Source organism: Pseudomonas pergaminensis, assembly GCF_024112395.2.
GTDB classification, from domain to species: domain Bacteria; phylum Pseudomonadota; class Gammaproteobacteria; order Pseudomonadales; family Pseudomonadaceae; genus Aquipseudomonas; species Aquipseudomonas pergaminensis.
Genome location: NZ_CP078013.2, coordinates 1,891,199 through 1,948,869, shown reverse-complemented (window position 1 = coordinate 1,948,869; position 57,671 = coordinate 1,891,199). Strand labels below are relative to the sequence as shown.

Here is a 57,671-nt window from a genome sequence, read left to right as displayed (position 1 = left end):
CTTGGCCAGCACACCATAGACTTCGGCAAATGCAGTGGTGTATCGCGGGCCATAATTGGGTGGCAACTGCATCCCCAACAACAACACCTTGGCCCCGCCGGCCTTGGACTGGTCAATCATCGACGCAAGATTTTGTTGCAATTGCGCAGGCGGCTGCCCGCGCAGGCCATCGTTACCGCCCAGCTCGATCACCACCACGTCCGGCTTATGCTCTGCAAGCGCCGCCGGCAGCCGCGCCAAGCCTCCGGCACTGGTGTCGCCACTGATGGAGGCATTGACCACTTTATCGTCGAAACCTTCCTGCTTGAGCCGTTGCTGCAGCAGGGCAACCCACCCTTTGCTGGTATCCAGGCCGAAACCGGCACTGATACTATCGCCAACGATCAGGACTGTACCCGCCGCTGCGTTCTGGGCCATGCACATCAAGGCCAGGCCAGCACTCAAAAACCACATTCGCATCGGATTCTCCATGGGCGCAAGCATTCTCACCGCGCGGAACCTTAGCAAAGTGGTTCCCAGCGCGGAAGGTGAACTGACTATCCTGCACGAACTGAGCCTGGAACTGAACAAGGGCGATAGCCTGGCTATCGTCGGCAGCTCCGGTTCCGGCAAATCCACCCTCCTGGGCCTGCTGGCCGGCCTCGATCTGCCCAGCAGCGGCGAAGTCACCCTCGCCGGGCAAGCCCTCAGCACCCTTGACGAAGACCAGCGCGCGCGCATTCGTGCCGAGCATGTGGGCTTCGTGTTCCAGTCGTTCCAACTGCTCGACAGCCTCAACGCGCTGGAAAACGTCATGCTGCCGCTGGAACTGGACGGCCGCAAAGACGCCCGTGAGCGCGCCCGGCACCTGCTGGAACGCGTAGGCCTGGGCCAACGCCTCACCCACTCGCCACGCCAACTCTCTGGTGGCGAGCAGCAACGGGTGGCGATTGCCCGCGCCTTTGCCGCAGAACCGGACGTGCTGTTTGCCGATGAACCCACCGGCAACCTCGACAGCCACACCGGCGAGCGCATCAGCGACCTGCTGTTCGGACTCAACAAAGAAAGCGGCACGACCCTGGTGCTGGTCACCCACGACGAGCGCCTGGCCCACCGTTGCCGACGCCTGATCCGCCTTGAAGCCGGCCTGATGGTCGCGCCCCTGGAGCCTTGATGGCACGTTTGCCGCTGTTGCGCCTGTTCAGTCTTGCCATGCGCCAATTGCTGCGCGATGCCCGCGCCGGCGAATTGCGCGTACTGTTCTTTGCCCTGTTGGTGGCTGTGGCCGCCAGTACTGCCATCGGCTACTTCGGTGCGCGCCTCAACGGCGCGATGCTGTTGCGCGCGACCGAGTTCCTCGGCGCCGACCTGGTACTCGAGGGCAGCTCGCCCGCTCGCCCCGAACAAATCCAGTCGGGCACCGAGCTGGGCCTGGATCACGCCCGGGTGGTGGAATTTTCCAGCGTCATTGCCACCGATAACGGCATCCAGCTGTCCAGCATCAAGGCCGTCAACGAGCAGTACCCCCTGCGCGGTGAACTGAAAAGCGCTGCCGCGCCTTTTGGCGATGAAACCGCCGGTGGCGGCCCGAAACCCGGTGAAGCCTGGGTGGAAGCCCGACTGCTGACCGCGCTGGACCTGAAAGTCGGCGACAGCATCGACGTAGGCATGAAGACGCTGCGCCTGGCCCGCGTGCTGACCTACGAGCCGGATCGCGCGGGTAATTTCTACAGCCTCACGCCCAGGGTGATGATCAACCTGGCAGACCTGGACGCCACCGGTGTGGTGCAGCCCGGCAGCCGCGTCAGTTACCGCGAGTTGTGGCGCGGGCCGCAGGGCAGCACCGTGTTGCAGACCTATCGCGACTTGGTCAAACCGGGGCTCGCCGCCAACCAGCGGTTGCAGGATTCACGGGACGGCAACCAGCAGATCGGCGGCGCCCTGGGTAAGGCCGAGCGCTACCTGAACATGGCCAGCCTGGTCGCGGTACTGCTGGCCGGTGTGGCGGTGGCGCTGTCGGCCAACCGCTTCGCCACCCGACGTTTCGATGCCAGCGCATTGCTGCGTTGCCTGGGCTTGTCACGGCGTGAAGCCATGTTGTTGTTCAGCCTGCAACTGAGCGTCCTGGGGCTGCTGGCGAGCCTGACCGGCGCCGTGCTTGGCTGGCTGGCGCAGTTTGGCCTGTTCTATTTCCTCCACGACCTGCTGCCGGCGGATGTTCCACCCGGCGGGCTGCTACCGGCAATTGCCGGGATCGGCACCGGGCTGGTCGCCCTCGCCGGTTTCGCCCTGCCGCCGCTGGCGGCACTGGGGCGCGTGCCACCGCTGCGGGTGCTGCGCCGCGACCTGCTGCCGATCCCTTCCAGCACCTGGATGGTCTATGGCGCAGCATTGTTCGCACTGGGCCTGATCATGTGGCGCCTGAGCCTCGACCTGGTGCTGACCTTCGCCCTGCTCGGCGGCGGCGTGGTCGCTGCGCTGGTACTCGGCGGCTTGCTCCTGCTGTTGTTGCAAAGCCTGCGTCGCTTGCTGGCTCGCGCGTCCCTGCCCTGGCGTCTGGGCCTGGGGCAACTGTTGCGTCACCCGCTGGCAGCGGCCGGCCAATCCCTGGCATTTGGCTTGATCCTGCTGTCCATGGGCTTGATCGCCCTGCTGCGGGGTGAGTTGCTCGACACCTGGCAAAACCAGTTGCCCAAGGATGCGCCCAACTATTTTGCCTTGAATATCCTGCCAGCCGACAAGGATGCCTTTGGCGCCCGCCTGCTGGAACTGCAAGCGCAATCCGCACCGCTGTATCCGGTAGTGCCGGGGCGTTTGATCAGTATCAACGGTGAACCCGTACAGGAAATTGTCAGCAAGGATTCCAGCGGTGATCGCGCAGTGCAACGCGACCTGAGCCTGACCTGGGCCGCCGACCTGCCGCCGGGCAACGCCCTGACCGCGGGCTCGTGGTGGTCACAACAACCCACCGATGAAATCCCTGGCGTCTCTGTCGAAGCCAAGGTGGCGCAAAGCCTCAAGCTCAAGCTCAACGACCACCTGGTGTTCACGGTGGGCGGTGAAAACCGTGAAGCGCGGGTGACAAGCCTGCGGACCATCAACTGGGATAACTTCCAGCCCAACTTCTTCATGATTTTCCAGCCAGGCACCTTGAAGGACCTACCGGCCACCTACCTGACCAGCTTCTACCTGGCACCTGGGCATGACCAGCAGATCGTCGACCTGTCCCGGGCGTTCCCGGCGGTGACCATCCTGCAGGTCGAGGCGCTGTTGGAGCAGTTGCGCAGCATCCTCGCCCAGGTGACCCTGGCGGTGGAATATGTGCTGCTGTTTGTGCTGGCGGCAGGGATGGCGGTGCTGTTCTCCGGCCTGCAAGCCACCCTGGATGAACGCATTCGCCAAGGGGCACTGCTGCGTGCACTGGGCGCCGAACGCAAGTTGCTGGTCAAGGCCAGGCGTATCGAGTTCGGCTTGCTGGGTGCGGTCAGTGGCCTGCTCGCGGCGTTGGGCACGGAGCTTGTGACCTTCGTGCTGTACCGTTACGCGTTCGACCTGGCCTGGCACCCTCACCCATGGCTGTTGCTGCTGCCGGTGATCGGCGCCGTGCTGATCGGCGGTGCCGGTGTGTTCGGCACCCGCCGCGCACTGAATGCCAGCCCCCTGACGGTATTGCGCGAAGGGTAAAACGCGATGGGCCCGCATTCCTCACAGAATGCGGGCCCATTTTGCTCACTTCACATATTCGATCCCGGTGATCCACCAGCACACTTCACCACTCGGGGTCTGCACCATGGCTTCGTCGTCCACTTCCTTGCGCAACAATGCACGGGCCATGGGGGAATCGATGGAGATGTAGTCCATCCGGTCATAAATCTCGTCATAACCGACAATACGAAAACGCTTGGTTTCGCCCTGCTCGTTCTCGATATCCACCCAGGCGCCGAAAAACACCTTGCCCTCCTGCTCGGGCATGTACTCCACCACACGCATATCCTCCAGGCGCTTGCGCAGGTAACGCACGCGACGGTCGATCTCACGCAGCAGTTTCTTGTTGTACTGGTAATCGGCGTTTTCGCTGCGATCCCCCAGCGAGGCAGCCCAGGTCACTTTGCGCGTGGTGTCCGGACGCTTTTCACGCCACAGGTAATCCAGCTCCTTCTTTAGCGCTTCATGGCCTTCTTTGGTAATCAGCTTGGTACTCAAACGCTCGCATCCCCAGGCAATATCCATAATTGCCGATACGCCCGGGTTTAACACCCGAGCCTCGACTGGCTGGCGTTGATCATAAATGAACCCGTGAAAGTAGCCAGGCCAGTCTAGCTGTCCAGTGATTGATCCAACTCAATCAGCATGCCTCGCAGGTTCTGCCGTAAGCCCGACATCTTCGACATCATCGCCTTGAGGGCTTCGCTTCTCTGGCTGACCGCAAGCGACTGATCATGCAATTGAGCGGTGCGTTGCTCCAGCGCTCGAGCTTTTTCATCCAGCTGGCTTTGTTCCTGTTGCAGTCGCGCCTGCCACTGCTCAAGCGCTGTCTCCCGCTCGGTTGCAGCGAGTTTCTGCTGGGTCAGCTCCTGTGCGACGCGGGCAAGGTTGGTCAACGTGCTGTCGACTTCGAACAATGTACTGCGGTCAGTAGATGCCGGGGGGTTCAACTGCGCCGGCGTACTCGGCTCAGCCGAGACAGTGGGCATGGCCTGAACCGCGATGACCGGCGGTGCGACGGGTGCCTGTCGGGGCTCTTCAACGGGATCTTCCTGTACAGGCAACCGAGGCAGCTCGGCTGGGCCTGGCTCTTTCGGTGGGGCGACCATTTGCGACGAAAAACGAATGGACGGCACGATCACTGAGGCGCTTTCGATCGCCGGCAGCGTCGGCGCGGACATGCCCAGCGTGATCACTTTCATGACCAGCGCTTTCTTGATAATTACCGAATGATGTTCCTCAGGCCGCGCAGGCGGCAACTTGCAGCCCTTTAAATCGATAAAATGATAGGCCACTTGGGTTTCGGTAACGCCTCCCGCTTTAACGCCCGAAGCAGCCACTGTCAGTATTTGTTTGAAAACATGTAAGGCCGTCTGCAGATCGTCCCTGGACTCAACCCCTCCAAGAAAGTAGCGGTCGGCTTTCTTACGCAGGGTAGCGATATAGACCCTGGAACTTCCCGGCTCTACTTCTTCATCCAGGCTGTAGACAAGAAAGTTTGAGGCAGCCTGACCTACAGCAAAACCACAGAGCAATGCGCCGTTAACCGGAGCATCCTGACCGTCGCGTTCAAGAACAAGAGTACGTAGCAACATCATGGCAATCAGGCCTCATCGTGCAGGACAGAAAGTTTATATAAACAGCCCAATAAACATTCAGGAATTTGACATTCAAAAACACAACACATTGTTTCAGTGCCCCACGTGCCGCACACGTAGGACTTCTCTTATAAATGATGATCGACGTTCCCAAAAACGACCATTACCCGTACCCTTTTTTAAATTCCCTTACGTCATGCCAAACTTATTCGGTAAAAAAATGATCGAAATAAGCAATCTGACAAAACACGCGGGCAACTCGGTCATCCTCAGCGACTTTTCTTTCAGCGCCAACCAACAAGAATGCCTGGGACTGTTTGGGCAAGACGCTACTGTCAAAACAACACTACTCGATGTCATAGCGGGTTCGACACCGCCCTCCAGCGGCGTAATAAGCATCCAGGGTTTCAACATGCAAACCCACCCATTGAAAGCAAAGCAACTTATCGGCTATCAACTTGCCAACGATCCCGGTCACCCAACTATGTCCGTCAAGACATTCCTCGGGTTCATCGCTGCCCTACGCGGCTTCCACGGCGCCGATAAACGCACGCGGTTGGAGCATGCTGTAGCACGACTGGAGTTGTTTGCGGTGCTCGATGCCCCCCTCGACACCCTCTCCATCGACTGGAAACGTAAAGTCGCAATTGCCCAGGCCATTCTGCATGGGCCCGCACTATTACTGCTGGATGAACCCACGGACGGACTCTCGCCTGAGCAAAAACCTGCGTTCAAGGCACTTATCCAAGCATTGACGCAGGAAATGACGGTGATCGTCGCCTCTCGTCATTGCGATGAGTTATCCGATTTGTGCACGCGTGCACTGGTCATTGCAGGCGGTCGCCTGGTGGCCGATACCGCCCTGCCCGACCTGCAGCGCGACTCACGACACTTCCAGGCAGTCACCCTCACCGCAGAGAGCCCGCTGGATTTGCTGGCTCTGGCCGTGCTGCCAGGAGTGGCAGGCATTGAAGAGCATCGGCATGCGCCCGGTACGGTGACTGTCCTCGCCATGCCCGGGCACACCATTTATCCCCATATCAACACGCTGATTGCCAGTCGCCGCTGGAAAATCAACTCCCTGAACCTGGAACCGGGTCGCCTGAATGATGTGGTCCACCATCTTAGCCAGGAGGCGTCCGCTTGAAACTGTTGCCGATCGTTCTGATACGCCAGCTCGCCAGTTACGCCCGCACACCCAGTACCTACTTGAACATTGCAATTTTCTTGATGCTGTCAGTGGCCTTGGGGCTGTACACAAGCCCCTGGCTGGAAAAAAACAACAGTGACCTGCACGTATTTTTCCAGTTCCACCCCTGGCTATACTTGCTACTGATCCCCGCCCTGGCGACGCAATTATGGTCCGATGAAGCCAATAAAGGGTTTCTGGGTCTGATGAAAACCCTGCCCGTTACAGCATTTGATTGGGTTGTCGGAAAATTCCTCGCTGCCTGGTTCGTTGCAAGCACTGCCTTGCTGATGACATTGCCGCTCGTGGTCATTGCGAACTATCTGGGTGAAGCAGACAACACTGTCATCGCCTCGCAATTTCTAGCGAGCTGGTTGTTGGCGGGCAGTTACTTGTCGGTCGGCTGCTTTATTTGCGTAATCGCTCATCAACGCACCGTCATTTTCCTACTGACGCTGGGGTTATTGCTGATTGCCAGTGGACTTTCTTCTTTATTGGATGCCCTTGAACACCAAGCCCCTATAGGGCTGCTAGACACGCTGGCCTCACTTAGTCCTGCGTTGCGATTCAACAGTATCGACGATGGAAAGCTCACCCTTCGCGACACGCTTTACTTTATTAGCATGATCTTCGCCTTTCTCTCTGCGACGACAGTCACGCTCAACTACAAACACAGCTGAGAAGGGAGTTCTTAATGCGGCCCACTCTGCGCACCGGCATGACACTCATCGTAATACTGTTGACGTTCCTGGCTTTCAATTTGGTGTGGACCGCTAAACTTCCTAATGTACGGTGGGATGTTTCCGAGCAAGAAATTCATACTTTATCGCCAGCCGCTCAACAACTGCTCTCATCCCTGGAAAGCCCGGTGGACTTGTACTACTTCAATTCAAATAACCACCCGAAAAGAAGCTATGCCGAAAAGCGCTATGGCAAACGCATCGAGGACCTGCTCAGAGAGTGCGAAGACGCGGCCGCAGGCATGATCAACCTGCACCTTATCGAGCCAACCCCTTTCTCGGAAGACGCGTACAAAGCCAAGCTATCGGGCCTAGATGACAGCACAGGGTTCATCGGGCTCATCGGCACTCGTGCTGGTCACGGGGTACGCCGTATCGGGTCCTTCAGGCTCGAACAAGCGCCCCTGCTCGAGTACGAAATCGGCCATCTGCTCCATAAGTTGCAGTCCCCAGCGAAGCCGACTGTCGCGCTGCTGTCAGGGTTGGCGATAAACGAATCCGCGGGGCGACTGATGCAGGAACTGCAGCGAGAGTTCGATCTGGTCACTCTCGAATCGACTGCCACGCAGGTCCCCGAACACGTAAAAGCGTTGATGGTTGTGCACCCACGCCTGTTATCGGAACGAACGCTATATGGGATTGAACAATTTGTACTGAAGGGGGGTAAGTTGATGATGTTTCTCGATCCCTTGAGCGAGCAACGCGCAAACGCCCCCCCTGCCAATACGCGACTGGACGAGTTGCTGGCAGCCTGGGGTATTCAGATGCCGGCGGACAAGCTGCTGGTCGATTACCTCTACACGCCTTGGGATACAGCGAGCGCCCCCAATCGAGCCAGGTTGAACCTGCCCCGACAAGCGATGACCACGAACGACATCAGCACCTGGAACCTCAACACGGTGACGGTATCGAGCAGTGGTGCCCTCCTGCAGCTTAATAAAAGTCGCACAGCCTTCACCCCTTTGCTGCAAAGTTCTGAGCAATCCTTGCTGCTGGATGCCAACCACCTGCCACCCACCACCACGCTGGACACCTTGATAGATGCAGCTTCGAAACAGGAGCACCGTCATGTCATCGCCGCGCGCATCGAAGGACCGAGCCATTCGGTGTTTCCCGACGGCATCAAGGGACAGCCGCCCGGTTTGCAGGACGCAGCGCACATTCACTTGGTGGTCATTGCAGACACGGACATGCTCACGGACAAGATCAGTACCTCTGCGCCTGACGGCAACGCGCTGTTCGTCCTGAACACATTGGACAACCTCTCCGCGCCAGACACACTCGCCGCTGTTCGCCCTCGCGTCCCCCCGCAAAAGTCTCCGACACTTCTGGAGGGTATGCGCGAAGCCGCGAAAAAGGCCTATCGCCTGAACGCCAGCGAACTGGAGCGACGCCTGCATCGGACGGAGCAGGAATGGCTACGGTTGAGTCCATGGGAAACAACCCTCGGCACCCAGTCCGTGGACACCACCACGCAACTACAGGCACTCAACAAGGAACGCCTGCGCCTGCCCATGGAGCTGCATGCTTTGCAGCGCGAAGCTTATGGCCAAGTGCGAGGCCTGGAATGGGCCATCAAGCTGACCATGATCTTTGCGATACCGCTGACGTTATGCCTGATCGCCTTGATGGTCTTTCTGGGCCATCGTCGACGTCAGCTGCGCGCGGCCAGCGCAGCTCACTGACTGCTCAACGACGGGCGATGAGCCCTTGGCGGGCAATGCGGGTCAGATGGCGGATGACCTCATCCGCATCGCTGGCGCTGGGGGCCTGGATCACCGCGAGGTCAAAACTGTTGCTGGCAAACCGCGCGAGGGAATCGCCATCTTCCACAAATTGGATCAGGAATGCCGAGGGTCGGCCCGTACGACGCGGCCAGCCATCCAGGTAACGCAACAGCGTCGGCTGGTGCTTGCCGCCAAGAAGGATTTTCGGATTGCGTTGCGTGAGGTCCGCGGTGATCGGGGCCAGGCGTATCAGGGGGCGTAGTGCATTCATCGTGTCGTGTCTCTGCCTCAAAAGTCTGCGGGCAGGTGAGAGGCAACACCGAACCAGCGCTTTAGCGGAATTTCGAAGCATGGAGCATGCTTCTGTCGGGACCGATAACGATCACCCATGGCGCCCCGCAATTAGCTGTTTAAATCGGCGCATGAGCGGCATCCTAGAGAAGCCGGTGGGGCGGTGTCAAGAATCCCGAGCAACGAAAAGGCCCGCGCATGGCGGGCCTGTTCAGGGTGTGGCAGAAGGATCAGTGGGCGATGGCGCGGTCAGCGGAGAGTTTGCCAGCACCTTCGAACAATACCGCGAGGGAGCCGCCGAGCAAGGCCAGGGCAAACTCATAACCGTTGTTGGCCATGAACAAACCGTTATGGATGTGCACCGAGAATATCGCCACCAGCGACAGAATGGTCAGGCCCAATGCCGCAGGGCGAGCCAGCAAGCCAATGATCAGCGCCAGGCCGGCGAAGAACTCGGTACCGCCCGACAGCAGCGCCATCAGGGTACCCGGCGCCAGGCCGATGCTTTCCATCCACTGGGCAGTACCCGTCAAGCCGTAGCCGCCAAACCAGCCGAAGAGCTTTTGCGAACCGTGGGCGGCAAAGATGATGCCGACAACGATGCGCAGAATGGTCAGGCCGTAGCCGGCGCGGGTGGACAGGATGCTTTTGATCAGTGGGCTCATGGTGATAATCCTTTTCAAAGTAGGGGTTGGTTGGCCGCTATATTAATCAGTTTAAGCAATGATAAAAGCCGAAAAAATGCCTGATTAATATCGATATAATCGATTACTTCCGTGAGGCGACTTTCGGCGCTGGCGGCTCCAGGGACTCGCGTTCCCGGTCGAACGCCAAGTAGTACTTATTGACGCTATTAACATAGCTGACGCCGCCCATCCCTACTTGCTCCATGGCAATGCGTTCAACCTGGAAGAACCACTGATTGGGGTTGAGCCCCCGGCGCTTGGCTTCGGTGCGCATACCCTGCACCCGTTCCGGACCCATGTTGTAAGCCGCCAGCACAAAGGCCATGCGCTCGCGTTCGTTAAGCTTGGGGCTGGCGAAAAACTTGCGGCGGATCATCGCCAGGTAACGCGCACCGGCCTGCACATTACTGTCGAGATTCTCGATATTGTTGACCCCTACTCGTTGCGCCGCCGAGGGCGTGATCTGCATCAGGCCGGTCGGCCCACCGCTGTTGCGTGCGCCGGGGTCCAGCGCCGATTCCTTGAAGGCCAGGGCGGCCAGGTTGAGCCAATCCATGCCCTGTTCGCGGGCATGCTTTTGCAAGACCGGACGCAGTTTCTCCAGGCGCTGGCGATCGACGCGGGCCAGTGGATTGCGCACTTGATAGAGGCGACGGTAGATGCGCTGGAACGCCACATCCTGGTCGGAAGGCGTTCGATAGGTCTTGAGGAATCGGTCAATGCTCGCCCGCAGCATCGACGCGTCCTGGCGCACAAACCAGTACTCGTCGCCCGGTTCGCTGATCGCCACTTGCTTGTCGAAGCGCAACTTGGGCAGGATTTTCGACCAGCGTTCGGCAATCGGTTTCTCGACAATAGTCAGGTGGAAAATACCCGCCTGGACCATCTCCAGCACGTCTTCCACGGCCAGGGTCGGGTCCACCCACTCCACTTTGATGGGGGGCTGTTTGTGCAGGGCCAGCTTCTGGTTGACCTGGCTGATGGCATCCGCCGCCGCACTCCCGGTGGTCAGCGCCAGGGTACGGCCCGACAGCTGCTCCAACTTGGTAAAACGTCGTTCGCCCTTCACCCCCACCAACCACAACGGTACATCGCTGGCAATCGGGTCGCTGGTGCTGATCTTGTGCACGGCCTTCACATCGAGCAGTTCACCCGGCGCCACCAGGTCGCCTTCGCCACGGGCCAACGCGCCGAGCAACTGGTCCTTGGCTTTGGGAATGATCTTGAGGTTGATTTCCTGGCCATCACGGGCATGACCATTAAGGTACTGCTCGAAGGCGCGCAGGCGATGGTATTCGACACCGATGGCCTGGCCTTGCACCTCACCGGAGCTGTTACGGCTCTGGTTGACCAGTACGCGCAGGGTACGGCTGGAGCGAATTTCTGCCAGATCGCGGACCTTGCCAGGCTTGGTCACTTCCAGCGGCCCGTCCAGACGCGCAACCGCCGCCATGGGCAGCAGCAACGTCAGGCACAACATAAGCAACGCCGAGGGTCGGATCATCCGCTCTCCGGAAAAGAATACTGGCCAACGCGCTCGCGAAAAACGAGGCGGTGGGTGTCAGAAACAGAGCGCTTTATGCGCTGGCAAGGCGCGCAACGGTGGCAGGGTGGAGGTCGTCTGGCCGACCACAATGTCACTTGCGACGTTCAAAGACAGCTATAACTCGTTGTAGTTCTTAGTTTTTCTTATAAATCTACAGCTCTGATATGCTTTCCGGCCGCAGGCGGAGATAGCACCATGCAACTCATTGATATCGGCGTCAACCTGACCAACCCCAGTTTCGACGAGAAGCACCAGGCCGTACTCGAGCGCGCCTACGCCGCCGGCGTGCAGCAATTGGTGCTCACCGGCACCAGTGTCGAGGGCAGCGAACAGGCCCTGGAGTTGTGCGCAAAACTGGATGAAAGCGGCCAGCGCCTGTTCAGCACCGCCGGCATCCACCCCCATTCCGCCAGCGACTGGAATAGCGACAGCACCCAGCGTTTGCGCGCTTTATTCAATGAAAGCCGCGTACGCGCAGTGGGTGAATGCGGGCTGGATTTCAACCGGGACTTTTCACCGCGCCCACAGCAGGAAAAAGTCCTGGAACAGCACCTGGCCCTGGCCGTCGAGCTGAAATTGCCGGTGTTTCTCCACGAACGCGACGCCAACCAGCGCCTGCTGGACATCCTCAAGGACTACCGCGACCACCTCACGGCCGCTGTGGTGCATTGCTTCACCGGCGAACAAGCGGCGCTGTTCAGCTACCTCGACCTCGACTTGCACATCGGCATTACCGGCTGGATCTGCGACGAACGCCGGGGGACTCACCTACATCCGCTCGTCAGGGAAATTCCCCGTGGTCGCCTGATGTTGGAAAGCGATGCGCCCTACCTGCTGCCGCGGACCCTGCGTCCCAAGCCAAAAAATGGCCGCAACGAGCCTGCGTATCTGCCGGAAGTGCTGCGCGAAGTCGCCCTGCATCGCAACGAGAGCCTGGAAGACCTGGCCCATCACAGCACCGCCTGCGCCCGTCGCTTTTTTGGCTTGCCCGACGTGGAGTGATGCGGTGCATTGACCCATGTCAAAACCGTTTTCCGGGATAGCGGCACAATAATGGCACCTTGCCAATGCTGTTTCCGCTATCAGAGAAAACCTTCCATGGGTGCCTGGCTTAGCAATATCTCGCTGAAGTACAAATTCTGGGCCGTCAACGCGGTCGCCTTCATTACCACCCTGCTGCTGGTGCTCTACGCCGTGCAGCTCGAACAACAGGCCCGCAGCGATGCCTCCCGGGCCTCGGCGCAGGCCCAGGCGCACCTGCTCGGCGCCTGGCCAGCCGGCGAAGCACTGCCCAAGGGCGAACACTGGCTGACATTCAAGCGCGGGCAAGTCCCACAACTGGCGGGTCAGGATCTGTCAGCCCTGGGCAGCACACTCGGCTGGGTCGAAATCGATCACATGCCATTGTTCGGCGAGAACCCGTTGATGGGGGCCGAAGTCAACGCGCGTCCAGACGGCCAATATGTCGCCGTGCTCGCCTATGCGCCCAGCCTGACCCAGGTATTCGGCGAGCGCTTCGCCAACTACGCGGTGGCGGTATTGATCCTGATGCTGGCGATGCTCGGCGCCTCGCAATTGCTGATTCGCTTCCTGCTCAGCCAACTCAATACCCTCAAGGACGTCATGCTGCACGTGGAAAAAACCGGCGACCTGTCAGCCCGCGTCCCCTTGGCGTGCAAGGATGAAGTCGGCCAGATGGCCAGCGCCTTCAACGCGATGCAAGCGGGCTACCAGCGCGTGGTCAACACCGTGGCACGCACCGCCAGGCAACTCGATGAAGGCGCGGCGCGGCTGGCCAGCAGCATGAACGAGGTGCAGCACGGCATGCTCGGCCAGCAGAGCGAAACCGACCAGGCGGCCACCGCCATCAACGAGATGACCGCCACCGTCTACCACATCGCCCAACACGCCGGCGCCACTCGGGATCTGTCCCAGACCGCCGACACCCTCGCCGGCAGCGGTCGGGAAGTGGTCAGCCGCGTCCAGCGCTCCATTGCCGGCCTGTCCACCGGTGTGCAACAAACGGCCGAGATGATCCAGAAACTCGCCGAGGACAGCCAGAAAATCAACGGCGTGGTCAGCGTGATCCACAGCATCGCCGAGCAGACCAACCTGCTTGCCCTCAACGCCGCCATCGAAGCCGCCCGCGCCGGAGAAATGGGCCGGGGGTTCGCCGTCGTCGCCGACGAAGTGCGCAACCTGGCCAAGCGCGTGCAAAGCTCCACTGACGAAATCACCCGCATGGTCTCGGCGCTGCAAGCCGGTACCCGCGACGCGGTGGACTTCATGCAGGAAAGCTCATTCAAGGCTGACGACTGCGTGCAGCAAGCCCAGGAAGCCGGCGCCGCACTTGCCGAAATCACTGGCGCCGTGGCGCAGATGCGCGAGAGCAACACCCAGATCGCCGTCGCCGCCGAACAGCAAAGCCACGTCGCCGAAGAAATGAACCGCGCGGTCGTGAGCATTCGCGATGTCACCGAGAACACCGTGCAACAGACCGTGGACTCCGCGACGACCAGCAATGAACTGGCAACGCTGGCCGGGGAACTGAGCAAGGCGATTGGGCAGTTGAAGCTGTAGGACTGTTCAACCTGTAATCCACCTCCTACAACAAAGCCTCGGTAAACCCGAGGTTTTGGCGAAGCTTCCTACCCATCCCAACGAATAAAGCCGACTTCTTTCCCCTACCAACCTCTCCAAAGTCTCTCGCCTGATCAATCAGCGCGAGGGACCGCCGATGCACCTCTCACTCAGTGCCCCACTCAAGGGGCCCGCCTCATGATGCCGGCTATCGCCAAGTTCGTCCTGTCGCCCATGAATGGCAACAAGCCGGACGTCGACAGCGTGTTTCACGACTTCCGACATTGCCTGAATACTTTTGACGAGTGGGCCGAGCACTTCTGGAGTGGTTCGGCACTGGAAGTGGAGCAGGTGTTCAAGGTCGGGGAAGAGGTTTCCCTCGTCGCTGCCGCATCGTCCAAAAAACCCAGTCGCGCGGTTGTCACCTGCAAGGCCCAGGGCTCGTTAACCCTGGTGCACATGTTCGAGAGCACGCGGTTTGTGCCCATTGGCAATACACCGGTGATGCTGCAGGCCATTGCTGTGGACGGCAGCCACATGGGCCCGCCCATCCATCGAACGATTGGCCCCAGCGGCATTCTTGAAATCAAAGACTGCCCCCGCGATCAACGTTATCAAATCACCTTCTACCCCAATGTCTCCAAGGATCATGTCAAGGCGCTATATGCGTCTTATCAGTCGGTCATCGTGGGGCTGGAAGTCGGCCTACGTGATGAGTGGAAGAAGACTTTCAAGCCGCAATGGAGCGACTTCGCCAACGCTACGCCGTTCGAGCGCAGCGCGATGCAAGGCCTGGCGCTTTCAAACGGGATTGCCAAGGCGCTCTACAACCTTTGGGACAACTTCACCCAACTGTACGAGCTGTTGGCGGATATCAACGCTAATAGCCAGAAGTTGTTGCATTACCTCTCGCAGGCCGAGCTCAACGAACTGCTGAAACTGGGCAAAGACACCATCGCCCAGGGTCTGCTTGTGCTCAGCGATGAGCCGCTGCTGTTTATCTATCTGTCGGCCATGGTCGCCTGGATACGCATGCTGCCGCCGCCGCAGATGTATGAATTGCTGGGCGAGCTTACCGGCGAGGTGCTGATCAACCTATTCCTAGTCTGGGCGACGCGGGGCATGGGGGTTCAGGTTCGCCTGGGTATGCAGGTGTTGGGGACCATCAAGTCTGGCCAGGCACGCAAATGGCTGGAGAGGCTGGCCGATCAACTGGTAGGGCCTCGGTTGGACGTGCATGTCGAAGCGGCCAAACCATTGTTGCTGGGGAGCGCGGGGACACCGATCAAAGTGATTCCGGATGCGCCGTTGAAGGCTGGGGATCAGTTGGTTTCCAACCCGGTGTCGGTGGTCCGGGACAAGGCCACGCAACGGACGGTGTTGGTGCGGCAAGAGTCTGTGGATGACGTGCCCGCTGTTGCGAAGAACCCGGCTGGGGATGCGGCCGCGCCTTCGAACAAGACCGCCACCAACGGCTGCCCGGTGTCGATGGTCACGGGCGAAGAACTGCTGACCCTCACCGATGGTGCGCTGGACGGCATTTTGCCGTTTGAGTGGACCCGGTTGTACCGCACCAGTGCGGTGGAAATGGATTGCGGATTGGGGTTTGGCTGGAGCCACTCGCTGGCCCATCGGCTGAGTGTTTCCGGTGATTCGGTGGTGTGGACCGATCATGAAAATCGCTCGACCACCCTGCCCTTGCCCACGGTTTCACGCCCTGCAATCACCAATAGCCTGGCTGAAGCGGCGATCTATCTCGGGTCGTTGCCCGATGAACTGGTGCTGGCTCAGGCGTCACGTTTCTACCACTTCCGCGACGGTGTGCTGACAGCGATCAGCGACGCGTATGACAACCGGCTGCGTATTGCCCGGGATTTTCTGGGGCGTATTGAGCGGCTGGATAACGGTGTGGGGCGCTCGCTGTTGTTGCGCTACGCGTCGGGCCGGATTGTGGCGGTGGACTACCAAATTCAACGCATCGTGGACGAGGGTCCGTATGTTTGGGTGACGGAACAGACGGTTGTTTCCTACGCCTATGACGACCTTGGGCGACTGATTTCAGCGACTAACGCTGTCGGTGAAAGCGAGGTTTATCGGTACGACGATCAGCACGTCATTCTTGAACGCGGCTTGGCCGGTGGGGCGAGTTTCTACTGGGAGTGGGAACGGGCTGGCAAGGCGGCCCGATGTGTCCGGCATTGGGCGAGCTTTTCGCAGATGGACACGCGGTATGCCTGGGACGACAACGGGCAGGTCACGGTGTTTAACGCCGATGGTAGCCAGGAAGTCTACGTGCATGACCAGCGCGCACGACTGGTGCAGCGGGTGGATCCGGACGGGGCCGAGCACTTCAAGTCCTACGATGCCAACGGGCGGCTGACGGTTGAGCAGGATCCACTGGGCGCGATCACGGCGTATCAGTACGACGAAGCCGGACGTTTGGTGGCGTTGTTTCCGGGGGACGATGAGCCGACGACCTACGAGCATGACAACGGGTTCGTACGGGTTGTAAGGCGGGGTCAGGCGGTTTGGAAGTATGAACGCAATGATCAAGGCGATGTAACGCGCAAGACCGATCCTGACGGTCATGTGACTGACTACAGCTACAACAAATACGGGCAGCTGGTTGGGGTTTGGTACCCGGATCATAGCTGTCAGCGACTGGTGTGGAATGAGCGTGGGCAGTTGCTTGAGGAGCAGTTGCCGGATGGTGGGATCAAGCGTTATCGCTATGACGATCTTGGGCGAAAAATCTCCCAAGAAGATGAGCACGGGGCGCTCACACAATTTGAGTGGAACGACGTTGGGCGATTAGTCCAAATCGTCTTGCCGAGCGGTGATACGCGTAAATATACCTACAACGCGTACGGAAAAATCACCTCCGAGCGCGATGAACTGGGGCACGTTACTCGTTACGAATATGCGGACGGCCTGCACCTGATCAGCCGACGTATCAATGCTGATGGCAGCCAGGTCAAATACCGTTACGACAATGTGCGGTTATTGCTGACCGAGATCGAAAATGAGGTGGGCGAAACCTACCGACTCCAGTACCACAGCAACGGCCTGATCCAGCAGGAAATCGGGTTTGATGGTCAGCGCACCACTTACGTTTACGACCTCAAGGGCAGCCTGCAAGAAAAGACCGAACACGGCGATGACGGCAGTCAGATCGTTACCCGCTACGAGCGCGACCATGCCGGTCGGCTCGTAAGAAAAACCCTGCCTGATGGCAATACCGTCGATTACACCTACGACCGCCAGGGCAATCTCCTAAGCGTCGAAGATGGCCACTGGGCCCTGGCCTACGAATACGACGCTCAAAACCGCCTCACCGCCGAACACCAAGGCTGGGGCACCCTGCGCTACGGCTACGACGCCTGCGGCCAACTGCAAAACCTACGCCTGCCGGACAATAACCGCCTCACGTTCAACCACACCAAAGGTGGCCATCTCGCCACCGTCGAACTGAACGGTGAAGTCCTTACTTCTCATCTATTCAAAGCCGGCCAGGAACACCAACGCCAACAAGGCCAACTGATCAGCCATTACCACTACGACGACCAGCAGCGCCTACACGCTCACGCCGTCACCCAGCAGGCTTACACCCTCTACCAACGCCACTACGACTACGACAAATCCAGCAACCTCACTCGCCTGCTCGACACCCGCAAGGGCGACCACCGCTACCACTACGACCCCCTAAGCCGCCTCACCCGCGCCGACCACACCCAAGACGAGCAAGAACGCTTCGGCCACGACCCCGCCGGCAACCTGCTCATGCAAAACCGCCCCGGCCCCGACATCGTCGCCGGCAACCGCCTGATGATCCAGGGCGACCACCACTACGACTACGACGCCTTCGGCAACCTCATCCGCGAACGACGCGGCAAAAGCCATCAACTCGTCACCGAATACCGTTACGACTGCCAGCATCGGCTGATCGGCGTTAAGACGCCCAACGGCCAAACCGCCAGCTACCGCTACGACCCATTTGGCCGCCGCATCAGCAAAACCGTTGATGACATAACGACCGAGTTCTTCTGGCAGGGCGACAAACTCATCGCCGAGCACCACGCGAACCGCCACCGCAGCTACCTCTACGAACCGGACAGCTTCCGCCCGCTGGCCTTATTGGAAGGCTTCGGCCCAAAGGAAACCAAGCCCTACCACTACCAACTCGACCACCTCGGCACCCCACAGGAACTCACCGCCCCGGATGGCGAAATCGTCTGGTCCGCGCATTACCGTGCCTACGGCGAAATCAGCCGTCTCGACATAGGAAAAATCGACAACCCGCTGCGCTTCCAGGGCCAGTATTTCGATCAAGAGAGCGGGCTGCATTACAACCGCCATCGCTACTACAATCCGGATGTTGGTCGCTACCTCACGCCAGACCCGGTGAAATTAGCGGGTGGGATCAACGCGTATCAGTACGTGCCCAACCCTACGGGGTGGATAGATCCTTTGGGGCTCAGCGCAAACTGCCCTGGATCGATAAAGAAAAATCCCTCTTGCTCTACTCCTAGTGAACCGGACATCCCGGAAGTTTCTCGTAAGGGGGCGTTCAGGCAAGCTAAAAGGGATGCCCACATACCGATGAATCAAGGTCCGGATGTGTCTATCCACCCGAAAACAGGACGAGTACAACAGTACAAGACAGAACTAATGACCGATAAAAGCAATAAGAAAATACTCAATGCCGCCGGCCAACCAATAGAGACTAGGGTATATCAGTTTACAAGAGAGGATGGCTCACAAGTACTTATTCAGGATCACTCGGCGGGGCACAAATTCGGCAGAGCAGATGGCGTTGGAGATCAAACAGCACACTTCAACTTACGACCAATTGAACAACCCCGAAACGGCAAACTAATCGATGCTGAATCACATTATTTCTTCAGGAGAAAAAAATGAAATACTGGAACGAACTCGATAAGAATATATTTTTTGAGATGATTTTCAGCCAGCCTGTTGAAATAGGCGAAATCACTCTAACCTCTCTACAGATAGATAATGACCGCCCGAGCCTAGGAGTTGGTTTCGACATATCTGAATTCCCAGATAGACTACCGAAAAAATGGGAGAACAAAGGCTACAACGTTTGTAGATTTGGCATTGACTGCTACGAGATTAGAGATCTAAAAATATTGAATATACCGACCCATAAAAAGCTTTCTGTAAAAATAACAAAAGAGCATAGCCACGTTCTATTCCAAGCTACCAACGATGATTCCTTAATCGAATTTAAAGCACAATCGATTTCACTTTGCGACCCAAATATTTACATCAAAGGAAACGATGATAATTTCTAGAATGCTGGCATCAACAACAAAAAAATACAGCCCCCGGAAAAATATGAAATATTGGAACGAGTTAGACGGAAGTATACTTCTCAGTAAAATCTTCAGCCATCCTATTGAAATTGGAAAAATAGCTCTTTTTTCATTAAGGGTAGAAAATGATCAACCTTGTATTGGAATAGGTTTTGACATACCCGAATTTCCAGATAATTTACCAGAAAAATGGAAAAACAAAGGATACAACATGTGCAGACTTGGAATAACTTTCAACGACATTGATAATCTGAAGATCCTTAACATTCCTGCGCATGAGTTATTCACAGTAAAAATCAATAAAAAACAGACTACTTCACTTTTAAAGCTACCAGCAAAAATACATCTATAGAATTCAACGCAAAATTCATTTCACTTAACGGGCCAAATGTTTACATTAACGATCCGAACGACTATTACTTCTAAACAACCCAAAAACAATATACCCCCCAAGGATACCCCTAGGCGGTGTTACCTAATGCATCATCTTGAAAAAGAGATAGACAGCTCATTCGAAACTTCAGATATCCACGCTAAAAAATAGAATCGTCCGAACTCGAAATTTTATTAACTCTCTGACTAAGAAGTTCTTCACGTCAGAAAGTAACGTACTCGATCCAGTCGAACTGAACGAAAAAGCGCAGAACACAACCCTAACTTTTGGCAGGAAATACAGCATCGGATTAGTCAAAAAAACCTGATTCTATTGGTATTCGACTCAGCATACCGGGCGTGGAAAATCCATGATGCACAAGACATTGCAGAGGCTCTGGGTGAAACGACCGGATACCCATTCTGGGTAACCGATCAGGACCTCACGTTTCTAATGCATATGGACGATCATGACTGCGTTATTTGGGCATGAGCGTGCCTTCCACAAATTGCCCTCTATGACCCCCATAGCCAGCCCCAATTCGCCCCTCCCCCCAACCCCACCTAAACTCTCTCCATGCTATTTCAACGGACAGAGGATTCACCATCATGGGCAAACGTCACCCCAATCTCCCCGCCTGGCAATGGCGCAACTACCCGCAGAACCATCAGCACCCGACCAACCTGGCGTTGCACCTGATTGCCGTGCCGCTGTTTATCATCGGGTTTCTGTTGATCGTGTCCGGGGTGTTCAGCCTGAACCTGGCCAGTTTTGCCGTGGGGGTGGTCGGTATATTGGCCGGCCTGGCGTTGCAGCGTCATGGCCATAGCCTGGAAGCCGAGGCCAGTGAGCCGTTCAGTGACCGTAAAGATGCGGTGCAGCGTCTGGTGGTCGAGCAGTTCGTGACTTTTCCGCGCTTTGTACTAAGCGGCGGCTGGTGGCGCGCCTGGCGGCAGCGCCACCGACATTGAGGTCAGGCGAACACCACTACGGTCTGGCGGCTGATGGCGATCAACTCGCCGGTCGGGCTCCAGAGGGCGGCAGCGGCATGGCCGTAGCCATCGCGGGCGTGTTCGATGTTGACGTAATACTGGCACCAGTCGAGGGTCGTCAGATCCTGCAAGGGCTGGATGAATTCAATGGTCCAGGTCAGGGTACTGCCGGGAGCCGGCTTTTTCAGGTGCGGCAGCAAGGCTGGGGGCCAGGCGTCAACCAGGGCGAGAATATGCGCCTCAGTCAGGGGTTCTTCTTTGACATCGCCGCGTAAACGAACCCAACCGCCCATGTCCCGGGATTTATTGCCAGTAAAGGGTAAGCCACCGACACTCCAGCGCATCGCCAAATGACGCATGAACTCGGGGGTAACGCCCTTGATATAGGGCAGTTCCTGGCACTCATCCCAATGTTTGAACCCCGGGGGCGCTTCGCTCTCGACAGCGATCTCTGACTCACGGGACGCGCCGAAACTGGCCTGCACCAGTGTCGCCACTTCACCGTTCTGTATCACACGGCCCAGCAGTTGGCTGACGGCTTTGCCTTCGCGCAACACTTCGACTTGATAACTGGCAGGAACGTCTGGCGCTACAGGGCCGACGAAGGTGATGGCCAGCGACCGTAGCGGACGATCGGCTGGTACCTGGGCGCGCAGGGCTTCGTATTGCAAAGCAGCCACAAGACCACCAAAGGTCGCGCGGCCCTGAGCCCATTCGGCAGGGATGGTGACATCCAGCGGGTTGCTGCGGGCGGCGTCGAGCAAATCACTAAAGCGCATGGTGGTCTCACATCAAAAGGAACAGATGATGGATCTTAACCATCGCGCCCGACAGGTACAGCGCCTATTCCGGCCAAATGCCGGACCGGCTCAGAAACAATCGGCGCTGAGTTTGTCCAGCACCCGATCCGCCTGGCCTTCAGCCTTGGCCATGGTTCGATGCCAGGTCGCGACACACGGCTGCAAATCCGGCTGGTGCTCAGCCTGGATCAGCCACTGCCAGCAGTCGTGCCAATCCCCCAGGGCGCCCTGGGCCTTTTTCAGGCGCGACATGGCGTTGCTGGGCAACTTATCCAATTCGGGGTAGGCCTCGGCGGCGTAGCGTACGCGCTTGATCAGCAACCGCAGGCGATGGCGATCGTGGTCCGGATCCTTCAGGGCCTCATCGAGTTTCTGCCACTGTTTGGCCAGGCGTTTTTCAATGCGCGGGCGCAGGCCTTTGAGCAGTTTCTGGTGTTCGGAAGCACGGATGAAACGCGGAAAGGCATCGAGGATTAACAGCAGATGCGCGAGTTCCGGGCTTTGCGCCACGTGGCGATAGGCATTGGGTTGCAGGCGCAGGCGCCGGTCGGCGGCTTCGTGATGGCCATGCTGGTGCAAATACGCCGCCAGCACCTCGCGGTCGCGTAGCGGCGTCGTCAGTTGGCCGGTGGTGCTGGCAGCCAACTCAAGCTGTTCAACCCCAGGCAGCCCGCGCAAAGGGCGCAACAGGCTGCGCAAGCGGCGCACAGTGGTGCGCAGGTCATGCAGGGCTTCATCGTCGGTGACGGCGGCGAGGCGAGCCTGGCAGCTCAGTAACCCTACTTCCAGGCCAATGACCTGAGCGACTAACTGATCGACCAAAGCTGACATCCTGCCCTCACTGTCTGATGAAAATTTCTACTCGCGACTCCAGGTCGCCCCTACAGGTCAACGCCCGGCACGCGACTCACGAATATAGAACCGCGCCTTCTCGGCCTTATTGGAACAGCCTTCAAACGCTTCAAATTGTTGCTGGGTTTTGGCTCCCGTCAACAGCGACAAGGCCTTGGAATAGCTCACGGTGCCAGCAAACCCTTCAGCCTTGGCCAGGTCCAGTTCTTTCCAGGCCGCGTCCAATTGGGTGCCGCAGCTGTCGCGGTATGCGGTTTTCCCGGCACAACCGGCCAGGGCCAACATGATCACAGGCACACACATCCAGGCTTTCATCGATGACACCTCAAAATAAAGAAAAAACAGTCGTACGCTGTAGACGTTGCCTACATGGAAAAGTGCCTGTCCTTAGCCTGAAATCGGTAGTACCTAGGGACCAGAGCATACCCGAGCAGCACCGCTACCCAGGAAAAATATTGCAGGCCGCCACGAAGATTGAAGCCGGCCCCTCATGGGTGCATTGTGGGCACCTGCCTTGGGGAGGACATGGTCCATGAAAAAACGTGTTGCCTTGGTGCTGGGCTCCGGCGGGGCCCGGGGCTACGCCCATATCGGGGTGATTGAGGAAATCGAACGGCGTGGCTACGACATCGCCTGTATCGCGGGTTGTTCCATGGGCGCCGTGGTCGGTGGGATCTACGCCGCCGGCAAGCTGGATGAATACCGGAACTGGATTGAGAGCCTCGACTACCTCGACGTGCTGCGCCTGGTCGACGTCAGTTTTCGCTTGGGTGCGATTCGCGGTGAGAAGGTCTTCGGCCAGATCCGCAAGATCGTCGGCGAGATCAATATCGAAGAACTGCGCATTCCCTACACCGCCGTCGCCACCGACCTCACTAACCAGCAGGAAATCTGGTTCCAGGAAGGCTGCCTGCACCAGGCCATGCGCGCCTCGGCGGCGATTCCCAGCCTCTTCACCCCGGTGATGCAAGGCAATCGCATGCTGGTGGACGGCGGCCTGCTCAACCCGCTGCCCATCGTGCCGGTGGTGTCGAGCCATTGCGACCTGATCATCGCGGTCAACCTCAACGCCACCAACCAGAAGCACTACCAGTTGCCCGTGATCCAACGCCCGCCCGCCTTCAAGAGTCGCTTCAACAACCTGGCGAAATCTCTCGGTTCGCACCTGCCATTTCGCCGTAAGCAGGCCGAACAGTTGATGAAGCTGGAGCAGGAGGCTTTGGAGGCGCAGGCCGCTGAGATAAACCCGTGGCTGGAGTCCGCCGAGCCGGAATCCCAACAACCTGCCGCCGCACCGGAAAAGCCCGGAGCACCGAAGTCGGCGACCGGGTCGTTCATCATCGATAACGTCGGCCCGGCGTCGCTGCTGGACCTTATCAACCAGAGCTTCGAGGTGATGCAGACGTCGCTGGCGCAGTACAAGATTGCCGGGTATCCGCCGGATGTGCTGATCAACGTGCCGAAGCGGGTGTGCCGTTTTTTCGAATTCTACAAAGCGCCGGAATTGATCGCCCTGGGGCGGGAGATTGCCAGTGATACGTTGAATCGGTATGAGAGTGAGCAGCGCTGAAATGCGTGGTGTCGCTGATGGCGCCATCGCAGGCAAGCCAGCTCCCACAGGGGAATGCATTCTGGATGTGGGAGCTGGCTTGCCTGCGATGACGCCAGAGCAAGCGCCGAAAATCTTATCCGCCCAACAACCGATAACCCACCCCCGCCTCGGTCACGATAAACCGCGGTTGGGTCGGGTCATCCGCCAGTTTCTGGCGCAGGTGCCCCACCACGATGCGCAGGTAGTGGCTGTCTTCGGTATGGGTTGGGCCCCAGATGTCCTTGAGCAGTTGCTGCTGGGTAATCACCCGCCCCGGATGCCGTGCCAGTTGCGCCAGCACCGCGTACTCCTTGCGGGTCAGCGCCACTTCAGCACCGTCGAGCAGCACCCGGCGATAGGCCAGGTCCACCGTCAGCGGGCCAAACCGCAGGGCGGCTTCCTGGGCTTCGCCCGCCGGCGCCTGGCGCAACAACGCGCGTACCCGGGCGAGAAATTCCTGGATGCCGAAGGGTTTGGTCACATAGTCATTGGCGCCGCCATCAAGGGCTTCAACTTTCTGCACTTCGCTGGCCCGTACCGACAGCACCAGCACCGGCACCGTCGACCATTCGCGGAACTCACGCAGTACTTGCTGGCCGTCCATGTCCGGCAAGCCAAGGTCGAGCACCAGCAAATCCGGCTTGCTCAGGGCGGCCTGGGCCAGGCCTTCGTTGCCGGTGCCGGCCTCAATCACTTTGTAACCTTGGGAGGCCAGGCTGATGCGCAGGAATTTGCGGATCTGGGGTTCGTCGTCAATGACCAAAATCGTCGAGGTCTGGCTCATGGTGTCCAATCAAAATCCGTGAAGAAAACAGGGTAGCTCATGCCTCGCGCTCCAGGCCAGGCTGTGTCGGCAAGGGCAGGAACAAGGTGATACAGGTGCCACGCCCTTCAATACCGTCGGCCACGCTGATATGCCCACCGTGGGCTCCGACCATGCCCTGGCAGATCGCCAGGCCCAGGCCCGTGCCCTGCCCGCCTCGGTCACCGCGTGCAGCGGTGTAGAACATGTCGAAAATTTTCGCGCGCTCGTCCTCGGGAATTCCCGGCCCCTCATCGGCCACGGCAAAAAACAGCTGGTTGTCCAACACGCCGGCGCTCAGTTGCAAGCGACCTTGAGCGGGCGAGAATCGTGCAGCGTTCTCCAGCACATTGACCAGTGCCTGCTCGATCAACGCGGCATGCACATACAACAAGGGCAACTCGGGCGGCACATCGGTACTCACCTGCAACGGTGCCAGCACCGCACGCAGACGGCCGAGGGCGCTGCCGACGATGTCGCCTGGCGACACCCAATCCCGCGCCAGTTTCAACGCGCCGTGGCCGAGACGCGTCATGTCCAGCAAGTTCTGGATATAGCGGTCGAGGCGCTCGGCCTCATCGCGGGTGCCTTCCAGCAGCTCGCGGCGATCCTCCAGGGGGATGGCCTCACCGAGTGCCAGCAGGCTGTCGATGCTGCCGCGCATGGAGGTCAGCGGTGTGCGCAAATCGTGGGACACCGAAGCCAGCAAGGCACTGCGCAGTTGCTCGGTTTCGCCGTGCAGCCGCGCGGACTCCAGTTCCTGGGCCAATTGCGCCCGCGCCAGCGCCTGGGCCAGTGGTTGGCTCAAGGCAGTGAGCAAGCGCCGGCGTTGGCCGCTCAATTCCAGGCCGGGTTTGGGGCTGACACCCAGCAAACCCAAGGGGCCTTCTTCGCCCGACAACGGCCACCACCACCAACGCCCGAACGGCAAGGTGCCGGTGCCCATGCCCGCTGGCTGATCATGCTGCCAGGCCCAGTCAGCAGCGGCGCGCTCGGCTTCGGTGAGGGTCAGCGGGCCACCGGTCTCGATCGTCCAACCGCCCTGGCCATCGCGATTGACCAGGCACAGATCGAGGTCGCTCCAGCCTTGCAAATGATGCGCTGCGGCACTGATCACGGCCTGGCGATCGGTAGCGGCGGTGAGTTTGCGTGACAGGTCAAGCAGCTCGCTGGTTTCTTCCTGCGTGTCGCGCAATGCCTGCAACTGCCGGCGCTGACGTGCGGCCAGGTTGCCGGTCAGCGCTGCCATCAACAGGAAGAACAACAGGGTCAGCACGTCTTCCTCGCGCTGGATGGCAAAGGAAAAATTCGGCGGGATAAACAGGAAGTCGTAGGTCATGAACGACAAGGCTGCACACACCAGCGACGGCCCCAGGCTGCTGCGCACCGCCACCAGCAACACGGCGGCCAGGAACACCAGCGAGATGTTCGGCAGCGGCAAGACGCTGGACACCGCCCAGGCCACTGCCGCCGCCGCCACCGTCGCCACGACCGCCAGTGCGTAGTCGAACCACACCAGCCCGCGCACATCCGGCAAGCGTGGCGGTGCGGGGATGTCATCGCTGTCGAGCACGTTGATTTCCAGACCGCGCGCATTGCGCAGCAAACGCGCGGCCAGGCCACCGCCGAACAAGCGACGCCGCCAACGCATCCGTGACTGCCCCACCAGCAGCAGGCTGGCACGGCGTTCGGCGGCGTGCTGGATCAGCGTCTTCGCCACCTCCCCCGCCCGCAACAGCACCACCTCACCGCCCAGGCGCTCGGCCAGTTGCTGGGCATTCTGCAGGCGTAGCCGCGACTGCTCATCCCGCGCTCGACCGTTATCGATATGCACCAGGCTCCACGGCAGATGCCGGCGCTGGGCAACGCGACTGGCATGACGCACCAGGCGCTCGGCTTGCGCGTCGCCATCCACACCCACCAACAAGCGACCGCGCACCGCTGGCGCAGCCTGGCCGAGTTGGCGATAGCCTTGGGCCAAATCATCATCGACGTGGGCGGCGGCGGTTTGCATCGCCAACTCGCGCAGGGCCATGAGGTTGGTCTGGGTGAAAAACGCATCGATGGCTGCGCGGGCCTGCTCCGGCACATAGACCTTGCCGTCGCGCAGGCGCTCCAACAACTCGCGGGAGGGCAGGTCGATCAATAGCAGTTCGTCAGCCTCCTGCAGCACCCAGTCCGGCAGGGTTTCACGCACTTGCACACCGGTGATGCCGCGCACCTGGTCGTTGAGGCTTTCCAGGTGCTGGACGTTGACCGTGGTAAACACGTTGATGCCCGCGGCGAGCAATTCCTGAATGTCTTGCCAGCGCTTTTCGTGGCGGCTGCCGGGAGCGTTGCTGTGGGCCAGTTCGTCCACCAGCACCAGCTTGGGCTTGGCGGCGAGCAGGCCGTCGAGGTCCATTTCTTCGAGCATCACGCCGCGGTATTCGCTGCGCAGCAGAGGCTGTTGCGGCAGGCCGCTGAGCAAGGCTTCGGTCTCGGCTCGGCCGTGGGTCTCGACTACGCCGGCAATCAGGCGCACGCCTTGGCGCAACTGCGTGTGAGCGGCCTGGAGCATGGCGTAGGTCTTGCCCACCCCTGGCGCGGCGCCGAGAAAAACTTTGAGCCGGCCACGGCCGTCCCGGGGCAGATCGGCTAAGAGGGCGTCGGCGCGGCCGGAGTCGCTCATGCTCGGGGGTTCCTTCAGGTGTTTATTGATTGCGCTCAAGGCCGCCTTCGCGGGCAAGCCCGCTCCCACATTTGGAATGCATCCCCCTGTGGGAGCGGGCTTGCCCGCGAAGCGGTTTCACTGCTTACAATTTTTCCAAGGCCATATTCAGCGCCAGCACATTCACCACCGGCGGGCCCACCAACGGGCTTTCGATGTGCTCATCCAGCAACCGCTGCAAGGTCGACACCGGCACATTCCGCGCCGCCGCCACTCGCGCCAGTTGATAGGCAATCGCCGGTGGTGGCAAGTGTGGATCAAGACCGCTGCCAGAGGTAGTCAGCGACGCCAAAGGCACAGGCCCCTGGCTGGGCACCCACTGTTTGTTCGCATCCTCGAAGACGCGCGTGGCCAGCGCCGGGTTGCTTGGGCCCAGGTTACTGGCGCTGCTGGAAACCGTGGCAAACGCGCCGGCTGATGGGCGCGGGTGGAACCAGCTGTCACCGGTAAAATCCTGGGCAATCAGGCGGGAGCCGCGCACTTTTCCGCTATCGTCGCGCACCAGGCTGCCATTGGCCTGGTTCGGGAACGCCACTTGGGCGACGCCGGTGACTACCAACGGGTAAGCGACGCCGGTGATCAGGGTCATGAGCACCAGCAGGCTCAGGGCCGGGCGGATTATGTTGGACATATCGGATTCCTCAATTCGGTCATTGCAACCTGTGGGCACCCACCGGGCGCCCACAGGAATAGGGTCAAACCAGGTGCAGCGCAGTCAACAGCATGTCGATCGCCTTGATGCCCACGAACGGCACCAGGATCCCGCCCAACCCGTAGATCAACAGGTTGCGCCGCAGCAACGCCGCCGCACTCGCCGCCTGCACACGTACACCGCGCAGCGCCAGGGGAATCAGCACCACGATGATCAGCGCGTTGAACACGATGGCCGAGAGGATCGCGCTCTGCGGGCTCTGCAGGTGCATCACGTTGAGCACGCCGAGTTGCGGGTAGATCGAGGCAAACAGCGCCGGCAGGATCGCGAAGTACTTGGCCACGTCGTTGGCAATGGAAAAGGTGGTCAGCGCGCCGCGCGTCACCAGCAATTCCTTGCCGATCTGCACCACGTCCAGCAGCTTGGTCGGGTCGCTATCGAGGTCAACCATGTTGGCGGCTTCGCGAGCAGCCTGGGTGCCATCGTTCATCGCCATGCCGACGTCAGCCTGGGCCAGCGCCGGGGCGTCGTTGGCGCCGTCGCCGCACATCGCCACCAGGCGACCGTCGTTCTGCTCATGACGAATGCGGGCGAGTTTTTTCTCTGGCGTGGCTTCAGCCAGCACGTCGTCCACGCCCGCTTCGGCAGCAATCGCGGCGGCGGTCAGTGGGTTGTCGCCGGTGACCATCACGGTACGGATGCCCAGTTTGCGCAGTTCGGCGAAACGCTCGCGGATGCCGGGCTTGACCACGTCCTTCAGGTGGATCGCGCCGAGCAACTTGCCATCGGCACACACCAGCAACGGGGTGCCGCCGCTTTGGGCGATCTTGTCGATTTCCCGCGACAGCGCGGGCTGCAGGTCGCGACGTTGTAGACCGATGAACGCCAACAGCGAATCCACCGCGCCTTTACGGAATACGCGGCCCTGATAATCAACGCCGGACAGCCGGGTTTCGGCACTGAACGGCACGGCCGTCAGCTCGTCCGCAGTCGGCTCGGCCTGAGGGTGCAAGGCGCGCAGGTATTCGACGATGGATTTACCTTCCGCCGTGTCATCCGCCAGCGAGGCAAACAACGCCCCTTCGGCGACTTCCCTGCCGCTGACGCCAGGCGCGGCGACCACCGCCGCACACCGACGGTTACCAAAGGTGATGGTGCCGGTCTTGTCCAGCAGCAACACATGCACGTCCCCCGCCGCTTCCACGGCACGGCCGGACTTGGCGATCACGTTGAGACGCACCAGGCGGTCCATGCCAGCGATACCGATGGCCGAGAGCAAACCGCCAATGGTGGTAGGAATCAGCGTCACCAGCAGTGCGACCAGGAACACCAGGGGCAAGCTGCCACTGGCGAAGTGGGCGAACGGCTGCAGGGTCACCACCACCAACAGGAAGATCAGGGTCAAGCCGATCAGCAGGATATCCAGCGCGACTTCGTTGGGGGTTTTCTGGCGTTTGGCACCTTCCACCAGGGCGATCATGCGGTCGAGTGTCGACTCGCCCGGGTTCGCGGTGATGCGGATCAGCAGCCAGTCCGATACCAGTCGGGTGTTGCCGGTGACGGCCGAACGGTCGCCGCCGGATTCACGGATGACGGGAGCGGACTCACCGGTGATCGCGGCTTCGTTGACCGCCGCGATACCTTCGATGACTTCGCCGTCACCGGGGATCATTTCCCCGGCGGCAACGCGCACCACATCACCTTTGCGCAGGCTGGTGGCCGGCACGACCTTGAAGCTGCCATCCGCCTCCTTGCGACGTGCGCTCAGGCCTTCACTGCCGGCCTTGAGGCTGTCGGCACGCGCCTTGCCACGCCCTTCGGCCAAGGCTTCGGCGAAGTTGGCGAAGAGCACGGTGAACCACAACCACACGGCAATCTGCACCGCGACGAACGTCGGCACGGCGGTGTCGGGCACGAAGCACAGCACGGTGGTGAGGATGGCGGTCAGCTCGACCACCAGCATCACCGGCGAGCGTTGCAGTTGACGCGGGTCCAGCTTGACGAACGCCTGGACCAGCGCCGGGCGCCACAGGGCGGAGATGGCGGTTTTGGCGGGTTCCTGGGTGTGCGCCGGAGCCGCGTTTTTTGCAGGCATATTCATTTTCATATCCCTTTACTAGAAGCCCATGCTCAAGTGTTCAGCAATGGGACCTAACGCCAGCGTTGGCAGGAAAGTCAGGCCGCCCACCAGCAAAATGGTCACGGTCAACAGGGTCACGAACAGCGGGCCATGGGTCGGGAAGCTGTTCTGGCCGATCGGGGCGGTCTTCTTCATCGCCAGGCTGCCGGCCAGGGCCAGTACCGGAAGGATGTAGCCGAAGCGGCCGATCAACATGCCCAGGCCCAGCATCAGGTTGTGGAACGGCGTGTTGGCGCTGAAACCGCCAAATGCCGAGCCGTTGTTGGCACTGGCCGAGGTGTAGGCGTAGAGCAACTGGCTGAAACCGTGGGGGCCAGGGTTACTGATGGCACCGGCCGGGCCGGGCAGGCTCGCGGCAATGGCGCCGAGCACCAGCACGCCAACCGGCATCACCAAGAGGGTCACGACCAGCAATTGCACTTCCTTGGCCTGCAGCTTTTTGCCCAGGTATTCCGGGGTGCGGCCGATCATCAGGCCGGCGAGGAACACCGCGATCAACACGTTGAGCAACATGCCGTACATGCCGGCGCCGACGCCGCCGAAGATCACTTCGCCGACCATCATGTTGACCAGTGCAACCATGCCGCTGAGGGGGTTGAGGCTGTCCTGCATGCCGTTGACCGAACCGTTGGACGCCGCCGTCGTCGTCACCGACCACAGCACCGTACCGGTGGTGCCGAAGCGGGCTTCCTTGCCTTCCAGCGGCGCGGTTTGCTCCACGGCCGGATTATTCAGGGTCGGATTGGGCTGGTATTCGGCCCACAACGAGGTCGCGCCGCCGATCAGGAACAGCGCCAGCATGCAGCCGAGGATCGCGCGGCTCTGACGCAGGTCTTTGACGTAGTGGCCGAAGGTGAACACCAGCGCCACCGGGATCAGAATGATGGCCGCCAACTCAAACAGGTTGGCCCAGGCCGTCGGGTCTTCAAACGGGTGCGCCGAGTTGACACCGAAGAAACCGCCGCCGTTGGTGCCCAATTGCTTGATCGCAATCTGGCTCGCCGCCGGGCCCAGGGGAATCACTTGATCCACGCCTTGCATTGTCACGGCGTCAACGTAGTGAGCGAAGGTCTGCGGCACGCCCTGCCACACTAGGAACAACGCCAGCACCAGGCACAACGGCAGCAGGCCGTAGAGCGTGGCGCGGGTCATATCGACCCAGAAGTTGCCCAGCGTCTTGGTGGATTTGCGACCGATCCCACGGCAAAGCGCGACCAAGACCGCCAGACCGGTCGCCGCGCTGACGAAGTTCTGCACCGTCAGGCCGGCCATCTGGCTGAGGTAACTCAGGGATGCCTCACCGCTGTAGGACTGCCAGTTGGTGTTGGTCATGAAACTGACCGCGGTGTTGAAGGCCAGGGTCCACTCCTGCCCCGGCAATTTCTGCGGGTTCAGTGGGAGATAGTCCTGGAACAACAGGATCGCGAACAACAGCACAAAGCCCGCCAGGTTGAACGCGAGCAAGGCCAGCATGTACTTCTGCCAGCTCTGTTCCTGCTGCTCATCCACGCCCGACAGGCGATAACAGGCACGTTCCACCGGGCCCAATACCGGCGTGAGCCAGGTGCGCTGCCCCTCCATCACCTTGTAATAGAACCGCCCCAGGAACGGTGCCGGCACCAGTACCACGGCGAAGAAGGCGATGATCAGCCAATAGTCATAACTGTGCATAGCCCGCTCCTAGTTCCGATCCGCGCGTAACAGCGCAACCAGCAGATAAATGAACAGCGCCACGGCCAATAGCAGTGACACCCCGTCCAGAACGCTCATGGAAGTCTCTCCGTTTAGCGGCGAGTGCCGCGTGTAGGGCAATTGTCGGCAGGAGTGGCGTAAAGGAACGAGAGCGAGGGGGTAGGCAGGGCGTAAAGAAGGCGTAAAGAGTGGGTTTATGCGGGGTTTACAGGGGTAGGTGTGGGGTCTTCAAGGGCCCCATCGCGGGCAAGCCCAGCTCCCACACTCGACCGCGTTTCAGCAGGAAATACACGCTCCAATGTGGGAGCGGGCTTGCCCGCGAAGGCGCCGGCTGAGTCAACACAGCACTTATCTGGTGCAACACAGGGGAAATTCAAACGCCAAACCGTTCCCGCGGCGACACTTGCACCGCTTTACGACAATGATTCTCAGCCTGGCATGCACGCTGCAACACCTTGAATCATTCCAAACCGTTCAGGGAGCAACACAATGAACACTCAACTCAAACCCACCTTGGGCACCCTGCACTTATGGGGTATCGCCGTCGGCCTGGTCATTTCCGGTGAATACTTCGGCTGGAGCTATGGCTGGGGCGTCGCCGGGACGCTGGGCTTCCTGGTGACCTCCCTCATGGTGGCCGCGATGTACACCTGCTTCATCTTCAGCTTCACCGAGCTGACCACCGCCATTCCTCACGCCGGCGGGCCGTTTGCCTACAGCCGTCGCGCCTTCGGAGAAAAAGGCGGTTTGATCGCCGGCCTCGCGACACTGATCGAATTCGTCTTCGCGCCACCCGCCATCGCCTTGGCCATCGGCGCTTATCTGAATGTGCAGTTCCCCGCACTGGATCCGAAACATGCGGCCGTGGGCGCCTATATCGTTTTCATGGGCCTCAACATCCTCGGCGTGAAACTCGCCGCCACCTTCGAGCTGGTGGTGTGCGTGCTCGCCGTCGCTGAGTTGCTGGTGTTCATGGGCGTGGTTGCACCCGCCTTCAGTTTCAGCAACTTCGCCCTCAACGGCTGGGCCGGCTCCGACACCTTTGGCGCCCCAGCGATTGCCGGCATGTTTGCCGCGATTCCTTTCGCCATCTGGTTCTTCCTCGCCATCGAAGGTGCAGCCATGGCCGCCGAAGAAGCGAAAGATCCGAAGCGCACCATTCCAAAAGCCTACATCAGCGGCATCCTGACCCTGGTCATCCTGGCCATGGGTGTGATGTTCTTTGCCGGCGGCGTGGGCGATTGGCGCACCCTGTCCAACATCAACGACCCCTTGCCACAAGCCATGAAAACCGTGGTCGGCGACAGCTCCGGCTGGTTGCACATGCTGGTATGGATCGGCCTGTTTGGCCTGGTGGCAAGCTTCCACGGCATCATCCTCGGCTACTCGCGCCAGTTCTTCGCCCTGGCCCGCGCCGGTTACCTGCCATCTTTCCTTGCCAAGCTGTCACGCTTTCAAACACCGCATCGGGCGATCATCGCCGGCGGCGTGGTGGGTATCGCGGCGATCTACAGCGACGGCCTGATCAACCTGGGCGGCATGACACTGACTGCGGCGATGATCACCATGGCGGTATTCGGTGCCATCGTGATGTACATCATGAGCATGCTTAGCCTATTCAAACTGCGTAAGACCGAACCCCTGCTGGAACGCACCTTCCGCGCACCGGGTTACCCGATCGTGCCGGGCATTGCGCTGGTGCTGGCGGTGGTGTGCCTGGTAGCGATGGCCTGGTTCAATGCGCTGATCGGGCTGATCTTCCTGGGCTTCATGGTGGTTGGGTTCGCCTACTTCCAGATGACCGCGCAAGACCGTGCCGACGCGCCGGCGGATGCGATGTTGACCGGGCTCTGATCTACTACGAGGCAGAACGGGCCTACACTGAACTAGTAAGAAAGCCCGTCACTCAAAGCAGTTATTACCGTGGGAAAACTCTCCCACGGCAATCTGCCTCAAGGAGAGCCTTATGCCGTGGTATGCATGGTTGATTTTAGTGGTCGCGATCGGGTCGATCGTCGGTGGACTGATGATGCTGCGTGACAGCGCCAACAAAGTGGAACTCACCGACGAACAACGCAAGCGCGTGGCCGAGCGCAACGCCCAAGCGGATGCCAAGGACGCGCAGGATCGCTGAACCTTGGGTTACTCCCAAGCCGCCTTGGCAATATGCAAACCGTGCTGTCCCTTGTAGGCAGCACGTTCCGGCTGGCTCCAGCCATTCAGCAACTCATCCTCCAGCTTATAGATCTCAACCCCAAGCGGGCGGCACACCGTCAGCGGATCCTGCGCCTCAGGCCCCCACATCGGCAGCGACAAATCCCCACCGGGACACGTCGACAACGCGCACAGCAAATCAATCTCGGCAAAAAATTCCAGGTAATCGCCCTTCTGCGCCGGGCAGGCTTTCATGAAATACATGTCGTCATGATTCAGGCCCGTGCACTGGAAAATATTCAGCACGTCATGCACGTCGAATTCCGTCAGACCGTGGGGTAAAACCGCGCGGGTCAGGTTCGAGTGACAATGGTGATGGAAGTCCTCGCCAGTGAGCATGCGGTTCACATACGGATCACAGCGCGTACCCAGCAAATCATGCAGACGCCCGCCGTGCTCATCGATGCCGTAACTGGCCAGGCTGTCATCGGTGATCGTCACCAAAGGCCGCAGGAATGGCAGGTTTGACCACAAGCGGTCATGGGTGCTGACATGGGCACCTTGCAGCTGACGCGTACGCGCCGCCCACAGACGCTCGCGTGGGTCGTTGGCGTTCCACACGTTGAAGTCACCCACCTGCGGGCCCACCGGCGTGGTGACACGAAACACATGCCCGGCCGGCACCTTCCACGCCCTGCCCGTACGGATCGGCACTTCAAACTGCTCGATCAATGTGCGTTGCTGTTTTCGATCACGAATACGCTCGTAAAACGGCGTATCGACCTGCAACGCCGAACCTTTGCTGACCTGATAAGCGGCCGGGTAGTCTTTGTACATGGTGCAGATCCTCGATCAAGGGTGGTTAAACAAGGCCAGGGACAGATGTTCCGAATCATCCAGGTACAGGCTCATCGCCTCCCCTGCCGCCGTTTTATCCTGCAGGGCCAGTAAGGTGTAAATTTCACGATCACGCTCTAGCCACGGCGACTGGAAGCGCTGCTCATCGGGCGCGGCGCAAAACACCAGGCGCAATTGGGCGATCACCTGGGCAAAAAACTCATCGAACAGCGGGCTGTGCATCAACCCGACAATATGCTGGTGAAACACCAGGCTGTGGGTAGCGACCGCACGCCAGTCTTCTCGCTCACGGGCCAGGGCGGTGGCGTCGATGGCGTTCTGCATGCGTCGGGATTGATCTTCTGTCAGAGGGCCGCTGTGGGCGATGGCCTGCAACTCCAGGGTGCGACGAACGACAAACAAGTCACGCACTTCCTCCCGCGCCAACCGCCGGACCATTACCCCTCGATTGCGCACATAACGGGTCAAGCCCTCCTGCCCCAATCGGTGCAACGCTTCACGAATAGTGTTACGCGATGCGTTATAGGCCTTCACCAGTTCCATTTCGACCAAGGGCATTCCTGGTAGCAGTCGCCCGCCGATGATGTCAGCACGCAGCTCCAGGGCAATCTGGTCGGCTAAAGACAAACTGAGTGTCATGGCTACCTCACGATTGTTGAACAATCTTCCACGTAGAGGTAACCACTTTTCGTGCCAAAGGCTAACAAGCAGGACATGGGTGTAAATCAAATCAAGTTGGTTAAAATGTCAGCCTGTCACCGAGGCCGTCCCTATGCGTTATTCATCCGACCACAAAGCCCAGACGCACCAACGCATCATCAAGGAAGCCTCAGTACGCTTTCGCCGCGACGGTATCGGCGCAACCGGCCTGCAGCCGCTGATGAAAGCGCTGAACCTGACGCATGGCGGGTTTTACGCGCACTTCAGGTCCAAGGACGAACTGGTGGAAAAGGCCCTCCAAGCCGCAGCGACCGAGCTGGATGCCCATTGCGAGAAGCTGTTCAGCCAAGAGCGGCCGCTGGAAGCCTTCATTGACAGCTACCTGTCGGAGTGGCACCTGACCTCGCCGGCAGAAGGCTGCCCGTTGCCGACCATGTCTTCTGAGCTAGGCCTGAGAGGCCAGCACAGTGCAACAACAGATGCAGTACTCGGCGCTCGACTCAAGCAGATTGAAACAGCCTTGGGGAATGGACAGTCTGACGCGCGAGGCTTGGTGATGATGTCGACACTGGTAGGAGCCTTGGTACTAGCCCGGAGTGTCGAGGACAAGTCACTGGCGATGCGCATCCTGGACGTGGTGCGCGACAGCTTGAAAAACCAGGTTGCAAAGGATGAAAAAGCCGGTCAATGACCGGCCTCCCCTTATTGGCTTAGTTGATAACAAGCCGATCGCGGTTCTTCTCCAGCAGCGCCTTGCCAATCCCCTTCACTTCCAACAACTCATCCACCGCCGTGAACGGGCCATTGCTTTCGCGGTAAGCAACGATTGCCTTGGCTTTGGCAGCGCCGATACCGAACAGGTCGCGACGAAGGGTTTCAGCGTCGGCGGCGTTCAGGTTGACCTTGGCGGATTGCTCGGCTTTGGACATCTGAGCGGCGATGGGGGTTGGGGCTTCGGGTTTGATAGAAGGGGCTGCGGTGGTGGTGACGGAGAGAGTGGTGAGGAAGGCGAAGATTAGGGAGGTGAGGTAGGTGTTTTGCATTTTGAGGCTCCATGACATCAGTAAGAGAAAAGCAGCTATCCGAAGCTGCTTTTCAAACTTAGGTGATATTGGGCATTCGTCAAAAATGCTTGAGTAACAGGGTGTTAAATCAAGGGTCCAAGCGGCGCTGTTGGTAGATCCAGTCGACGATTTCACCATCGGGGGCGTAGCCGCTGACGGTGTCGCGCAAAAGCTGGCGAACACGAGAGTAATCGTCGCCTTCTACTGCGGCCAACAATTCCGTCAATTTGACTTTGAGTGCGTCCCAAGGCAGGTGGTCTTCATTCGCACTCATAATCATTGGGTGCCGCGTGGCCACCACGTTATCGCCAATGAGTAACTCTTCGTAAAGTTTCTCACCAGGACGCAGGCCAGTGAATTCAATCGCAATGTCACCATGGGGATTTTTTTCGGAGCGCACACTCAAACCAGAAAGGTGGATCATCTTCTCAGCCAGCTCCACGATTTTTACTGGCTCGCCCATATCTAATACAAATACATCGCCTCCCATCCCCATGGAACCAGCCTGGATAACGAGTTGCGCTGCTTCAGGTATGGTCATGAAGTAGCGAGTGATTTTTGGATGAGTAACAGTCAATGGACCGCCAGATTTGATCTGTTTGTGAAACAGCGGGATGACAGAACCCGAAGACCCCAGTACATTCCCGAATCGGACCATTGTAAAGCGCGTTTTATTGACGCGAGAAATATTGGATCTGTCGCCAAATAGGACGGGGGCTAATTCACGACTCAGTGCCTGAAGTGTTAACTCTGCCAAGCGCTTGGTACTGCCCATTACATTGGTTGGGCGAACAGCCTTATCTGTTGAAATCAGAACAAAATTAGCAACGCCTGCCTGAAGAGCAGCCTGTGCAGTATTGAGGGTGCCAATAATGTTATTCAACACACCTTCTGCAATATTATGTTCAACCATCGGCACATGTTTATAGGCCGCTGCATGATAAACAGTGTCTACGTGCCAGGTCTTCATAACGTCGAGCAGCTTTGGCTGATTACGCACAGAACCTAAAATGGGCAGAATTTTGACAGACAAAGACTCTCGTGTGACCCGCTGCTCGAGTTCTGAAAGAATGCTGTAGAGATTAAACTCACTATGCTCAAAGAGAAGCAATGTTGTCGGTTTGAGAGACAATATCTGCCGACACAGTTCAGACCCGATTGAACCACCGGCACCCGTGACCAGAACGCTCTGCCCCTTGATGCAGTGCTCAAGCAAATCTGCTTGAGCAGGAACGGCGTCACGGCCAAGCAAATCGGCGATATCAACTTCCTGGATATCGTCTACCTTAACTCGACCACTGGCCAAGTCCATGAAGCCAGGGACGCTTCGCACGTGAAGTGGAAATCCCTCTAGATAACCCAGGATTTCACGGCGTCGAGCTCGGTTCGAAGAAGGGATAGCCAGTAGAACTTCCTCAGCTCCCGTCGCATCCACCATGCGTTGGATGTGTTTGGGCTTGTAGACTTGCAATCCCGAAATCACGCGATCACTGATACTTTCATCGTCGTCAATAAACGCCACCGGTCGCATCACTCGCCCCATCCGCAGGGCAGCGACCAACTGGTTACCCGCGGCACCAGCGCCGTAGATGGCAACTTTAGGTAACCCGTTGTCGCGACTAGTGAATGGTACATGTTGTGCTGCCGTGAACCAATCTCCCAAAAAGTATTGGCGCATCGCTAGACGCAGCCCACCAATAGTGATCAGGCTCAGCCACCAGTAGTTGAAAATGATAGAGCGCGGCACTACGTTCTGATGATTGCTATACCAGTAAACAACAAGCGCCAATATCAACGATGAAAGGCTTACCGCCTTGACAATGGCAATCAATGCATCGTTACCAAAGTAACGCATGACAGCACGGTACATACCAAAACGGACGAATAGCGGGATGGCAGTCAGGGGGGCGGAGATGAAAAGCCATGGGTGCATACGGATAGGGTTGATCATTTCATCGATCCCCAAACGCACAACGAATGCCATCCATAGTGCGAACCACACGAGTAGGACGTCGGTGAGAACCTGAAGGAATCGTTTATATCTGCGAGGTAGACCCAACAAATAGATCCGTAACATATCCATAATTGCCTCCGAACGGGTCAAACATCACAAAAAAACATTTGTACTGCGGATACTCCAGACACTTGCTACCCGTCCTTACCTTTCTCAACTGCACCCGCCTGGAACTTCCAAGCCAATAGAACTAATGGAACATACGCAATAATTACACCTAGAAAACCATCCATTCCCAATAACCCGACGCACAGCGCCACTGGCAACAGCCAAACCACATTCACAAGCCCAACGGTCAACGTCACAGGCAAATGACGACCAAACTGTCGTGACGCATACTGGTACGCATGGCTACGGTGCGCTTCATAAACCTTGTCCCCCCGAACCAGACGCCTGACAAGCGTGAATGTAGCATCCACTACGAATACACCCATCAGAATCAGCCATATCCATACAAGAGAAGGCGACGTCCACGCCGCTTGCAAGGAAAAAATTCCAAGGGTGACACCCAGAAAACCACTACCGGCATCTCCCATGAAAATCTTCGCAGGGGGAAAGTTCCAATATAAAAATCCCGCCACCGTGAATGCCAATAGCAACGGCGCCCATGCCAGCATACTGAAATCCATCAGTACATAAATAAGCGACGCGCTCAGGCAGACAGAAATAGCCTCGATGCTGGCCAGGCCATCGATCCCATCCATAAAATTATAGAGATTGAGCATCCAAACCAGATAGAAAAGAGACAGCACTGTCCCAACCCAGCCCATATCAAACACGACACCCAATATAGTCAGCGGGGGAACACCGCCCAGCCAAAAAACTGCCCAGACCGCAGCGCTGAAATGACCAAGGAGCCGCCATCGAGCAGCAATATGACCATGGTCATCCAGGAACCCCAGCACTGCGATGCCGGCCCCCGCACCCAGCAGTTCCCAGGCAAATGTCCAAGGCAAAAGCGAAAATAGAGAGAGCACAGGCAACAACAATAGAAAACTCAACACGATCGCCACACCACCACCACGGGGGGTAGGGACCGTATGAGAACTACGAGCATTAGGTACGTCTATCAAGCTTTTAGAAAGCGCATAGCGTCGTAGAGCACTCGTCAGCAACAGAGAAATACCACCGGCAATAACAAAAAAAATCCAAACCATCACATACGACTCCAACGCGTCACGAACCGACGACTTTCCTTCTGAACTCTTGCCCTGCTTTGATCATTGCAGCTTCAGCCGAAACAGGTGGTACCCAGCCAAGCAGTTGCGTGGTTTTGGAGGAATCTATCTTCAGCGAGCCGCACAGCTGCGTATAGATCCCCTGCTTACCCAATAACCTCGCAGCCACTCTCAGAAACCAGACAGGCAAGGGGATCTGCCGACCTCTTCGACTCATGCCCTGACTCATGCCCTGGGCCAAAAGGTCAATTATTTGTCCCGTGGAGAAATTAACGCCATCGGAAGCTAAAAACACCTGATTCGCAGCTGCGGGGTGCTCCACGCAAACGGTGATGAGGTCAACCAGGTTTTCCAGAGCGATCATGCTTCTACTGTTCTTTACTCGCCCAAACGGCAACGGAATACCCGTATGGACAAGTTTGAGCAGACGCCGAAAGTTTCCTGGGGCATGAGCGGCATACACCAATGGCGGTCGAATGATGACAACGTCCATTTCCGTGTCGTTGGAGAGTTGCATCAAACCCACTTCTGCCTCTAGCTTTGAAACGGCATAATCTGCGTGCGGTGCTGGGGTAGAGGTCTCTGAGAAAGGATGTTCGGTAGTCAGCGCGCCATTTACACCGATTGAGCTTATAAAAACGAAACGTCTTACACCCTGAGCGGCCGCCTGCCTTGCCAGATTGAGGGTCGCCTCGGTATTGGCCTCGCGAAACAGCTGCAGCGCATTGCTCTCCCGAGTCAAGACGTGAGCACGCCCTGCCAGATGAACCACACAATCGACCCCCACCAGCGCGTCATGCCAAAGCGTACGTGACCCGAATTCGCCAACATTGAATACTTGACAACGCGGGTCAACGTTCGCGTGATCAGTTCGAGATGCGACGACAACCGAATGACGCCCCAACCCAAGTAAATGGCCCAAGAGCTGCGACCCAACGAAACCGGTTGTTCCTGTAAGTAAAACCTTATTTACGGACCTCATTTGAAAAAATAGCTGGCAATTTTGAAAGGGATCTTCATGGCAACCATGAAAATGTTTGTATAGATACCGTTCTCTTTACAAGCCCTGACGATTTCCATGTTTTGATGAACTTTCCACCAAAACCCTGTCGTACTAATTCCGCCCTGACGCATCTTGACCATATTCGCATCATGCCGAGCAAGCTTTATACCCTGCTTGATAAAGCGGGCCATGAGTTCAAAATCAGCTGAAACCCGATAACTCAGTTTATAGTAACCAAACCGCTCAAAAAGGCTACGACGTGCATAAAAGGTCGGATGAGGGATCATGAATCCAAAGCGAATTTTCCAAGCCGCAAATCCAGATGACGAGTATTTCCGTGTCACGACTTCGGTGTTGTCACGTTCGACAAACACCAAGTTTGCATATGAAGCGTCACAGTCGGGATTGGCCTGCAAGAAATTCACCAATGCCTCGATAGTTGAAGTGCTTGAGAACACATCATCCGAGTTTAGAATGCCAACATAGTCTCCTGTTGCACATTTGACACCCTTGTTCATCGCGTCATAAATACCCTTATCCGGCTCGCTTAGAACAGTCGTTATGCGCTCTTCATATTCAGAGATTATCGCCAACGTCGAGTCCTTTGATGCCCCATCAATAACGATATATTCAATATCCTCATAGGTTTGCGACAGGACAGATTCCAAGGTGTCACGAATGGTCGAAGCGCTGTTATAGCAAACGGTGATAATTGAAATTTTCACGTATCAACCCTTCACTCGACCGTAGATATCTTCGAAACGAACGATATCGTCCTCTCCCAGATAAGAACCTGACTGCACTTCGATCAACTCGAGCGGGATCATTCCAGGGTTTTCCAGTGCATGAACCTGACCAATAGGGATATAGGTCGATTGGTTTTCAGTCACTAGGTAGGTTTTTTCACCGTTGGTCACACGAGCAGTTCCGCTCACCACAATCCAGTGTTCTGCGCGGTGATGATGCATCTGCACCGAGAGTTTCTCACCGGGTTTCACAGTGATTCGCTTGACCTGGTAACGCTCACCATTGTCGATCGAGTCGTACATGCCCCATGGTCTATAGACTTCACGGTGGTTAGCGTGTTCTTGGCGCTTACAACTCTGGAGTTGATCAACGATTTTTTTCACATCCTGTACGTGATCCTTGTGCGCGACCAGTACGGCGTCTTTGGTCTCGACAATGATCAGGTCGACCGCACCAACGGTCGCGACCAGTCGATGTGTCGCATGGACATAACTGCCAGAAGTGTTCTCGGAAAGCACATCCCCCTTAAACAGATTTCCTTCAGCGTTTTTTTCCCCCGCCGCCCAGAGCGCCGACCACGAGCCGATATCGCTCCATCCAGCGTTCAGGGGAACCATTACAGCGTCTGACGTTTTCTCCATGACGGCATAGTCAATGGAGTCATCAGGACTGGTCGCGAATACTGCGCTGTCGACACGAGTGAAGTGCATATCCTGCTGACCGCCGGCCAACGCCTCACGGCACACTGAAACAATTTTCGGCTGAAACTGCTCAAGCTCTTGAAGGTATCGGCTTGCACGGAACATGAACATGCCGCTGTTCCAGAAGTAACTGCCCTCAGACAAATACTGCTGCGCCGTTTCAAGGTTTGGCTTTTCGACGAAACGACTGACCTCAAAACCACCGTCCCCTACTGATGGGCCCATTTGAAGATAACCATAGCCGGTTTCAGGATGCGTCGGCGTAATGGCGAAGGTCACCAACTTGCCGGCCTCAGCGAGCACCTGCGCCTTGGCGATGCTCCGGTGAAACTCATCAACATCTTGGATCAAGTGATCGGCAGCCAGTACCAGCAGGATGGGGTCGTCCTGCTCGGTCAACGCTTGTAATGCAGCCAGAGCGATGGCCGGAGCAGTGTTGCGCCCCACCGGTTCGAGGATAATGTTGGCCTCTTCCAGACCCAACTGCCGAAGCTGTTCCGCCGCCAGAAAACGGTGACTTTCATTACAAATCAAGCGGGGAACTGCATGCTCCAGCCCGTCAAGACGCTTGATAGTGGCCTGCAGCATCGTCAGATCCGCATCGACCAACGGCAGGAACTGCTTTGGGTGCAACTGGCGGGACAATGGCCAAAGGCGGGTGCCTGAGCCACCCGCCATAATTACAGGAAGAAACATTCAATCATCCTTTGATTCTTACTTGATCAACGCTGATAAATAGGCCCGAGTGTAGTCATGTACGAACACACACTCACTCATTTCGCCTGCTGACAACCAATCATACGCTTCATGCTGAATCGTCGGAGGCTCGAATACCTCAGTATCCGAGAACTCCAAGTGATAAGCCAACACGACGTAATGTGTGCTGGGGTCATTGGGCTCGTCACCAAACACGCTGTCTTCATAGAAGTGCTGGTACACCCCTAAAAATCGTGCATCGCATCTGTTGAGGTGCAATCCGATTTCTGCCAGCGCCAAGCGGCTAAATGCATCGTCCAGCGCTTCGCCTTTGAAAATTCGCCCGCCAGGAACAAACCAGTACCCTTTCGCCGGGCGATGAACCCGACGACCGAGCAAGACTCGGCCGTCTAAGCGGGTGATAATCAGATCAATAGATACCAGACACGTAGAGGCTACAACTGTCCTGAAGGTGTCGTTGTCCAGAAACATATCAGCTTCGGGCATCCATTTGATTGGCAACGAACCACTGATACGCGTCGCGCAATCCATCCTCCAGATTGATGGTCGCCGTCCACCCCATGGACTTGAGGCGTGACACGTCCATCAGTTTACGCGGAGCGCCATCAGGCTTGCTCGAGTCAAAAGTCAATGCACCTCTGAACCCGGTCACCTTGGCTACGGTTTCTGCCAGCTCACGAATGGTGCAATCAATACCGGTTCCGACGTTGATATGGGAAAGCATGGGCTGAGTATTGTTCTGATAAACCTCGGCACTTAATTCCATTACATGGACGCTGGCAGCCGCCATATCGTCTACGTGCAGGAACTCGCGCATGGGGTTGCCACTGCCCCAGATGCTGACCTCCTCGGCACATTGCGCAACCGCGTCATGAAAGCGGCGCAGCAAGGCTGGAATAACATGGCTGTTGTCGGGATGATAATTGTCGTGAGGCCCGTACAAGTTGGTTGGCATTACACTGCGGTAGTCACGACCATGTTGACGGTTATAGCTTTCGCACAATTTGATACCCGCGATCTTAGCAATCGCGTAGGGCTCATTCGTCGACTCAAGCGCCCCGGTCAACAACACACCTTCGGCCATAGGTTGCTCTGCGAGCTTTGGATAGATGCACGATGAACCAAGGAAAAGAAGTTTCTGCACGCCAGATCGATGCGCAGCCTCAATCACATTGGCCTGAATCATCAGGTTGTCATAGATGAAATCAGCGGGGTAGGTATTATTGGCGTGAATCCCGCCTACCCGTGCAGCTGCTAAATAAACTTGATCAATCGCGTTGGCGTCGAAATACGCCCTCACCGCATTCTGATTCAGTAAATCAACGTCCTCTCGACCGATAGTCAAAACGTTCCGATACCCCAAGCCTTGCAGGCGTCTGACAATGGCCGAACCGACCATCCCGTGATAACCGACGACCAAGACTTTTTCATTCAGATGGCTATCCACAGATCAGTTCTCCGTTGCGACAGGAACCTCATGCCCATGCTGCTTCAGCAAGGCATGACGCTGCGCCACCTTAAGGTCTTCACGCACCATCTCGGCACACATTTCCTGAACGGTGATTTCTGGAGTCCAACCCAATTTAGTTTTGGCTTTAGTCGGATCACCCAACAGGGTTTCTACTTCAGCAGGACGGAAGTAGCGTGAGTCAACACGTACGACGACATCACCAACGCTGAGTGCCGGTGCGTTGTTGCCTTCAATCGCCTCTACTACTGCAATTTCCTCAACCCCCGTGCCTTCGAACCGTAATTGGATACCCAGTTCAGCAGCTGACCAACGAACGAACTCGCGAACGGAATACTGAACACCGGTTGCAATTACGAAATCTTCTGGCTCATCTTGCTGAAGCATCATCCATTGCATGCGCACGTAGTCCTTCGCATGACCCCAATCGCGCAATGCGTCCATATTGCCTAAGAACACGCACTTCTCCAGCCCTTGGGAAATATTTGCCAAGGCTCGAGTAATTTTGCGGGTAACGAACGTTTCACCCCGACGCGGCGATTCGTGGTTGAACAGAATACCGTTGCACGCATACATACCATAGGCTTCACGGTAGTTGACCGTAATCCAGTAAGCGTACATTTTTGCCACTGCATAAGGCGAGCGAGGATAGAACGGCGTGGTCTCTTTTTGTGGAATTTCCTGCACTAGGCCGTAAAGCTCAGACGTCGATGCCTGATAAAATTTGGTTTTTTTCTCGAGCCCCAGCAGGCGAATAGCCTCCAGAATCCGTAATGTCCCCATCGCATCGACGTCGGCGGTGTATTCAGGCGACTCGAAGCTCACAGCAACGTGCGACTGCGCCCCTAAGTTGTAGACTTCGTCTGGCTGTACTTCTTGAATGATACGGGTGAGGTTTGAGGAATCGGTCAAATCACCGTAGTGCAGGACGAATTTCTGGTTGTCGACATGCGGATCTTGATAAATATGGTCGACACGCTGGGTATTAAAGGATGAGGCACGGCGCTTAATACCGTGAACCTCATAACCCTTCTCAAGCAAAAACTCAGCCAAATAAGAGCCATCTTGTCCGGTAATACCGGTGATTAATGCCTTTTTCATAAAAAAATCCTTATCTATTTTCTCAAAATAATTCTAATGCATCTTTTCAGAAATGGAACACTCTCGTATATGAGTGCCACAACCGAGCCGAAACGCTGACGACGAATTTCAAAAATCTGGCGATCTCTCTCGTGGATGCGTGTCGCACTGACACCAACCGCATCGAAAAAAACATATCCGCCGGAAGGGAGCATCGCTACTTTATTATCATATCCATGATCCAAAAAGTATTTATAATCAGCGCAGATATCATAGGCGCAATCGTACTCAATTGTGCTGGCCTCGAATATAATTCCTTGGTGGCAGTTCGAGATACCCGTGCGAGGGTTTTCGATGGGCCGATTACGGAACCGCCCCAGAATATCAATGTATTTCACCGGCAGGAAAGCTGGCGCGGTACAAAATGGACTCAATACATCACCAACAAAATAATCACCAGCATTCAAAAACAATAATGCAGATCCTGTTGCGGCATGAATGCCCTTGTTCATTGCATCGTAGATCCCTTTATCAGGCTCAGACACCCAATAATCAACTCCACGCCCGGCTTCAGCAATGGCTTCGGCAGTGCCATCCTTTGAGCCACCATCAATGACAACGTACTCGATATTCGAATAATACTTGCGTTGCTCCGCGACGCTATCAGCCGTTTTAATAAATCCCGCGCGGTCGTTGTAAACCACTGTAATAATACTTAACTTCACCATCAGTCGACCTCTTTAAAACGAATACGCTCAGGCTCATGACACCCAGATGAAAACGCAATCACAAACAAATAGTATGCATATTGAAAATTCAGCAAGGACCCCATCGTAAGCAGTGCCAAAAACAAAATAAGGCTTGATGAATTCTTTTGCACAAGTGTAAAGCCGCGAGCATTGCGAAAAACCCAAAGTACCAACGGAGACAACAAGATTAGAGAGCCGAGTACCCCATTAGCGTATATAAAGGTCGAGAAAAAATCGATTCCGCGCATCGGCCCATCAAAGTCGCCACTGATCAGTTGGGCACTAGACACAAAACCATAGCCGAAGAGCAGCCCGTATATCCCAGAAGAAAAACCCAAAACAATCTCATAGAAAGAGTTCAATCTCACCCACAAGCTACCAAATGAATTAGCCTCAACAATCAGGTCCAGTAGCACAGGCGCAAAGATCAGCAATAACGAAATGCCAACCATCATAAACTTCAGCAACTTCAACCCCAGCTTACTGAGCACATAACTCCCACCAAGAAGCAGTAGAAACAAATAACCAACTTTCGCACCAGCTAGAAAAATAATGAACAAATTAATCCACTTCAACCACTTAGACACCTTCATTATAGAGAAGGCCAAATGGGTGATCATTAAATAGATAACAAAAGGCGCAGACTCAATAAACAACCCTGTCACTCGGTACAGAAACGGAAACAACTCAACCGACGGAATTGTGTATGATAAATCATGGGTGTTTTCATGCGCCAACACCCAGTCCTGGCTACCACCAAGCATCAAAACAACATCTTGATACACCGCATAAAAAATATTCAAACACCAAAAAACCATAACAAATATTCTGAACGCACGCGGATTTTTCCTGACAACCCCCACACCCAAGAAAATATAAACATATCCAAGAATATAGCTTAGATCTATCAGTGCAAACGGCCTGACCTCAGCGAATCCAAAGCTATAAATAAGATGAGCTGCCGAGCAAAACAAGAGCAAAAGATCGACTTTTTTTATTTGAGTAAAAAATGCCAACAGCGGAAGTGCCAAATATCTAACGGGAACATTTCCCAAACCGAAATTTAAGGCTAAGGCGGGAAAACCAGATAAAAAATAAAAAACGAAATACATACCCCCCCCCTCTACGCCAACTGCTTAAACAGCCAGAAACTTCCTGCAAAACTTACGAACCATAAGTTGCATCAAATAAAAACGCGAAAATGCCGTAGATCTGTTACTCACATAAAAATCAGATATATCGACCACACCATAATCCTTTGAATCAGGATAACGGAGGAGATGCAGATACAAACTGGCATTAAGCTTGTAAATCAAATCGGGCCGAACAGCCTCCACAAAATACGCACGTGCCAAATTGTAATGTAACGGCAACTTACAGTTTTTTGAAGAAATGCTGATCGACCCCTCATGCGCTCGAAAGAAAGACAACACGTCCGATACAAAAGCAAATTTTTTATACTTATTAGACACCAGCAAAAAAAGCAATAGATCATTACCAATCGCATGCATTGAGAAATCACTGCCTACAGCGTTTGGAACTTGCAACAATAGACTCTCACGCAAATCCTCTAGCCGAAACAGCGCACATCCAGGCGATACCGGATACCCGAGACCGTTTAGATCTCCAGCTATAAACCGTTCAGTACTATATATACCCGTAGTGCCAATTGAGTGATGCAACTTACCCTGGTCCGGGTTTGAACTAAACACTCGGGTGGAGGTAAAGACAAAACCCACATTTTCATCGCTGAAGAACGGCAGGGTTGCCTTCAAAAAGTTAGGTGCAATTAGATCGTCAGACCACAAAATCTTACCGTACGTACCTCGAGCTTCCTCCAAGCACCGCAGCCAGTTTCGAACCGGGCCAAGATTGGTGGTATTCCGAAAAACTCTCAATCGGCTGTCTGACTTTGCCAACTCAGAAACCAACTCCCAAGTCCCATCAATGCTGCAATTATCGACGACAATAATTTCAATATTTTTGTAGGTCTGAGACAATGCAGAGTTCAGTGTTTCGATGATTATATCTTTTCGGTTGTAGACCGGCACCAACACACTGACCAAACTCTCAACGTTATTCATTCAAATCCCTTAACATTATTTAGCGCCAATCTAGATCAAATACGCACGCGATGCCCATCAAACCGATTCTGTCTTACGCCCCAACAGCTTGTATACCTGCAGCGGCAGGAGAACTGCGGAAAAAAGCAGGCTCAGTGTCGCTGCCAATACAACGCCCCCTACACCCATTTCGAAAAATTTAACTAACACCAGTGCTAGGGGAATATTCACAATCATCGCTGCAACCGCGGTATACAACTGAACACGGACGGCTCCCGCACCATTGAGCATAATTGCAAAAATATTATTCCATGTAGTGACAGACACAAAAAGCGCAACGAGAGCAACCAAGGACATAGACACTGAAAAATCGCGACCTATCCAAATACTGATAATGAACGGTGCCAACAAACCAAGGATCAGCAAACCAATAACAACAACACAGTACAACTTTAACTGTGTGCGCAGCATCCCTGTGATCCAGATGGTATCTTTACGATGATAGGCGTCGGTGTACGCCGACCATAAAGGCGAAGAAATCAACGTATGAAGAAATGTAACGATACTAAATAATTTAAAAACAACCTCGTACTCGGCTACATGCTCAGGACCAAACAGCTGAGTTATCAAAATCTTATCAGTCGTAAAAACAACCAACACAGCCAATTGAATAACAAAGAACTGCGCACCCACCGACAATAGCGGTGTGACATGATCTCGGCACAACATAAAGATAGGCGTCAAATACTCGTACTGCCGATAAAACCACACACTCAGAAGTACATTCCCCCCCAACAAGGCAAAACCGTACACCCAGGAAAGCTTAATGATGCTCCCCTCACCTGAGATGCTTAATAAATAAACCACCACCAATGCAAACACATTGGTAAACAACTGCCCTAGCGAAACAAGCGCGCTTTTTTGCACTGCGCCTAAGAGTGCCGTGATCAATCCAACCCAAAAATTGATCAACATAAATGTAATCGCCACCTGAACCGCATACCGCAAGTCGTCCTCGGCAATCAGCGAAGTATTGAAGATGCGCTGCCATGAAACCGTGTATGACAAAACAGCAAATAGCAGCCACAGCGACACTGCTATGAAGGCGATCAAGCTGTAGGCCGACGAAATATAATTTCGAGCTTCGCCTGGAAGGTCTTTAGCAAGAGACTCGGCAACTTTATTACGAAGTCCGTTGCCGACCCCTAAATCAAAAAAAACAACCCACGACATAATAGTCAGCAACGTCGACCAAACACCAAACTGAGCAATCCCCAAATAGGAAATCATTATCGGGATCGCCAAAAACGAAGCAGCAACTGCGACGCCTTTATATAAGACAGCTCCCTTGATCTGCCTCAGGTAGTTTTGAGTTCGCTCAACAGTCACATTCTCGGGCATTACTGCTGACTCACCCAGCCTACCATGCGCGCTACACCATCTCTCGCGGAGACTGTTGGTTTCCAACCTAACAAATCGTACGCTTTGGTGATATCAGCAACAAAAACACGCTGATCGCTTTCACGAACAGGCAGCTTGGTATAACTCAGTTCAATGTCATTGATTTCATTCAATAACGCGAACAACTCGAGCAGCGACAAACTATTAGCAACCCCTCCGCCTACATTAAACGCTTGACCTCTGGCCGCCTCTATATTATTCACAGCGCTCATGTAGAGTGTTTTCATGTCATCGGCATGCAACACGTCACGAACTTGTTTGCCCGTGCCGGATATTGTAAACGGACTGTCCACTTTTCCGCTTTTTGCCTCAATAGCTTTTTGGCAAAACCAACCGACCCAGCCTTGGTCATAAGTAGCGAATTGACGGCCCCCATACATGGATGAATGGCGGAAGACTACGGTGTTCAGATCAAAAATGCGGGCATAATCCAGCATATATTGATCAGCAGCACCTTTGGAGCAACCGTAAGGAGAATGGAAGTCGAGTTGGGTGGTCTCATCAAAACCGTTCAATCTGTCGATGCACTCATAACGGGTAGCCGTTTCACGATAAGTGAACTGCTCCAAATCGCCATAGACTTTATTAGTGGATGAATAGACTACCGTGGCACTCGGAGCAAAAAGCCGCACTGCTTCCAGCAAATTATGCGTGCCCATGACATTCACTTCAAAATCCATGCGAGGATTCGAAATGGAGGTTGTCATGGCGACTTGTCCGGCAAGATGAAAAATCACATCAGGTTTATGATTTTGCACGACGCGAGTGATGTCATTTTGATTACGAATATCGCCATGCTCAAACAGAAACTCCCCCTGATTCTGCAACCACGTGAGGTTCTCCCTTGATCCGCTACGATACAAGCTGTCGAAGATGACGACCTCATCGCCGCGCTGAATCGCATCAGACGCCAGATTACTCCCCAAAAAACCGCAACCGCCCGTAATGAGAAACTTCATTGTAAAATATCCTGATTGATCGTTACTTGTATGCCCGTTTGCAGCGAGGTAGCAGGTGCCCAGCCCAACGAGCGCATACGACTAATATCCGCTTTAAATAACATCGCCTCATTAGCACGGTAGGAAACAGCACCAAACTCCAACACCGTACGGGAGGACGTCAGGGAATGGACTAATTCTACAAATGTTCTTACGGACACTGCCTCACCGGAGCCCACTTCAATAGTTTCACTTTTTGCGATACGCTCGACAGATGAAAGAATCGTATCGTAAGCGCTGATAACATCATCAATAAATATAAAGTCTCTTTCCTGAATACCTGATGTGAGTCGCAGTCGCTCCACATTGGCCAAACAAGAACTTATCACATAAGTGGTGAATTTACTTTTATCATCCCCGGGTCCGTACATATGTTGTAAAGCAACGTTTATGAACTTGACACCCATGCCGCCAAGCGTGGCGTGAACCGCACCATATGCACTGAAACTCTGTTTGGACATAGCATAACTGCTGACAGCCGGATCAAGTATCGTCCCTGTATTGACGAAAGCAACTTCCTTATTAAGCCGTTTCGCGCCCTCTAGCAGCAACAACCCCAACCGAACATTCACGTCGAATATGTCAACGAGAGACTCACCCGCACGACCGTACGAACAGGCCGTATGGACAATGTACTCGGGAGCGCTCTCTTCGACTGCACGAAGCACATCCTCATCGCTGCTGCAGCTGTACAATCGAATACCGCCGGAAAAATCTTCGATCTTGGCAATATTCGATGTCGGGCGAATGAGAGCCGAGACACTATAACCGGCCTTCACCCAATGACGTGCCAGTGCGCTTCCCAAAAAGCCGGTGGGACCTGTCAGCAATATGGTCTTCATACTTAAAAGTTAATACCGAAAAACTCTTCCAGCTTTTCACCAATGTATTCAAATTGCTGCTGCCCTACGCCCGGATAGATACCCAACCAAAATGTCTGGTTCATCGTGCGGTCGGTATTTGTCAACTCGCCCACTACACGGTACTCGATTCCCTGAAAGTAAGGTTGACGAGTCAGATTGCCTGCAAACAACAGACGCGAACCGATGTTATTTTGATCAAGAAACTTCAATAAGTCGACACGTTGCACACCAGCGCTTTCTTTCAGAGTTATAGGAAAGCCAAACCAGGATGGATCACTGTTTGGCGTCGGCTCTGCGATCTCAAGGAAATCCGAAAGGCTGCTCAGGCGCTCTTTCAACAACACATAATTTCTCTTACGCGCGTCGATAAATTCCTGCGCACGGTCCAACTGAGCCAGACCACACGCCGCTTGCATGTCGGTAATTTTAAGGTTGTAACCCAAATGCGCATACACATACTTGTGGTCGTAGCCCTGAGGAAGGCTGCCGAACTGTTGACCAAAACGATCACCGCAGGTGTTGTCGCAACCCGGTGCACAATAGCAGTCACGGCCCCAGTCGCGGAACGACTCGGCAATCACTTTCAACTGTGGACTGTTGGTGAACACTGCACCACCTTCACCCATCGTGATGTGGTGTGCAGGATAGAAGCTCAGGGTGCAGATATCCCCAAAAGTACCAACCAACTTACCGTCATAGGTCGCCCCCAAGGCGTCACAGCAATCTTCGATCAACCAGAGATCGTACTTCTCACAGATAGCCTTGACCGCACCAAGATTGAACGGATTGCCCAATGTATGGGCAAGCATGATAGCTTTGGTTTTGGGTGTAATTGCAGCCTCGATCAGATTGACATCAATGTTATGCGTAACCATATCGACATCGACAAACACCGGAATTGCACCAAACTGAACAATCGGATTAACCGTTGTCGGAAATCCGGCGGCGACACCAATCACCTCGTCACCTTTCTTGATTGCCCGATCACCCAACTTGGGTGATGTCAACGTACTGAACGCAACCAAATTGGCGGAAGAGCCCGAGTTGACTGACAGTGCGTATTTAACCCCCAGAAATTCCGCTAGCTTCTGTTCGAACTGAGCATTGAAACGACCGGTAGTCAACCAACCGTCCAAAGAGGCCTCAACCATCAATTGCAGCTCACGAGCCCCAATAACCTTGCCGGAAGGCGGGATCACGCTTTCACCGGCGACGAAGGGTTTAGGCGCCAGGGCAATTTGAGCGTATTGCTCAACAAGTTTACTAATTTCCTGGCGAAGCATATCGGGTGTCATGGCATTTCCTGCTTGAAAAATATGAGTTACTTGCCGCATGTGGACATGGCGGCCATATAGGCATTGATTTCTGCGAGGCACAGAGCGTGGACATCACCTCCGTTCAGCCAAGCTCTATGCCAGTTCACGATGTACGCCAGCGTCGTTACCAAAGACCACGTGGGCGACCAATGCAAATGTGCACGGGCCTTTGATACATCTAATTTCAAATAGCGAGCTTCGTGGGGCTGAGGGTTTTCATCCAAACACCAGCTTGCGCCCTCCCCCCAAGTTTTAACCATTTGGTCCAGGATCCAGTCGACAGGCCGCGCATCTTCGTCCTTCGGACCGAAGTTCCAGCCCTGAGCAACATCCTGACCGCGCTCCCACAGATTTTCGGCCAACACCAAATAACCACTCAATGGTTCAAGCACATGCTGCCATGGCCGTGTGGCCTGGGGATTGCGGATTACAACCGGCTGTTTCTTTTCAAAGGCGGTGAGTATATCCGGAATCAGACGATCTTCTGCCCAATCGCCCCCGCCAATGACATTGCCGGCACGCGCGGAAGCGAGCGCAATGGGTTGCCCCTTACCGAAAAACGAGTTGCGGTACGCCGAGGTCACAAGCTCCATACAGCCTTTGCTGTTGCTATACGGATCGTGTCCGCCCATGGGCTCATCTTCTCGATATCCCCACTCCCACTCTCGGTTTTCGTAGCATTTGTCCGTGGTGACATTGACAATCGCCCGCAGACCGGGACATTGACGAGCCGCTTCCAGAACGTGCACCGTCCCCATTACATTGGTTGCGTAGGTTTCGACGGGCTGTTTGTATGAGAGCCTTACCAACGGCTGGGCAGCCATGTGTATCAGAATATCGGGATCAAAGCCGACCATGCTTTGGGTTATTGCCTGAAGGTCTCTGATATCACCAATCTGCGACCGCATGCCTCCCTCAACTCCGGCCTCATTGAAAAGAGCCGGCGTCGTAGGAGGTGCAAGGGCATACCCCATTACATCGGCGCCCATGCTTTGCAACCACAGAGACAGCCAACTCCCTTTGAAGCCGGTATGCCCAGTCAAAAATACCTTTTTGCCTTTCCAGAAGGCCGGGGTGACCGCTGCGCTCATCTTCACTCCCAGCTCTTCCACGGCGCCTTACCGGACGTCCAGAGCTCTTCCAGCAAATGTTTATCACGCAACGTATCCATAGGCTGCCAAAACCCATGGTGCTCATACGCCATCAGCTGTTCGTCAGTTGCAAGGGTCATCAGTGGGTCCTGTTCCCAAACACTACCATCGCCAGTAATGTACTTGAGCACTTCAGGGTTCAGGACAAAGAAGCCGCCGTTAATCATGGCGCCATCACCTTTGGGTTTTTCCTTGAAATTCAGGACCTTCCCTTGGCGAATGTCTAATGCACCAAAACGACCAGGTGGATAAGTCGCCGTCAGCGTCGCAGCCTTGCCGTGTTTTTTATGAAATTCGATGGTTGCGCTGATATTGATATCACCGACACCGTCGCCATAGGTAAAACAGAAGGACTCCTCATCCCTCACATACTCTGCAACACGGCCTAGACGCCCCCCCGTCATGGATTCATCGCCGGTATCAACCAGTGTTACATTCCAAGCTTCAGCACGCTTGTCATGTACCTTCATGGTGTTGTCACGCATATTGAAGGTGACGTCCGACATATGCAGGAAATAGTTGGCGAAATACTCTTTGATTACGTAGCCCTTGTAGCCACAGCAAATGATAAAATCATTGATGCCGTGAGCAGAATACATCTTCATGATGTGCCACAAAATCGGCTTGCCACCAATCTCGACCATAGGTTTGGGCCGGGTACTGGTCTCCTCACTCAACCGAGTGCCTAATCCGCCAGCCAAAATCACAGCTTTCATCTTTTATCCTTAATTAATTCGAGCTCACAAAAGCGTCGGAGTAGAAATTTTTGTGTGGAAGGCCAAGAGTCACGAGTTTTTCCTTAGCCGAATGAATCATGTGCTCGGAACCGCAGGCGTATACCACAGAATTCGCCAGATCGACTCCATCGTACTCAAGCACATCTTGCACATATCCCGTGCGTCCACTCCAACTCCCATCGGGACGTGAGAGCACCGGAATAAAATTAATGACCAGCGAGTCAAATTCCGGATTCCAATATATGTCCGGAGCGTGGCGCCCTCCCCAATACACCCAGATACGCTTATTTGCAACTCGCCCAGGATCAGCCTTTAACTGCTCCAGAATGGCTTTTACAGGCGCAATGCCAGTTCCGGTAGCCAAAAAAATCAGATTAGTCGGCAAGGTATTGCGCAAGGCAAATGTCCCTCGCGGCCCCTCAAGCCGAAGCAAGTCATTATTGCCGAGGTCCTCGAACCAATACCGACTCATTACGCCGTCGACAACCCGACGAATATGAAGCTGCAGTTTCCCATCCTCCCGAGGTGCGTTGGCGATCGAGTAACTGCGCCTGATGCCTTCCTTGCCGATGATGTCGACATACTGGCCAGGCAGATAGTTCAGCGGATCTTTCGGCGGCAACCTCAGGACCACCTCTACCACATCATCAGCAAGGCGCTTGAATGAGTCCACTCGACAGGGAAGCGTTTTGCTATTGATATCGGCAAATTGGCTCAGGTCTTCTATATCAAGACAAACGTCGCTCAAAGCAGTCCGACAACAAGTCAGAATATAACCCGACGCAAGCTCATCAGCGGATAGCACAGATTCGTCGTGGCGAATCACTTCGGTCTCACCAATCGCGTGCGCCTTGCAAATTCCACAGCGCCCCGAGCGACAGCTGTATTCAAGCGTGACACCGTGCTTTTTCGCACTGTCGAGGATTGTCACCCCTGATTCGCAGAAAAATGCCTTTTGATTGGATAGGGTTATAGTTGACATAGCGCCTGCAGTTCGTTCTTAAATAATTTTAAAAGGCAAAGATTTAATGAACCAAAAATCCAAGGTCCTTCAGCCTCACGGGCATCGATCAGCGACCCCAACCTAAACGGCTATAAACCTCTCTTCCAACCACATACAATAGCATGTGGACATCCCTCGCCGGAGGGCGAGAGGCATGCGAAAAAACAGAAAATATGATGGGCTGCCTGCTGACATCTGAAAGGCCAGCTTTCGATTATAAGGCGCGCAACTCTTTTTTAGTAACCTTAGTACCCTCAGTCGCCCTCTTCGGAGACATCAATACGTCATCACCAGCCACCAAAATGAACATCACGCCCCCCCTTAGCACACAACCACCCAACACGTCAAGCAGAAATCGCCAAACCGGATAACTTTAAGCCAAAACCCAACTGGCATCGTCCCACCAGATAAATGCGGAAAATCGGATGGAAAGCCGATAGAATTTCTTTGCCATACAAAAAAAGCATCGCCACTTAGCGGCTCTAGAGAAAAGAAATGTCCTCACACTCTGAACGCGCAATTCTTTCATTTTGCGCAGCGTCATGTCTATTTTTGTGCGTCCCCTTGTACGCGGTTTACTTGTCACTCGACGATATAAACTTCAGCGTACGGGACTTTTTCCTTATTTCCTTGATTATCACCTTACTCGCAAGCAAAATTTTATATATTGCCTCGACGCTGTTTGCAAAAATAAAACTTCAGTGGCTTGCATATGGAGTTTTGTACTTAATCATTTTCTGGTCTTCCATTTCCGGATTGATTTTCCCCCTCGCAGCCCCTGCTGGCATGATCTCTCCAGAAGAATTACCTATAAATTTTGTCAACCTTGCATTGACAGGCACAGCCTCTATAGTTCTTACACTTCTGACTTATACAAAGCTCAAGCCCGCAACCCATATCTTCGTTTTGATACTCATGATCACCTCCTTGGGGTCGGCGGCCGCCTCGCTTTACGGGACAGGCTCGTCACCCGCCCGATTTTCCGAACTGTCAAAAACTGACAACGTTATTGTGCTCAGCTTCGACGGCCTGGCAGGCGTTGTAGCGAAGCAGGTTATTGAAGAAAATCCGGATTTGAAGTCTGCATTTCGTGACTTTCAGTTCTATGACAACGTAATCTCACTCGCCCCCGCGACCACAGCATCGTTACGCTCAGAGGTCTATGGGAATATAAATTTCAGGGTACTTTCACCTGAGTCAAAAGAGCTCCAAAAACAGCTGACAGGTAAAATCAATTCCATCGCCAGAGAGCAAAACCTTCCCTCTGATGTCATGACGTACGGCATGTACAGCACGTTCAATCCGGTGTTGTCGAATGTCATCGTACCGGGCACCATCATGACGAGCGATTTTGATGAGAAAGTCTCTCTAACACTGAGCTTTTACCCACACATCGCAGCGCGTGTAGCAACCCCCATCATCGCGGCAATTGTCAGCGACGAAGTCCACGCCCTACAACTTAACTATTTACGAGACAAGAAAGCCGAGAGAGCGGCCAACCACAAAGGTGCTGCATGGGACGCACTGAGCACATTGCAAAGTGATGAGCTCGTTACCCTCACTCAGAATCTGCACAGCACCAATAGCCCGCGCAACGTTCGATATATGCACTTTTTGCACACACACTTCCCCGTCGATCTTGATGAAAAATGCCAGTATCGAAGTGATGACGCCGAATGGTTCAACAGCAACCAAAACTACCAAG

General features: G+C 55.7%; 52 protein-coding genes (2 of these 52 running past the window's edge). 16 read left to right on the top strand and 36 right to left on the bottom strand.

Annotated elements, in window-relative coordinates; genetic code table 11:
* On the bottom strand, positions 1–459 hold the 5' portion of the coding sequence (locus tag KUA23_RS08880) for an arylesterase (RefSeq protein ID WP_016975368.1). The gene continues 147 nt to the left of window position 1, outside the view; 459 of the gene's 606 nt are visible here — the first part of the coding sequence; it begins with the start codon at positions 457–459; the stop codon falls past the left edge of the window.
* A 10-nt stretch (positions 460–469) separates the two neighbouring features.
* Between KUA23_RS08880 and KUA23_RS08875 the strand changes: the two genes are divergently transcribed.
* Entirely contained in the window at positions 470–1,153 is a 684-nt protein-coding gene (locus tag KUA23_RS08875) for an ABC transporter ATP-binding protein (protein WP_252993791.1), read from the top strand.
* Positions 1,153–3,663, top strand: a complete 2,511-nt coding sequence (locus tag KUA23_RS08870; protein ID WP_099492391.1) for an ABC transporter permease — start codon at positions 1,153–1,155, stop codon at positions 3,661–3,663. The genes KUA23_RS08875 and KUA23_RS08870 overlap by 1 nt, the downstream gene beginning before the upstream one ends.
* A gap of 45 nt (positions 3,664–3,708) precedes the next feature.
* Here KUA23_RS08870 and greB read toward each other — a convergent pair whose 3' ends face one another.
* Together greB and KUA23_RS08860 are read right to left on the bottom strand one after the other, a co-directional pair.
* The gene (greB, locus tag KUA23_RS08865) at positions 3,709–4,182 is read right to left on the bottom strand and encodes a transcription elongation factor GreB (RefSeq protein ID WP_078047544.1); all 474 of its coding nucleotides are present in this window, start codon (positions 4,180–4,182) and stop codon (positions 3,709–3,711) included.
* Between the two features lie 113 nt (positions 4,183–4,295).
* Positions 4,296–5,282 (bottom strand): hypothetical protein, encoded by a 987-nt coding sequence (locus KUA23_RS08860; protein ID WP_252993790.1) that lies wholly within the window; start codon positions 5,280–5,282, stop codon positions 4,296–4,298.
* Positions 5,283–5,502: 220 nt separating this feature from the next.
* Here KUA23_RS08860 and KUA23_RS08855 point away from each other — a divergent pair, with 220 nt between their 5' ends.
* From KUA23_RS08855 to KUA23_RS08845, 3 genes are read left to right on the top strand one after another with little or no spacing between them, the layout of a single operon-like run.
* Complete coding sequence (locus KUA23_RS08855; protein WP_100491220.1) at positions 5,503–6,429, top strand: ABC transporter ATP-binding protein; 927 nt, start codon at positions 5,503–5,505, stop codon at positions 6,427–6,429.
* Positions 6,426–7,151: an ABC-2 transporter permease gene (locus tag KUA23_RS08850; RefSeq protein WP_100491221.1), complete on the top strand. Its 726-nt coding sequence runs from the start codon at positions 6,426–6,428 to the stop codon at positions 7,149–7,151. The genes KUA23_RS08855 and KUA23_RS08850 overlap by 4 nt, the downstream gene beginning before the upstream one ends.
* 14 nt (positions 7,152–7,165) lie before the next feature.
* Positions 7,166–8,896: a Gldg family protein gene (locus KUA23_RS08845; RefSeq protein WP_252993789.1), complete on the top strand. Its 1,731-nt coding sequence runs from the start codon at positions 7,166–7,168 to the stop codon at positions 8,894–8,896.
* Between the two features lie 4 nt (positions 8,897–8,900).
* Here KUA23_RS08845 and KUA23_RS08840 read toward each other — a convergent pair whose 3' ends face one another.
* The 3 genes from KUA23_RS08840 to KUA23_RS08830 form a co-directional block, all read right to left on the bottom strand.
* Positions 8,901–9,209, bottom strand: a complete 309-nt coding sequence (locus tag KUA23_RS08840) for a hypothetical protein (protein ID WP_025859183.1) — start codon at positions 9,207–9,209, stop codon at positions 8,901–8,903.
* 250 nt (positions 9,210–9,459) lie between these two features.
* Complete coding sequence (locus KUA23_RS08835) at positions 9,460–9,894, bottom strand: DoxX family protein (RefSeq protein ID WP_252993788.1); 435 nt, start codon at positions 9,892–9,894, stop codon at positions 9,460–9,462.
* 103 nt (positions 9,895–9,997) lie between these two features.
* Entirely contained in the window at positions 9,998–11,419 is a 1,422-nt protein-coding gene (locus KUA23_RS08830) for an MltF family protein (protein ID WP_100491223.1), read from the bottom strand.
* A 237-nt stretch (positions 11,420–11,656) separates the two neighbouring features.
* Between KUA23_RS08830 and KUA23_RS08825 the strand changes: the two genes are divergently transcribed.
* The 6 genes from KUA23_RS08825 to KUA23_RS08800 all read left to right on the top strand — a co-directional run bounded on the left by KUA23_RS08825 (position 11,657) and on the right by KUA23_RS08800 (position 20,721).
* Entirely contained in the window at positions 11,657–12,463 is an 807-nt protein-coding gene (locus KUA23_RS08825) for a TatD family hydrolase (protein ID WP_099492383.1), read from the top strand.
* Between the two features lie 96 nt (positions 12,464–12,559).
* Positions 12,560–14,041, top strand: a complete 1,482-nt coding sequence (locus KUA23_RS08820) for a methyl-accepting chemotaxis protein (RefSeq protein WP_252993787.1) — start codon at positions 12,560–12,562, stop codon at positions 14,039–14,041.
* A gap of 198 nt (positions 14,042–14,239) precedes the next feature.
* Entirely contained in the window at positions 14,240–18,958 is a 4,719-nt protein-coding gene (locus KUA23_RS08815; protein WP_252993786.1) for an RHS repeat-associated core domain-containing protein, read from the top strand.
* Positions 18,955–19,356 (top strand): Imm50 family immunity protein, encoded by a 402-nt coding sequence (locus tag KUA23_RS08810; RefSeq protein ID WP_252993785.1) that lies wholly within the window; start codon positions 18,955–18,957, stop codon positions 19,354–19,356. The genes KUA23_RS08815 and KUA23_RS08810 overlap by 4 nt, the downstream gene beginning before the upstream one ends.
* 1 nt (position 19,357) lies before the next feature.
* Complete coding sequence (locus tag KUA23_RS08805; protein ID WP_252993784.1) at positions 19,358–19,729, top strand: Imm50 family immunity protein; 372 nt, start codon at positions 19,358–19,360, stop codon at positions 19,727–19,729.
* A gap of 629 nt (positions 19,730–20,358) precedes the next feature.
* Positions 20,359–20,721 carry an Mpo1-like protein gene (locus KUA23_RS08800; RefSeq protein ID WP_078047533.1) on the top strand — a complete coding sequence of 121 codons (363 nt, stop codon included), beginning with the start codon at positions 20,359–20,361 and terminating at the stop codon, positions 20,719–20,721.
* 2 nt (positions 20,722–20,723) lie between these two features.
* On the opposite strand, the gene KUA23_RS08795 is transcribed toward KUA23_RS08800, so the two are convergent.
* The 3 genes from KUA23_RS08795 to KUA23_RS08785 form a co-directional block, all read right to left on the bottom strand.
* A complete protein-coding gene (locus tag KUA23_RS08795; RefSeq protein ID WP_252993783.1) occupies positions 20,724–21,521 on the bottom strand; it encodes an acyl-CoA thioesterase in 798 nt (265 codons plus the stop codon).
* A gap of 90 nt (positions 21,522–21,611) precedes the next feature.
* Positions 21,612–22,373 (bottom strand): CHAD domain-containing protein, encoded by a 762-nt coding sequence (locus KUA23_RS08790; RefSeq protein WP_078047531.1) that lies wholly within the window; start codon positions 22,371–22,373, stop codon positions 21,612–21,614.
* Between the two features lie 57 nt (positions 22,374–22,430).
* The gene (locus tag KUA23_RS08785) at positions 22,431–22,709 is read right to left on the bottom strand and encodes a hypothetical protein (protein ID WP_024074187.1); all 279 of its coding nucleotides are present in this window, start codon (positions 22,707–22,709) and stop codon (positions 22,431–22,433) included.
* A 217-nt stretch (positions 22,710–22,926) separates the two neighbouring features.
* Here KUA23_RS08785 and KUA23_RS08780 point away from each other — a divergent pair, with 217 nt between their 5' ends.
* Positions 22,927–23,964: a patatin-like phospholipase family protein gene (locus KUA23_RS08780; RefSeq protein WP_252993782.1), complete on the top strand. Its 1,038-nt coding sequence runs from the start codon at positions 22,927–22,929 to the stop codon at positions 23,962–23,964.
* A 115-nt stretch (positions 23,965–24,079) separates the two neighbouring features.
* Here KUA23_RS08780 and KUA23_RS08775 read toward each other — a convergent pair whose 3' ends face one another.
* The 6 genes from KUA23_RS08775 to kdpF form a co-directional block, all read right to left on the bottom strand.
* A complete protein-coding gene (locus tag KUA23_RS08775; protein WP_078047530.1) occupies positions 24,080–24,769 on the bottom strand; it encodes a response regulator in 690 nt (229 codons plus the stop codon).
* A gap of 37 nt (positions 24,770–24,806) precedes the next feature.
* Entirely contained in the window at positions 24,807–27,458 is a 2,652-nt protein-coding gene (locus tag KUA23_RS08770; RefSeq protein WP_252993781.1) for a sensor histidine kinase, read from the bottom strand.
* A 124-nt stretch (positions 27,459–27,582) separates the two neighbouring features.
* Complete coding sequence (gene kdpC / locus KUA23_RS08765; protein WP_078047528.1) at positions 27,583–28,128, bottom strand: potassium-transporting ATPase subunit KdpC; 546 nt, start codon at positions 28,126–28,128, stop codon at positions 27,583–27,585.
* 64 nt (positions 28,129–28,192) lie between these two features.
* The gene (gene kdpB / locus KUA23_RS08760) at positions 28,193–30,250 is read right to left on the bottom strand and encodes a potassium-transporting ATPase subunit KdpB (RefSeq protein WP_428847413.1); all 2,058 of its coding nucleotides are present in this window, start codon (positions 30,248–30,250) and stop codon (positions 28,193–28,195) included.
* Positions 30,251–30,265: 15 nt separating this feature from the next.
* Positions 30,266–31,960: a potassium-transporting ATPase subunit KdpA gene (kdpA, locus tag KUA23_RS08755; protein WP_252993779.1), complete on the bottom strand. Its 1,695-nt coding sequence runs from the start codon at positions 31,958–31,960 to the stop codon at positions 30,266–30,268.
* A 9-nt stretch (positions 31,961–31,969) separates the two neighbouring features.
* Positions 31,970–32,059 carry a K(+)-transporting ATPase subunit F gene (gene kdpF / locus KUA23_RS08750; protein ID WP_003218754.1) on the bottom strand — a complete coding sequence of 30 codons (90 nt, stop codon included), beginning with the start codon at positions 32,057–32,059 and terminating at the stop codon, positions 31,970–31,972.
* Positions 32,060–32,470: 411 nt separating this feature from the next.
* Between kdpF and eat the strand changes: the two genes are divergently transcribed.
* Positions 32,471–33,835, top strand: a complete 1,365-nt coding sequence (eat, locus tag KUA23_RS08745; RefSeq protein ID WP_010211919.1) for an ethanolamine permease — start codon at positions 32,471–32,473, stop codon at positions 33,833–33,835.
* Between the two features lie 112 nt (positions 33,836–33,947).
* Positions 33,948–34,115, top strand: coding sequence for a DUF2897 family protein (locus KUA23_RS08740; RefSeq protein ID WP_012722955.1), 168 nt, complete (start codon positions 33,948–33,950; stop codon positions 34,113–34,115).
* A gap of 8 nt (positions 34,116–34,123) precedes the next feature.
* On the opposite strand, the gene KUA23_RS08735 is transcribed toward KUA23_RS08740, so the two are convergent.
* Both KUA23_RS08735 and KUA23_RS08730 read right to left on the bottom strand, forming a co-directional pair.
* Entirely contained in the window at positions 34,124–34,972 is an 849-nt protein-coding gene (locus KUA23_RS08735; protein ID WP_252993778.1) for an urea carboxylase-associated family protein, read from the bottom strand.
* Positions 34,973–34,987: 15 nt separating this feature from the next.
* Complete coding sequence (locus KUA23_RS08730) at positions 34,988–35,632, bottom strand: GntR family transcriptional regulator (protein ID WP_252993777.1); 645 nt, start codon at positions 35,630–35,632, stop codon at positions 34,988–34,990.
* Between the two features lie 133 nt (positions 35,633–35,765).
* Between KUA23_RS08730 and KUA23_RS08725 the strand changes: the two genes are divergently transcribed.
* On the top strand, positions 35,766–36,344 hold the full coding sequence (locus KUA23_RS08725) for a TetR/AcrR family transcriptional regulator (protein WP_252993776.1): 579 nt from the start codon (positions 35,766–35,768) through the stop codon (positions 36,342–36,344).
* Between the two features lie 19 nt (positions 36,345–36,363).
* Here the strand turns inward: KUA23_RS08725 and KUA23_RS08720 are convergent, their stop codons facing one another.
* The 19 genes from KUA23_RS08720 to KUA23_RS08630 all read right to left on the bottom strand — a co-directional run bounded on the left by KUA23_RS08720 (position 36,364) and on the right by KUA23_RS08630 (position 55,945).
* Positions 36,364–36,696 (bottom strand): ComEA family DNA-binding protein, encoded by a 333-nt coding sequence (locus KUA23_RS08720; protein ID WP_078047523.1) that lies wholly within the window; start codon positions 36,694–36,696, stop codon positions 36,364–36,366.
* A gap of 109 nt (positions 36,697–36,805) precedes the next feature.
* Positions 36,806–38,803 (bottom strand): polysaccharide biosynthesis protein, encoded by a 1,998-nt coding sequence (locus KUA23_RS08715; RefSeq protein WP_188322588.1) that lies wholly within the window; start codon positions 38,801–38,803, stop codon positions 36,806–36,808.
* Positions 38,804–38,865: 62 nt separating this feature from the next.
* Entirely contained in the window at positions 38,866–39,891 is a 1,026-nt protein-coding gene (locus tag KUA23_RS08710) for an MraY family glycosyltransferase (protein WP_428847412.1), read from the bottom strand.
* A gap of 16 nt (positions 39,892–39,907) precedes the next feature.
* Positions 39,908–40,891, bottom strand: a complete 984-nt coding sequence (locus KUA23_RS08705) for an NAD-dependent epimerase/dehydratase family protein (RefSeq protein ID WP_078047521.1) — start codon at positions 40,889–40,891, stop codon at positions 39,908–39,910.
* Positions 40,888–41,637, bottom strand: a complete 750-nt coding sequence (locus KUA23_RS08700) for a glycosyltransferase family 2 protein (RefSeq protein ID WP_252993775.1) — start codon at positions 41,635–41,637, stop codon at positions 40,888–40,890. The genes KUA23_RS08705 and KUA23_RS08700 overlap by 4 nt, the downstream gene beginning before the upstream one ends.
* A 3-nt stretch (positions 41,638–41,640) precedes the next feature.
* Positions 41,641–43,056, bottom strand: a complete 1,416-nt coding sequence (locus KUA23_RS08695) for a mannose-1-phosphate guanylyltransferase/mannose-6-phosphate isomerase (RefSeq protein WP_252993774.1) — start codon at positions 43,054–43,056, stop codon at positions 41,641–41,643.
* Positions 43,057–43,074: 18 nt separating this feature from the next.
* A complete protein-coding gene (locus tag KUA23_RS08690; protein ID WP_252993773.1) occupies positions 43,075–43,548 on the bottom strand; it encodes a GDP-mannose mannosyl hydrolase in 474 nt (157 codons plus the stop codon).
* Position 43,549: 1 nt separating this feature from the next.
* The gene (gene fcl, locus KUA23_RS08685) at positions 43,550–44,524 is read right to left on the bottom strand and encodes a GDP-L-fucose synthase (RefSeq protein ID WP_256997323.1); all 975 of its coding nucleotides are present in this window, start codon (positions 44,522–44,524) and stop codon (positions 43,550–43,552) included.
* 3 nt (positions 44,525–44,527) lie between these two features.
* Complete coding sequence (gene gmd, locus KUA23_RS08680) at positions 44,528–45,646, bottom strand: GDP-mannose 4,6-dehydratase (RefSeq protein ID WP_252993772.1); 1,119 nt, start codon at positions 45,644–45,646, stop codon at positions 44,528–44,530.
* Positions 45,647–45,660: 14 nt separating this feature from the next.
* Positions 45,661–46,353, bottom strand: coding sequence for a glycosyltransferase (locus tag KUA23_RS08675; protein WP_252993771.1), 693 nt, complete (start codon positions 46,351–46,353; stop codon positions 45,661–45,663).
* The gene (locus KUA23_RS08670) at positions 46,353–47,486 is read right to left on the bottom strand and encodes a hypothetical protein (RefSeq protein WP_252993770.1); all 1,134 of its coding nucleotides are present in this window, start codon (positions 47,484–47,486) and stop codon (positions 46,353–46,355) included. Before KUA23_RS08670 ends, KUA23_RS08675 begins: the two co-directional genes overlap by 1 nt.
* Positions 47,487–47,510: 24 nt before the next feature.
* Positions 47,511–48,458 carry a glycosyltransferase family 2 protein gene (locus KUA23_RS08665; protein WP_252993769.1) on the bottom strand — a complete coding sequence of 316 codons (948 nt, stop codon included), beginning with the start codon at positions 48,456–48,458 and terminating at the stop codon, positions 47,511–47,513.
* 57 nt (positions 48,459–48,515) lie between these two features.
* Entirely contained in the window at positions 48,516–49,838 is a 1,323-nt protein-coding gene (locus KUA23_RS08660) for an oligosaccharide flippase family protein (RefSeq protein WP_252993768.1), read from the bottom strand.
* The gene (locus KUA23_RS08655) at positions 49,838–50,857 is read right to left on the bottom strand and encodes a GDP-mannose 4,6-dehydratase (RefSeq protein WP_252993767.1); all 1,020 of its coding nucleotides are present in this window, start codon (positions 50,855–50,857) and stop codon (positions 49,838–49,840) included. Before KUA23_RS08655 ends, KUA23_RS08660 begins: the two co-directional genes overlap by 1 nt.
* Positions 50,854–51,738, bottom strand: coding sequence for an NAD-dependent epimerase/dehydratase family protein (locus KUA23_RS08650; protein WP_252993766.1), 885 nt, complete (start codon positions 51,736–51,738; stop codon positions 50,854–50,856). The genes KUA23_RS08655 and KUA23_RS08650 overlap by 4 nt, the downstream gene beginning before the upstream one ends.
* 2 nt (positions 51,739–51,740) lie before the next feature.
* Complete coding sequence (gene rfbH, locus KUA23_RS08645) at positions 51,741–53,054, bottom strand: lipopolysaccharide biosynthesis protein RfbH (protein ID WP_252993765.1); 1,314 nt, start codon at positions 53,052–53,054, stop codon at positions 51,741–51,743.
* 26 nt (positions 53,055–53,080) lie between these two features.
* Positions 53,081–54,166: a CDP-glucose 4,6-dehydratase gene (gene rfbG / locus KUA23_RS08640; RefSeq protein ID WP_346356391.1), complete on the bottom strand. Its 1,086-nt coding sequence runs from the start codon at positions 54,164–54,166 to the stop codon at positions 53,081–53,083.
* Between the two features lie 2 nt (positions 54,167–54,168).
* Complete coding sequence (rfbF, locus tag KUA23_RS08635) at positions 54,169–54,942, bottom strand: glucose-1-phosphate cytidylyltransferase (RefSeq protein ID WP_252993764.1); 774 nt, start codon at positions 54,940–54,942, stop codon at positions 54,169–54,171.
* 13 nt (positions 54,943–54,955) lie between these two features.
* Entirely contained in the window at positions 54,956–55,945 is a 990-nt protein-coding gene (locus KUA23_RS08630) for an FAD-binding oxidoreductase (RefSeq protein WP_252993763.1), read from the bottom strand.
* A gap of 600 nt (positions 55,946–56,545) precedes the next feature.
* On the opposite strand from KUA23_RS08630, the gene KUA23_RS08625 reads away from it, so the two are divergent.
* Positions 56,546–57,671, top strand: the 5' portion of a protein-coding gene (locus tag KUA23_RS08625) for a sulfatase-like hydrolase/transferase (RefSeq protein ID WP_346356390.1). It continues 896 nt past the right edge of the window; the window shows 1,126 of its 2,022 coding nt (coding positions 1–1,126); the start codon lies at positions 56,546–56,548; its stop codon lies off the right edge, out of view.

Coding starts and splice junctions, on each gene's coding strand:
- KUA23_RS08875 (WP_252993791.1), top strand. CDS start 470: ATGGGCGCAAGCATTCTCACCGCGCGGAACCTTAGCAAAGTGGTTCCC.
- KUA23_RS08870 (WP_099492391.1), top strand. CDS start 1,153: ATGGCACGTTTGCCGCTGTTGCGCCTGTTCAGTCTTGCCATGCGCCAA.
- KUA23_RS08860 (WP_252993790.1), bottom strand. CDS start 5,282: ATGATGTTGCTACGTACTCTTGTTCTTGAACGCGACGGTCAGGATGCT.
- KUA23_RS08855 (WP_100491220.1), top strand. CDS start 5,503: ATGATCGAAATAAGCAATCTGACAAAACACGCGGGCAACTCGGTCATC.
- KUA23_RS08845 (WP_252993789.1), top strand. CDS start 7,166: ATGCGGCCCACTCTGCGCACCGGCATGACACTCATCGTAATACTGTTG.
- KUA23_RS08840 (WP_025859183.1), bottom strand. CDS start 9,209: ATGAATGCACTACGCCCCCTGATACGCCTGGCCCCGATCACCGCGGAC.
- KUA23_RS08835 (WP_252993788.1), bottom strand. CDS start 9,894: ATGAGCCCACTGATCAAAAGCATCCTGTCCACCCGCGCCGGCTACGGC.
- KUA23_RS08830 (WP_100491223.1), bottom strand. CDS start 11,419: ATGATCCGACCCTCGGCGTTGCTTATGTTGTGCCTGACGTTGCTGCTG.
- KUA23_RS08825 (WP_099492383.1), top strand. CDS start 11,657: ATGCAACTCATTGATATCGGCGTCAACCTGACCAACCCCAGTTTCGAC.
- KUA23_RS08820 (WP_252993787.1), top strand. CDS start 12,560: ATGGGTGCCTGGCTTAGCAATATCTCGCTGAAGTACAAATTCTGGGCC.
- KUA23_RS08815 (WP_252993786.1), top strand. CDS start 14,240: ATGATGCCGGCTATCGCCAAGTTCGTCCTGTCGCCCATGAATGGCAAC.
- KUA23_RS08810 (WP_252993785.1), top strand. CDS start 18,955: ATGAAATACTGGAACGAACTCGATAAGAATATATTTTTTGAGATGATT.
- KUA23_RS08805 (WP_252993784.1), top strand. CDS start 19,358: ATGCTGGCATCAACAACAAAAAAATACAGCCCCCGGAAAAATATGAAA.
- KUA23_RS08800 (WP_078047533.1), top strand. CDS start 20,359: ATGGGCAAACGTCACCCCAATCTCCCCGCCTGGCAATGGCGCAACTAC.
- KUA23_RS08795 (WP_252993783.1), bottom strand. CDS start 21,521: ATGCGCTTTAGTGATTTGCTCGACGCCGCCCGCAGCAACCCGCTGGAT.
- KUA23_RS08790 (WP_078047531.1), bottom strand. CDS start 22,373: ATGTCAGCTTTGGTCGATCAGTTAGTCGCTCAGGTCATTGGCCTGGAA.
- KUA23_RS08785 (WP_024074187.1), bottom strand. CDS start 22,709: ATGAAAGCCTGGATGTGTGTGCCTGTGATCATGTTGGCCCTGGCCGGT.
- KUA23_RS08780 (WP_252993782.1), top strand. CDS start 22,927: ATGAAAAAACGTGTTGCCTTGGTGCTGGGCTCCGGCGGGGCCCGGGGC.
- KUA23_RS08775 (WP_078047530.1), bottom strand. CDS start 24,769: ATGAGCCAGACCTCGACGATTTTGGTCATTGACGACGAACCCCAGATC.
- KUA23_RS08770 (WP_252993781.1), bottom strand. CDS start 27,458: ATGAGCGACTCCGGCCGCGCCGACGCCCTCTTAGCCGATCTGCCCCGG.
- kdpC (WP_078047528.1), bottom strand. CDS start 28,128: ATGTCCAACATAATCCGCCCGGCCCTGAGCCTGCTGGTGCTCATGACC.
- kdpB (WP_428847413.1), bottom strand. CDS start 30,250: ATGAATATGCCTGCAAAAAACGCGGCTCCGGCGCACACCCAGGAACCC.
- kdpA (WP_252993779.1), bottom strand. CDS start 31,960: ATGCACAGTTATGACTATTGGCTGATCATCGCCTTCTTCGCCGTGGTA.
- kdpF (WP_003218754.1), bottom strand. CDS start 32,059: ATGAGCGTTCTGGACGGGGTGTCACTGCTATTGGCCGTGGCGCTGTTC.
- eat (WP_010211919.1), top strand. CDS start 32,471: ATGAACACTCAACTCAAACCCACCTTGGGCACCCTGCACTTATGGGGT.
- KUA23_RS08740 (WP_012722955.1), top strand. CDS start 33,948: ATGCCGTGGTATGCATGGTTGATTTTAGTGGTCGCGATCGGGTCGATC.
- KUA23_RS08735 (WP_252993778.1), bottom strand. CDS start 34,972: ATGTACAAAGACTACCCGGCCGCTTATCAGGTCAGCAAAGGTTCGGCG.
- KUA23_RS08730 (WP_252993777.1), bottom strand. CDS start 35,632: ATGACACTCAGTTTGTCTTTAGCCGACCAGATTGCCCTGGAGCTGCGT.
- KUA23_RS08725 (WP_252993776.1), top strand. CDS start 35,766: ATGCGTTATTCATCCGACCACAAAGCCCAGACGCACCAACGCATCATC.
- KUA23_RS08720 (WP_078047523.1), bottom strand. CDS start 36,696: ATGCAAAACACCTACCTCACCTCCCTAATCTTCGCCTTCCTCACCACT.
- KUA23_RS08705 (WP_078047521.1), bottom strand. CDS start 40,891: ATGAGGTCCGTAAATAAGGTTTTACTTACAGGAACAACCGGTTTCGTT.
- KUA23_RS08695 (WP_252993774.1), bottom strand. CDS start 43,056: ATGTTTCTTCCTGTAATTATGGCGGGTGGCTCAGGCACCCGCCTTTGG.
- KUA23_RS08690 (WP_252993773.1), bottom strand. CDS start 43,548: ATGTTTCTGGACAACGACACCTTCAGGACAGTTGTAGCCTCTACGTGT.
- gmd (WP_252993772.1), bottom strand. CDS start 45,646: ATGAAAAAGGCATTAATCACCGGTATTACCGGACAAGATGGCTCTTAT.
- KUA23_RS08675 (WP_252993771.1), bottom strand. CDS start 46,353: ATGGTGAAGTTAAGTATTATTACAGTGGTTTACAACGACCGCGCGGGA.
- KUA23_RS08670 (WP_252993770.1), bottom strand. CDS start 47,486: ATGTATTTCGTTTTTTATTTTTTATCTGGTTTTCCCGCCTTAGCCTTA.
- KUA23_RS08665 (WP_252993769.1), bottom strand. CDS start 48,458: ATGAATAACGTTGAGAGTTTGGTCAGTGTGTTGGTGCCGGTCTACAAC.
- KUA23_RS08660 (WP_252993768.1), bottom strand. CDS start 49,838: ATGCCCGAGAATGTGACTGTTGAGCGAACTCAAAACTACCTGAGGCAG.
- KUA23_RS08655 (WP_252993767.1), bottom strand. CDS start 50,857: ATGAAGTTTCTCATTACGGGCGGTTGCGGTTTTTTGGGGAGTAATCTG.
- KUA23_RS08650 (WP_252993766.1), bottom strand. CDS start 51,738: ATGAAGACCATATTGCTGACAGGTCCCACCGGCTTTTTGGGAAGCGCA.
- rfbH (WP_252993765.1), bottom strand. CDS start 53,054: ATGACACCCGATATGCTTCGCCAGGAAATTAGTAAACTTGTTGAGCAA.
- rfbG (WP_346356391.1), bottom strand. CDS start 54,166: ATGAGCGCAGCGGTCACCCCGGCCTTCTGGAAAGGCAAAAAGGTATTT.
- rfbF (WP_252993764.1), bottom strand. CDS start 54,942: ATGAAAGCTGTGATTTTGGCTGGCGGATTAGGCACTCGGTTGAGTGAG.
- KUA23_RS08630 (WP_252993763.1), bottom strand. CDS start 55,945: ATGTCAACTATAACCCTATCCAATCAAAAGGCATTTTTCTGCGAATCA.